The organism is Thermoactinomyces vulgaris, from assembly GCF_005886755.1.
In the GTDB taxonomy this organism is placed as follows: Bacteria; Bacillota; Bacilli; order Thermoactinomycetales; family Thermoactinomycetaceae; genus Thermoactinomyces; species Thermoactinomyces vulgaris.
Map to the genome: position 1 here is coordinate 1717259 of NZ_CP039710.1, position 57671 is coordinate 1774929.

General features: G+C 47.8%; 60 protein-coding genes (2 of these 60 running past the window's edge). 17 read left to right on the forward strand and 43 right to left on the reverse strand.

Annotation, left to right across the window (positions count from 1 at the left end):
• Together FA954_RS08780 and FA954_RS08785 are read right to left on the reverse strand one after the other, a co-directional pair.
• Positions 1-491, reverse strand: partial view of a manganese catalase family protein gene (locus tag FA954_RS08780; RefSeq protein ID WP_138615017.1) — the 5' portion only. Its footprint begins 400 nt before the window's first position; the window shows 491 of its 891 coding nt (coding positions 1-491); it begins with the start codon at positions 489-491; its stop codon lies off the left edge, out of view.
• Positions 492-547: 56 nt separating this feature from the next.
• Positions 548-802, reverse strand: coding sequence for a DUF2642 domain-containing protein (locus tag FA954_RS08785; protein WP_232357307.1), 255 nt, complete (start codon positions 800-802; stop codon positions 548-550).
• Between the two features lie 316 nt (positions 803-1118).
• Here FA954_RS08785 and FA954_RS08790 point away from each other — a divergent pair, with 316 nt between their 5' ends.
• From FA954_RS08790 to FA954_RS08800, 3 genes are read left to right on the forward strand one after another with little or no spacing between them, the layout of a single operon-like run.
• Complete coding sequence (locus tag FA954_RS08790; protein WP_138615018.1) at positions 1119-1274, forward strand: Z-ring formation inhibitor MciZ; 156 nt, start codon at positions 1119-1121, stop codon at positions 1272-1274.
• Between the two features lie 45 nt (positions 1275-1319).
• Positions 1320-2189, forward strand: coding sequence for a fructosamine kinase family protein (locus tag FA954_RS08795; RefSeq protein ID WP_138615019.1), 870 nt, complete (start codon positions 1320-1322; stop codon positions 2187-2189).
• 32 nt (positions 2190-2221) lie between these two features.
• Positions 2222-3067, forward strand: a complete 846-nt coding sequence (locus FA954_RS08800; protein ID WP_138615020.1) for an EcsC family protein — start codon at positions 2222-2224, stop codon at positions 3065-3067.
• A gap of 102 nt (positions 3068-3169) precedes the next feature.
• Here the strand turns inward: FA954_RS08800 and FA954_RS08805 are convergent, their stop codons facing one another.
• The 5 genes from FA954_RS08805 to FA954_RS08825 form a co-directional block, all read right to left on the reverse strand.
• On the reverse strand, positions 3170-4315 hold the full coding sequence (locus FA954_RS08805; protein ID WP_037997469.1) for a M20/M25/M40 family metallo-hydrolase: 1146 nt from the start codon (positions 4313-4315) through the stop codon (positions 3170-3172).
• Positions 4316-4564: 249 nt separating this feature from the next.
• On the reverse strand, positions 4565-6106 hold the full coding sequence (locus tag FA954_RS08810) for an acyl-CoA carboxylase subunit beta (RefSeq protein WP_037997563.1): 1542 nt from the start codon (positions 6104-6106) through the stop codon (positions 4565-4567).
• 12 nt (positions 6107-6118) lie between these two features.
• Complete coding sequence (gene mce / locus FA954_RS08815; RefSeq protein ID WP_049719960.1) at positions 6119-6544, reverse strand: methylmalonyl-CoA epimerase; 426 nt, start codon at positions 6542-6544, stop codon at positions 6119-6121.
• Positions 6537-6953 carry a cobalamin B12-binding domain-containing protein gene (locus FA954_RS08820; RefSeq protein WP_197052016.1) on the reverse strand — a complete coding sequence of 139 codons (417 nt, stop codon included), beginning with the start codon at positions 6951-6953 and terminating at the stop codon, positions 6537-6539. Before FA954_RS08820 ends, mce begins: the two co-directional genes overlap by 8 nt.
• A gap of 16 nt (positions 6954-6969) precedes the next feature.
• Positions 6970-8610, reverse strand: coding sequence for an acyl-CoA mutase large subunit family protein (locus FA954_RS08825; RefSeq protein WP_037997464.1), 1641 nt, complete (start codon positions 8608-8610; stop codon positions 6970-6972).
• A 316-nt stretch (positions 8611-8926) separates the two neighbouring features.
• On the opposite strand from FA954_RS08825, the gene FA954_RS13690 reads away from it, so the two are divergent.
• The gene (locus FA954_RS13690; protein ID WP_156097763.1) at positions 8927-9103 is read left to right on the forward strand and encodes a hypothetical protein; all 177 of its coding nucleotides are present in this window, start codon (positions 8927-8929) and stop codon (positions 9101-9103) included.
• 97 nt (positions 9104-9200) lie between these two features.
• On the opposite strand, the gene FA954_RS08830 is transcribed toward FA954_RS13690, so the two are convergent.
• The 8 genes from FA954_RS08830 to FA954_RS08865 form a co-directional block, all read right to left on the reverse strand.
• Positions 9201-10499: a dihydrolipoamide acetyltransferase family protein gene (locus tag FA954_RS08830; protein ID WP_049719959.1), complete on the reverse strand. Its 1299-nt coding sequence runs from the start codon at positions 10497-10499 to the stop codon at positions 9201-9203.
• 24 nt (positions 10500-10523) lie between these two features.
• A complete protein-coding gene (locus FA954_RS08835) occupies positions 10524-11510 on the reverse strand; it encodes an alpha-ketoacid dehydrogenase subunit beta (RefSeq protein WP_037997460.1) in 987 nt (328 codons plus the stop codon).
• A gap of 20 nt (positions 11511-11530) precedes the next feature.
• Positions 11531-12520, reverse strand: a complete 990-nt coding sequence (locus FA954_RS08840) for a thiamine pyrophosphate-dependent dehydrogenase E1 component subunit alpha (protein WP_037997459.1) — start codon at positions 12518-12520, stop codon at positions 11531-11533.
• Positions 12521-12538: 18 nt separating this feature from the next.
• Positions 12539-13966 (reverse strand): dihydrolipoyl dehydrogenase, encoded by a 1428-nt coding sequence (lpdA, locus tag FA954_RS08845; protein WP_138615021.1) that lies wholly within the window; start codon positions 13964-13966, stop codon positions 12539-12541.
• Positions 13959-15071 (reverse strand): butyrate kinase, encoded by a 1113-nt coding sequence (gene buk / locus FA954_RS08850; protein WP_037997558.1) that lies wholly within the window; start codon positions 15069-15071, stop codon positions 13959-13961. Before buk ends, lpdA begins: the two co-directional genes overlap by 8 nt.
• Before the next feature lie 35 nt (positions 15072-15106).
• Positions 15107-16207 carry a Leu/Phe/Val dehydrogenase gene (locus FA954_RS08855; protein ID WP_037997456.1) on the reverse strand — a complete coding sequence of 367 codons (1101 nt, stop codon included), beginning with the start codon at positions 16205-16207 and terminating at the stop codon, positions 15107-15109.
• A gap of 22 nt (positions 16208-16229) precedes the next feature.
• Positions 16230-17135: a phosphate butyryltransferase gene (gene ptb / locus FA954_RS08860; protein ID WP_049720040.1), complete on the reverse strand. Its 906-nt coding sequence runs from the start codon at positions 17133-17135 to the stop codon at positions 16230-16232.
• A 228-nt stretch (positions 17136-17363) separates the two neighbouring features.
• On the reverse strand, positions 17364-19424 hold the full coding sequence (locus FA954_RS08865) for a sigma-54 interaction domain-containing protein (RefSeq protein ID WP_037997454.1): 2061 nt from the start codon (positions 19422-19424) through the stop codon (positions 17364-17366).
• 124 nt (positions 19425-19548) lie between these two features.
• On the opposite strand from FA954_RS08865, the gene FA954_RS08870 reads away from it, so the two are divergent.
• Positions 19549-19809: a DUF2627 domain-containing protein gene (locus tag FA954_RS08870; RefSeq protein ID WP_037997453.1), complete on the forward strand. Its 261-nt coding sequence runs from the start codon at positions 19549-19551 to the stop codon at positions 19807-19809.
• 75 nt (positions 19810-19884) lie between these two features.
• Here FA954_RS08870 and FA954_RS08875 read toward each other — a convergent pair whose 3' ends face one another.
• Together FA954_RS08875 and FA954_RS08880 are read right to left on the reverse strand one after the other, a co-directional pair.
• Positions 19885-22023: an MMPL family transporter gene (locus FA954_RS08875; RefSeq protein ID WP_062842955.1), complete on the reverse strand. Its 2139-nt coding sequence runs from the start codon at positions 22021-22023 to the stop codon at positions 19885-19887.
• Positions 22024-22154: 131 nt separating this feature from the next.
• Positions 22155-22721, reverse strand: coding sequence for a TetR/AcrR family transcriptional regulator (locus FA954_RS08880; RefSeq protein WP_037993818.1), 567 nt, complete (start codon positions 22719-22721; stop codon positions 22155-22157).
• A 175-nt stretch (positions 22722-22896) separates the two neighbouring features.
• On the opposite strand from FA954_RS08880, the gene FA954_RS08885 reads away from it, so the two are divergent.
• Both FA954_RS08885 and FA954_RS08890 read left to right on the forward strand, forming a co-directional pair.
• Entirely contained in the window at positions 22897-23838 is a 942-nt protein-coding gene (locus FA954_RS08885) for a superoxide dismutase (protein WP_231564569.1), read from the forward strand.
• A 17-nt stretch (positions 23839-23855) separates the two neighbouring features.
• Positions 23856-24095, forward strand: a complete 240-nt coding sequence (locus FA954_RS08890; protein WP_037993821.1) for a hypothetical protein — start codon at positions 23856-23858, stop codon at positions 24093-24095.
• Between the two features lie 30 nt (positions 24096-24125).
• On the opposite strand, the gene spo0A is transcribed toward FA954_RS08890, so the two are convergent.
• A complete protein-coding gene (gene spo0A / locus FA954_RS08895) occupies positions 24126-24926 on the reverse strand; it encodes a sporulation transcription factor Spo0A (RefSeq protein ID WP_037993823.1) in 801 nt (266 codons plus the stop codon).
• A 190-nt stretch (positions 24927-25116) separates the two neighbouring features.
• On the opposite strand from spo0A, the gene FA954_RS13695 reads away from it, so the two are divergent.
• The 6 genes from FA954_RS13695 to FA954_RS08920 all read left to right on the forward strand — a co-directional run bounded on the left by FA954_RS13695 (position 25117) and on the right by FA954_RS08920 (position 30560).
• Positions 25117-25254, forward strand: a complete 138-nt coding sequence (locus FA954_RS13695) for a hypothetical protein (RefSeq protein WP_156097708.1) — start codon at positions 25117-25119, stop codon at positions 25252-25254.
• Between the two features lie 225 nt (positions 25255-25479).
• Positions 25480-26751 (forward strand): glutamate/aspartate:proton symporter GltP, encoded by a 1272-nt coding sequence (gene gltP / locus FA954_RS08900; protein WP_138615022.1) that lies wholly within the window; start codon positions 25480-25482, stop codon positions 26749-26751.
• Positions 26752-27249: 498 nt separating this feature from the next.
• Positions 27250-28326, forward strand: coding sequence for a hypothetical protein (locus tag FA954_RS08905; protein WP_037993825.1), 1077 nt, complete (start codon positions 27250-27252; stop codon positions 28324-28326).
• A 19-nt stretch (positions 28327-28345) separates the two neighbouring features.
• Positions 28346-29173, forward strand: coding sequence for a hypothetical protein (locus FA954_RS08910; protein WP_037993828.1), 828 nt, complete (start codon positions 28346-28348; stop codon positions 29171-29173).
• An 18-nt stretch (positions 29174-29191) separates the two neighbouring features.
• The gene (locus FA954_RS08915) at positions 29192-29872 is read left to right on the forward strand and encodes a DUF7847 domain-containing protein (protein WP_037993829.1); all 681 of its coding nucleotides are present in this window, start codon (positions 29192-29194) and stop codon (positions 29870-29872) included.
• A 175-nt stretch (positions 29873-30047) separates the two neighbouring features.
• On the forward strand, positions 30048-30560 hold the full coding sequence (locus FA954_RS08920) for a M57 family metalloprotease (RefSeq protein ID WP_049719950.1): 513 nt from the start codon (positions 30048-30050) through the stop codon (positions 30558-30560).
• Between the two features lie 371 nt (positions 30561-30931).
• On the opposite strand, the gene spoIVB is transcribed toward FA954_RS08920, so the two are convergent.
• From spoIVB to FA954_RS09040, 24 genes are all read right to left on the reverse strand, one after another.
• Entirely contained in the window at positions 30932-32473 is a 1542-nt protein-coding gene (gene spoIVB / locus FA954_RS08925; RefSeq protein WP_342353640.1) for a SpoIVB peptidase, read from the reverse strand.
• A 181-nt stretch (positions 32474-32654) separates the two neighbouring features.
• Positions 32655-34361, reverse strand: coding sequence for a DNA repair protein RecN (gene recN, locus FA954_RS08930; protein ID WP_037993833.1), 1707 nt, complete (start codon positions 34359-34361; stop codon positions 32655-32657).
• A gap of 13 nt (positions 34362-34374) precedes the next feature.
• The gene (gene ahrC / locus FA954_RS08935; protein WP_138615024.1) at positions 34375-34824 is read right to left on the reverse strand and encodes a transcriptional regulator AhrC/ArgR; all 450 of its coding nucleotides are present in this window, start codon (positions 34822-34824) and stop codon (positions 34375-34377) included.
• On the reverse strand, positions 34802-35704 hold the full coding sequence (locus FA954_RS08940; protein WP_049719947.1) for an NAD(+)/NADH kinase: 903 nt from the start codon (positions 35702-35704) through the stop codon (positions 34802-34804). Before FA954_RS08940 ends, ahrC begins: the two co-directional genes overlap by 23 nt.
• A 29-nt stretch (positions 35705-35733) precedes the next feature.
• On the reverse strand, positions 35734-36249 hold the full coding sequence (locus FA954_RS08945) for a hypothetical protein (protein ID WP_052186639.1): 516 nt from the start codon (positions 36247-36249) through the stop codon (positions 35734-35736).
• A gap of 58 nt (positions 36250-36307) precedes the next feature.
• Positions 36308-37120: a TlyA family RNA methyltransferase gene (locus FA954_RS08950; protein WP_037993838.1), complete on the reverse strand. Its 813-nt coding sequence runs from the start codon at positions 37118-37120 to the stop codon at positions 36308-36310.
• A 9-nt stretch (positions 37121-37129) separates the two neighbouring features.
• Complete coding sequence (dxs, locus tag FA954_RS08955; protein WP_037993843.1) at positions 37130-39019, reverse strand: 1-deoxy-D-xylulose-5-phosphate synthase; 1890 nt, start codon at positions 39017-39019, stop codon at positions 37130-37132.
• A 560-nt stretch (positions 39020-39579) separates the two neighbouring features.
• Positions 39580-40476: a polyprenyl synthetase family protein gene (locus FA954_RS08960; protein ID WP_049719945.1), complete on the reverse strand. Its 897-nt coding sequence runs from the start codon at positions 40474-40476 to the stop codon at positions 39580-39582.
• Positions 40477-40737 (reverse strand): exodeoxyribonuclease VII small subunit, encoded by a 261-nt coding sequence (xseB, locus tag FA954_RS08965; protein WP_037993848.1) that lies wholly within the window; start codon positions 40735-40737, stop codon positions 40477-40479.
• Positions 40730-42094 (reverse strand): exodeoxyribonuclease VII large subunit, encoded by a 1365-nt coding sequence (gene xseA / locus FA954_RS08970; protein ID WP_037993851.1) that lies wholly within the window; start codon positions 42092-42094, stop codon positions 40730-40732. The genes xseB and xseA overlap by 8 nt, the downstream gene beginning before the upstream one ends.
• A gap of 95 nt (positions 42095-42189) precedes the next feature.
• A complete protein-coding gene (gene folD / locus FA954_RS08975) occupies positions 42190-43050 on the reverse strand; it encodes a bifunctional methylenetetrahydrofolate dehydrogenase/methenyltetrahydrofolate cyclohydrolase FolD (protein WP_037993853.1) in 861 nt (286 codons plus the stop codon).
• Positions 43051-43209: 159 nt separating this feature from the next.
• Positions 43210-43626: a transcription antitermination factor NusB gene (gene nusB / locus FA954_RS08980; RefSeq protein WP_037993855.1), complete on the reverse strand. Its 417-nt coding sequence runs from the start codon at positions 43624-43626 to the stop codon at positions 43210-43212.
• Positions 43627-43715: 89 nt separating this feature from the next.
• Complete coding sequence (locus tag FA954_RS08985) at positions 43716-44123, reverse strand: Asp23/Gls24 family envelope stress response protein (protein WP_037993857.1); 408 nt, start codon at positions 44121-44123, stop codon at positions 43716-43718.
• Positions 44120-45481: an acetyl-CoA carboxylase biotin carboxylase subunit gene (gene accC, locus FA954_RS08990; protein ID WP_037993858.1), complete on the reverse strand. Its 1362-nt coding sequence runs from the start codon at positions 45479-45481 to the stop codon at positions 44120-44122. The genes FA954_RS08985 and accC overlap by 4 nt, the downstream gene beginning before the upstream one ends.
• Positions 45482-45506: 25 nt before the next feature.
• Positions 45507-46031: an acetyl-CoA carboxylase biotin carboxyl carrier protein gene (gene accB / locus FA954_RS08995; protein WP_037993860.1), complete on the reverse strand. Its 525-nt coding sequence runs from the start codon at positions 46029-46031 to the stop codon at positions 45507-45509.
• A gap of 187 nt (positions 46032-46218) precedes the next feature.
• Positions 46219-46779 carry a SpoIIIAH-like family protein gene (locus FA954_RS09000; RefSeq protein ID WP_037993862.1) on the reverse strand — a complete coding sequence of 187 codons (561 nt, stop codon included), beginning with the start codon at positions 46777-46779 and terminating at the stop codon, positions 46219-46221.
• 16 nt (positions 46780-46795) lie between these two features.
• Positions 46796-47416, reverse strand: coding sequence for a stage III sporulation protein AG (gene spoIIIAG / locus FA954_RS09005; RefSeq protein WP_037993863.1), 621 nt, complete (start codon positions 47414-47416; stop codon positions 46796-46798).
• A 68-nt stretch (positions 47417-47484) separates the two neighbouring features.
• On the reverse strand, positions 47485-48105 hold the full coding sequence (spoIIIAF, locus tag FA954_RS09010) for a stage III sporulation protein AF (RefSeq protein ID WP_037993864.1): 621 nt from the start codon (positions 48103-48105) through the stop codon (positions 47485-47487).
• Between the two features lie 21 nt (positions 48106-48126).
• Positions 48127-49311: a stage III sporulation protein AE gene (gene spoIIIAE / locus FA954_RS09015; RefSeq protein ID WP_037993865.1), complete on the reverse strand. Its 1185-nt coding sequence runs from the start codon at positions 49309-49311 to the stop codon at positions 48127-48129.
• A 12-nt stretch (positions 49312-49323) separates the two neighbouring features.
• Positions 49324-49713 (reverse strand): stage III sporulation protein AD, encoded by a 390-nt coding sequence (spoIIIAD, locus tag FA954_RS09020; protein ID WP_037993867.1) that lies wholly within the window; start codon positions 49711-49713, stop codon positions 49324-49326.
• 15 nt (positions 49714-49728) lie between these two features.
• Entirely contained in the window at positions 49729-49935 is a 207-nt protein-coding gene (gene spoIIIAC, locus FA954_RS09025; RefSeq protein ID WP_037993870.1) for a stage III sporulation protein AC, read from the reverse strand.
• Positions 49936-49963: 28 nt separating this feature from the next.
• Entirely contained in the window at positions 49964-50482 is a 519-nt protein-coding gene (spoIIIAB, locus tag FA954_RS09030; RefSeq protein WP_037993873.1) for a stage III sporulation protein SpoIIIAB, read from the reverse strand.
• Positions 50476-51456: a stage III sporulation protein AA gene (gene spoIIIAA / locus FA954_RS09035; RefSeq protein ID WP_037993875.1), complete on the reverse strand. Its 981-nt coding sequence runs from the start codon at positions 51454-51456 to the stop codon at positions 50476-50478. Before spoIIIAA ends, spoIIIAB begins: the two co-directional genes overlap by 7 nt.
• Positions 51457-51583: 127 nt before the next feature.
• On the reverse strand, positions 51584-52003 hold the full coding sequence (locus tag FA954_RS09040) for a CD1247 N-terminal domain-containing protein (RefSeq protein WP_049719936.1): 420 nt from the start codon (positions 52001-52003) through the stop codon (positions 51584-51586).
• A 139-nt stretch (positions 52004-52142) separates the two neighbouring features.
• On the opposite strand from FA954_RS09040, the gene FA954_RS09045 reads away from it, so the two are divergent.
• The 4 genes from FA954_RS09045 to FA954_RS09060 all read left to right on the forward strand — a co-directional run bounded on the left by FA954_RS09045 (position 52143) and on the right by FA954_RS09060 (position 56404).
• Entirely contained in the window at positions 52143-53423 is a 1281-nt protein-coding gene (locus FA954_RS09045) for an MFS transporter (RefSeq protein ID WP_049719935.1), read from the forward strand.
• Positions 53424-53487: 64 nt separating this feature from the next.
• Positions 53488-54279: a phosphosulfolactate synthase gene (comA, locus tag FA954_RS09050; RefSeq protein WP_037993877.1), complete on the forward strand. Its 792-nt coding sequence runs from the start codon at positions 53488-53490 to the stop codon at positions 54277-54279.
• A gap of 66 nt (positions 54280-54345) precedes the next feature.
• Positions 54346-54798: a DUF441 domain-containing protein gene (locus tag FA954_RS09055; RefSeq protein ID WP_037993879.1), complete on the forward strand. Its 453-nt coding sequence runs from the start codon at positions 54346-54348 to the stop codon at positions 54796-54798.
• 301 nt (positions 54799-55099) lie between these two features.
• Positions 55100-56404, forward strand: coding sequence for an MDR family MFS transporter (locus FA954_RS09060; protein ID WP_138615026.1), 1305 nt, complete (start codon positions 55100-55102; stop codon positions 56402-56404).
• Between the two features lie 128 nt (positions 56405-56532).
• Here the strand turns inward: FA954_RS09060 and FA954_RS09065 are convergent, their stop codons facing one another.
• A protein-coding gene (locus FA954_RS09065) for a conserved virulence factor C family protein (protein ID WP_049719932.1) crosses the window boundary here: on the reverse strand, positions 56533-57671 show its 3' portion. Its footprint extends 4 nt past the window's final position; the window shows 1139 of its 1143 coding nt (coding positions 5-1143); its start codon lies beyond the right edge, outside the window; its stop codon occupies positions 56533-56535.

Genomic DNA, 57671 nt, shown 5'->3' on the forward strand with positions numbered 1-57671 from the left:
GTCATTTCGTAAACCCTCATTTTGTGGGTGCGGGCACCGATCTCCAGGAAAAAGTTGTGCAGAAAATCTTCAATCAAATTGCCGCTGTTAAACACATAAGTTCCGTTCCATGGATTGCCCATCGAATCGGCAGGAAGCGCGGTCTGGGCCGTTGCGATAAAGTAATAGGAATTTCGGGCATCCAACCCGTTTCTTAATGGGGTGGTGTCCGGATCCCCCGGACGGGTAAGGCCGGTGGACAATAAATTGATGGCTGCACTGACAAGTTCCACATGACCGAATTCCTCGGCCGTGATGCTGGCAACCAGATCGTAAAAGGGTTTCAGTTTCTTTTTGGAACGAAAATTGAAGGATTGGAACATATAGTTGTTCAGGGTAGACATTTCACCGAAACGTCCGCCGAGCAATTCCTGAACAGCTGCCGCCGCATTGGCATCCCCGTGTTCGGGGACGGGCAATTCGATCAACATCCGGTTCAACCGCTTAAACATCTTTTCCCCTCCCTTGGTTCATGCATCAGAAACCGGATCAAATTCAGGTCATGCCATCAATAAGGCAGCGGAGGAGACATCGGTTGTCTTTTGCTTTTGGTTACCGGCACGACCCAAAGGATTTGTTGCATGCGAATAAAAAAAGGAGCCCCGCCGGATTGAACCACGACATGATCACTTTGAATGTGTGTGAGCCTTCCCGTTACACTGCCGCGGATTGTTTGCACGGAAACCTTCCGTCCCATGAGCGGATACAGGCTGGATTGGAAGGTGGCATCATACATGCTCCCGCAGGGTGACCAAGGGTGCATTGAAATCCCTCCTTATGATCTGAGGAAACTTCCTCTTGATAACAGCAACCCGAAGAAGCAACCGTCCCTTTGAAACCCATTCAGAAACCAGGTTATATGGAGAATCGTACCTCCCGTAAATATATATATGCATCCGGATTCCCAATATAAATTGTCCAATCAAATTCCATATTTTTCCCCAATGTTTGCACCCTCCATGTCTTATCCATGTCTTTTTTCTCATCCCGCACCGGTCTCCGAGACGTCAGCGGATGTATAAGTTCACTTGCGCTGACGTAAAAAAGAATTAAACACTTTGTTACCGGAGGCGTGCAAGATGGAATTCAAAGCCGGTCCGCACGGCATTCTCCTGACGGGAACCGCCGGGCAAATCCGTTCCTGTTTAAAGAAAATGGCCGTCCATCCATTAACGGTCAAGCAATATCTTGAAAAATGCCATCCCCAACATCCCTATTTAGTCAAAATGAAATAATTGTTAAAATAAATCCGGATACTTTTTGCACAGGAGGATCCGGACATGAAAACCATCCTTCAAAAAGCGCTCCGCCAACTTATGGATGAAAAGGATCCCCCCGATATTCACCCGGTTTCCGGCGGAAGCATCAATCAAACCTTCCGGATTGACACGGCCAAGCGGTCTTATTTCGCCAAAATCAACCGCCCGGTTCCGGAAACCTTTTTCCAAAAAGAAATCAACGGATTAACCGCGATTAAACAGACAAACACCTTATCCGTTCCCGACGTTTACGGAACCTTCTATGAAAAAGAAAGCCAAACCGCCCTGCTTCTGTTGGAATGGATTGAAGGAACGGAAACCCCTGCAACCATCCCACAACTGGGCAGAGGACTGGCCCGCCTTCATCAGGTTCGCGGACAAGCCTTCGGATTTCATGAGGACAATTTGATTGGAACCCTTCCGCAACGAAATGCCTGGATGGCCGACTGGCGCTCCTTTTATCGCGATCAACGCTTAAAAGTTCAATATGAATTGGGAATTGAACGGCAAACGATCACCGGAACACGAAGAAAAAAACTGGAATCGCTGATGAATCAACTGGAACGTTGGATTCCCGGGCAGGTACAACCTTCACTGATCCATGGCGATTTATGGGGTGGCAATTGGATCACCGGCCCGGACGGCTCTCCCTTTTTGATTGATCCGGCCGTCTTCTTTGCCCATCATGAGCTGGAAATCGCGTTTACAGAATTGTTCGGGGGATTTCCTGCATCTTTTTATGATTCCTATCAAGAAGTTTACCCGCTTTCTCCATCCTATCCGGAGCGGAAACCGCTCTATCAATTGTATTATTTATTGGTTCACTTGAATGTTTTCGGTGAATCTTACGGCCATTCGGTGGACCGCATTTTAAACCGGTACGTCGGGTGACTTTCCGTTATGAAAAGAGGGGATCTGTCTAAATGAAACGTTTTTCACAGGACAGCAAGGAATTCTTGTTAAGCGAATTGGAAAGGGTCCGCCAATGGGAAAAAGATCAAAAAGATTTGTGGTTTTGGGAAAAAATCGGACGGCTCCCTTTTTCGCTGTTGGATAAAATCACGCCTCAAGCCATCCATAATGTGCTGGGGAAATTTTTTGATGAATTGGGAAGCTATGTTCAAACCGGCGGCGAATATTTGATTCAGGAACGCCAAACCGTGTCAGACATCGCCGCGAAAGCAGGGATGCCCGGTTCATCCCTTTCGCCGGAAGAAATCGGGCAACTTCCGTTATCCCTGTTAAACGAGGTTGCCGAAAACACCATGCAAAAACACAAGCAACTCGCCACCATGCAGGGGGCCACCACCGGATTCGGCGGAATCTTCACTTTGGCCATCGACATTCCCGCCTTGCTCGGCATTTCACTTCACGCCTTGCAAGAAATGGCCATGATCTACGGTTATCAGCCCAAAGAAAAATCAGAGCGAATCTTCATTGTCAAATGTTTGCAATTTGCTTCCGCCGACTATGTCGGCAAACAATCCATTCTCAAGCAGCTGGCAGAAACCGGTTCCGAAAAAAGCCAGCGGGAAGCCATCTCCGAATTTCAGGGATGGCGGGAAGTGATTGCAACGTACCGTGACCATTTCGGTTGGAAAAAACTTTTTCAAATCGTGCCGGTCATCGGCATTCTCTTCGGCGCCTTCATCAACCGGTCCACGGTCGAAGAAGTGGCGGAAGCCGGCATGATGTTATACCGCAAGCGGCGGATCATGGATAAATTAAAAACACTGGATTCAAACTTCCGCACCGACACGCCATCCTGATTTTCACGGCCGGGGCACCGGGAATGCCATGCATAGTTTCCGGAGAAAAACCGCAAACTGATGTATGTGTCCAAAAAAAGAAAGAACCCCCGGCCGGGGTTCTTATGATTGAATACTTTGCGGCACCGGAACTTTGGCGCACTCCTGAACCAATGCCACAACCAGTTCGGCTGCTTTGATCAGTTCCTGAACCGGCATCCGTTCACTGGTTGTATGGATGTTTTCATAACCGATTCCCAGATTCACCGTCGGGATGTTGTATCCGGCGATGACATTGGCATCACTTCCTCCGCCGCTCACATTTAATTTCGGTTTGCGGCCGACCCGTTCCACCGCCGCCATGGCTTTTTGCACGACCAAATCTTCCTCGGTGAATTTAAATGAGGGATAAAGCACGTTCGTTTCGACTTCGGCACGGGCTCCGAGCTCGTCTGCCGCTTCTTTAAATGCTTGGACCATATGCTTGACTTGTGCTTTTAATTTGATTTCATTGCGGCTGCGGGCTTCGGCAATGATCTCCACTTTTTCCGGAACCACATTGCTGGCCGTCCCGCCGTGAAATGAACCGATATTGGCGGTGGTTTCACTGTCGATCCGGCCCAGGCGCATTTTGGAAATGGCCCGGCTGGCCACCTGGATGGCGCTGATCCCGTCTTCCGGATTCACCCCGGCGTGAGCCGCTTTTCCGTAAATCGTCGCAATAATTTTCACTTGGGACGGAGCGGAAGTGATGATTTCGCCCACTGGTCCGTTGGAATCCAAGGCAAAACCGAAATCAGCATCCACCAGACTCAAGTCTAAATGGCGAGAACCGATTAATCCCGATTCTTCACCGGCGGTGATGATAAATTGAATTTTTCCGTGCGGGATTTTTTGTTCCTTCATCAGGCGGATTCCTTCCATCAACGCTGCCAATCCCGCTTTGTCATCGCTTCCCAAAATCGTCGTTCCATCCGATTGGATATATCCATCTTTCATGACGGGCCGGATCCCTTTTCCGGGGGCGACGGTATCCATGTGGCAGGTAAAATAGATTTTCGGTGCATCTTCCAACGTTCCGCCTAACGTTGCCACGATATTTCCGGCACCGTGTCCGGTTTTTTCATAGGAATGATCCTCTTTCACATCAAAACCGAGGTTTGCCAACTTCTCCTTCAATAAATCACAAATGACCCGTTCATCCCCTGTTTCGCTATCCGTTGTGACAAGTTCGATGAATTCATCAATCAGCCGTTGTTGGTTAACCAATGGTAATCCTTCCTCCATTCGATGCAAAAAATTTTTTCTTATTGTAACACCATGATTTAGAATCGGATAACAAAAATTGGTACAAACTTCATTTTTTATACCATATTTTATCATACCACTTTCTTATTTTTTTCACCTCCTTATTCCCCTATCATCCCCTTTTCCCATTTTTTTCATCCGGATCAAAAATATTGCCTCAAGGAAAAAGTGGAAACCCTTTTGGATTCCCACTTTTCGCATCCTTTTCCCTTACAGCGGAATATTCCCGTGCTTTTTGGCCGGGCGGCTTTCTTTTTTGTTTTCCAGCATCTTTAAAGCTTGTTTTAATTTCTGTCTGGTTTCCCGCGGATCGATGACATCATCCACCATGCCGTGGCTGGCCGCGATATAAGGATTGGAAAACTTTTCTTTGTATTCCCGGATTTTTTCCTGCCGGGTTTGTTCCGGATTTTCGCTCTCTTGGATCGTGCGGGAAAAAATAATGTTGGCCGCTCCTTCCGCACCCATGACGGCAATTTCCGCACTCGGCCAAGCAAATACCAGATCCGCGCCGATCGCCTTGCTGTTTAAGGCAACATAAGCCCCTCCGAAAGCTTTGCGCAAAATGACCGTGATTTTGGGGACGGTCGCTTCGGAATAAGCGTATAAAATTTTGGCTCCATGCCGGATAATCCCGCGATGCTCCTGGTTGACCCCCGGGAAAAAGCCGGTCACATCCTCAAAGGTGATGATGGGGATGTTGAAGCTGTCGCAAAAACGGATAAACCGGCTTAACTTATCCGATGAATCGATATCCAGACTGCCTGCCATCACTTTGGGCTGATTTGCGGCAATTCCCACCGTCCGGCCGGCAATCCGGCCGAAACCGACCACCAGGTTGCGCGCGAACGATTCATGGACTTCCATAAAATCCCCGTCATCGACGATGTATTCAATCACTTTCCGGACATCATACACTTTGGTCTCTTCCACCGGGACGATTTCCGCCAGTTCTTCGATCCAGTCATCCTCATCCCGGTACGGAACCACGGGCGGTTTTTCCCGGTAGCTTTGCGGGAGAAACTGCATGAGGCGCCGGACCTGCTCCAAAACCTCCGGCTCGCTCGGCGCGGTAAAATGGGCATTTCCGCTCACACCGGCATGCACTTTTGCCCCGCCCAGTGCTTCCGAACTGATTTTTTCTCTGGTGACGGCTTCAATCACTTTTGGTCCGGTGATAAACATTTGGCTGGTTTTTTCCACCATAAAGACAAAATCAGTGATGGCCGGCGAGTACACGGCCCCTCCGGCGCAAGGACCCATAATGACCGAAATCTGGGGAATCACTCCGGAGTAAATGGAATTGCGATAAAAAATATGGCCGTATCCATCCAGCGAAACCACGCCTTCTTGAATCCGTGCCCCTCCCGAGTCATTCAAGCCGATGACCGGAGCCCCGTTTTTGGCGGCCAAATCCATCAAGCGGGCAATTTTAAGTGCATGCATTTCGCCCAATGCCCCGCCAAACACGGTGAAATCCTGGGCAAAGACATAAACGTCCCGGCCGTGGATTTTTCCGTAACCAGTCACCACCCCCTCCCCCGGAGCTTCTTTTTGATCCATGCCGAAATGCACCGCCCGATGTTCCACAAACGTGTTCAACTCGACAAAACTGTCATCATCCAGCAGCAAATCAATCCGTTCGCGAGCCGTTAATTTCCCCTTGTCATGTTGGGCCCGGATCCTTTTTTCCCCGCCGCCCATTTCAGCTTTGCGGCGCTTTTCATAAAGCTGGTCAATCTTTTGGTACATATTCATGGTGATTTACTCCTCTCTTTCACGAGGTTCACAAAGCTCGTATAATACACCGCCGGTTACTTTCGGATGCAAAAAAGAGATATTCATTTGATGGGCTCCGGGTTTCGGCTGTTCATAAATCAACCGGATCCCTTTCTCTTTTAATTCCGACAGCCGCTGCTTTAAATCACTGACCTCCAGGGCGATGTGATGAATCCCTTCCCCTTTCTTTTGCAAATATTTGCAAATCGCACTGTTCTCAGACAATGGTTCCAATAATTCAATCCTACTTTCTCCGATCTTAAAAAAAGCCACGCGAACCTGCTCGCTGTCCACCACTTCTTCCCCTTCGTATTCCAACCCGAAAACATCCCGGTACAAAGGAACGGCTTCCTTAAGACTGCGAACGGCAATTCCGATGTGGCTGATTTTTTTGGGTTTTCCCTCATTCATGCTGCTGACGCTCCTTTCCGGCAACCAAATTCCGTATATAATCAGCCGTCTGTTTCGTCGGGGTTCCCGGCGTAAACACTTCGGCAATGCCTTGCTGTTTCAAAAACTCCACATCTTTTTGCGGGATCACCCCGCCTGCAATCACCGGAATATCTTCAGCGCCTTGTTCTTTTAACAGGCGCACCACTTCGGGAAACAATTCATTATGAGCCCCCGACAAACAAGACAAGCCGACCACATCCACATCTTCTTGAATCGCTTGGGCAACAATCTGCTCCGGCGTTTGGCGCAAACCGGTATAAATCACTTCCATCCCTTCGTCTCTCAACGCTTGTGCAATAATAAGCGCCCCCCGGTCATGGCCGTCTAACCCGGGTTTTGCGATCAACACACGGATCGTCCGTTTCATTTCGATTTCCCCCTTTTTATCCCGCTCGATATTCACCAAAAACTTCCCGTAACACTTGACAAATCTCGCCGATCGTACAATAAGCTTTGACGGCATTCAGAATATGAGGCATCAGGTTTTCCGTCCCTTGCGCCGCTTTTTTCAAGCGCTTTAACTTTTCCTCCACTTCCGTTGCGTTCCGGTTGGCTTTCAATTCCCTTAATTGTTCCACTTGTTGTTTGGCAATGGCCGGATCCACCCGCAACAATTGCGGTTCGGTCTCTTGTTCCAAACGGTAACGGTTCACACCAACCACCACTTGTTTGCCGGATTCGATTTCTCTTTGGATGGCCAGCGCAGCCCGATGGATTTCTTGCTGCATGTACCCTTCCTCCACGGCGCGGACCGCCCCGCCCATTTCGTCAATTTTTTCAATATAGCGCCAGGCTTCTTTTTCGATTTGGTCAGTTAACGCTTCGATATAATACGATCCTCCGAGCGGATCAACCGTATCGGCAACACCGCTTTCATGCGCAATGATCTGCTGCGTCCGCAAGGCAATTCTTGCCGACTCTTCCGTGGGCAGGGCCAATGCTTCATCCCGGGAGTTGGTGTGTAAACTTTGAGTTCCGCCCAAAACCGCCGCCAAAGCTTGCAAGGTCACCCGCACGATGTTGTTATCCGGTTGTTGGGCCGTCAGCGTGGATCCCCCTGTTTGCGTATGGAAACGCAATTGTAACGAGCGCTCGTTCGACGCGTTGAAACGCTCTTTCATGATTTTGGCCCAAATGCGCCGGGCTGCACGGAATTTGGCGATTTCCTCAAAAAAGTGGTTATGCGCATTGAAAAAAAAGGACAAACGGGGTGCAAACCGATCCACTTCCAAACCCGCTTCCAGTGCGGCTTCCACATAAGCGATGCCGTCGGACAAAGTGAATGCGATCTCCTGAACCGCGGTGGAACCGGCCTCCCGTATGTGGTATCCGCTGATGCTGATGGTGTTCCATTTGGGAACATGTTCCGCACAATACCGGAACACATCCGTAATCAAGCGCATGGACGGCTTCGGTGGGAAGATATAAGTTCCACGGGCAATATATTCTTTCAAAATATCATTTTGAATGGTTCCTCTCAGTTTTTCGGAAGGCACTCCTTGTTTTTCCGCAACGGCAATATACATCGCCAGCAACACACTGGCCGGTGCATTGATGGTCATGGAAGTGCTGACCTGATCCAACGGGATGCCTGCAAACAACCTTTCCATGTCTTTCAGGGAGTCAATGGCCACCCCGACTTTCCCCACTTCCCCCTGCGACATGGCATCATCCGAATCATAGCCAATCTGGGTGGGAAGGTCGAAAGCGACACTGAGTCCGGTTTGTCCCTGTTCCAACAGATAACGAAACCGTTTGTTGGTTTCCCCGGCTGATCCGAAACCGGCATATTGCCGCATAGTCCAAAGCCGGCTGCGATACATGGAGGGATAAATCCCGCGTGTATAAGGATACTCTCCCGGCAATCCCGGGTTTTCCGGTACATCCGCTTCTGTATAGAGGCGTTTCACTTCAATCTCCGAAGATGTATGAAACGTCTCTTTTCTTTCCGGCGTTTTTTGGAGGAGCCGATTGGTTTTTTCTTCCCAAATTTTCAATTTTTCTTGCTCGGATGATTTATTCATTATTGACAGTCTCCTCTCAAGATATGATAAAACGCTTTCACTTCTTAATATAACAAATATTTATCATCTTTGAATGATTTTTTACGATCGGAAAGAACATGGACATTGGTGACAATGTTGGTTACAATGTAACCTGAGGTAAATTATTTTACAATCGGCCTGGGTTCAAGCCATGGTTTACTTCATTGTTACGCTGGTTGCAACTTCCACTTGCACCGGTATGTTTTATTCTGATTTCCATATAATAACGGTTAATGAATCATTCACAGGTTTATACTGAAAACGACTGGAGTTTGAGAAAGTAGGTGGAATGACGATGGATTACTTTATGGTACCGCTTTTGGTCATCATCAGTATTCTTGCCGTACGCGGAGCATGGTACAACAAAAAAACCGGGAACAAACCCGGTTTTGTGATCGGTGGCATCTTTACATTGGGAGTCGTCGGAGTGACATTGCTTGCTTTGTATGATTTCTTTATCGGACTCCAATAAAAGCGGTAACAAGGTTTTCATCGGCCCTGGTGAGAACCTTGTTTTTTTGTTCCATCAAAAAAAGGCACCCGAAAATGGGTGCCTTTTTTGGTCAACGTCAAATTTGCGTGTCGGGGCCATAGGATTCCAAGCGTTCTTTGACGCGATTCAAGAAACGTCCTGCCACCAGGCCGTCGAGAATCCGATGGTCGAGGGACAAGCAAATGTTCATCATGTCCCGGACGGCAATCATGTTGTTATAGATCACCGGTCGCTTCACGATTGCTTCAAAGGACAGGATGGCTGCCTGCGGCGCATTGATGATGGGTTGCGATTGGATCGAACCGAAAGAACCGGTATTGTTCACCGTAAACGTTCCGCCCTGCATGTCGGCCAGTTCCAATTTTCCATTCCGTGTTTTTTCGGCCAAGTTCTGCACGGCTTTAGCCAGTCCCAAAATGCTTTTTTCATCCGCATCATGGATCACCGGTACATACAAGGCATCATCGGTGGCCGTGGCCATCGAAATATTGATGCGTTTCTTCAAGATGATTTTGTCGTCCGCCCAAACCGAATTGAGGATCGGATACTCTTTGAGCGCATCCACAACCGCCTTGATGAAGAAAGGCATAAAGGTCAACTTGACCCCTTCGCGTTTTTGGAAGTCATGTTTGATACGGTTGCGCAATTCCACAAGTCCCGTTACATCCACTTCCATCATGGTCCAGGCATGGGGAGCTTCATGCTTGCTTTGCACCATGCGGTTGGCAATGGTACGGCGCACGCTGGACACAGGAATCTCGGTGTCGCCATTTTCCAGTACAATGCCGGAACCGGATCCCGGTTTGGCAGCGGGTTTGTCTGCCGCGGCTTTGGGTTCGGCCGCTTTTTCCGCAGCCGCCGTGTGAGACGGTTGAGCCGGAGCAGCGGCCCGACCGGTACCTTCTTCAATCGCTTTGAGTACATCTTTCCGGGTGATCCGTCCCCCTTTTCCGGTTCCGGTCAATTGCGTCAAATCGATGTTATTTTCCTGAGCCAGGCGCATGACGGCCGGAGAATAACGGTGTTTGTTGGAATCATCTTTTTGTGCGGCCGGTTTTTGTTCCGGTGCTTTTGCTTCTTCCCGGGCGGGAGCGGAAGCTTCTTCTTTTGCCGGTTCTTCTGTTCCGCCTTCTTCTCCTGCCACTTCGATGCGGCAAATGAGTTGCCCGACTTCAACGGTTTCGCCTTCTTCAGCAATGATTTCCGCCATTTTTCCTTCATAAGTTGACGGAACTTCGGCATTCACTTTGTCTGTGGACACTTCACAAATCGGTTCATATTTGGCTACAGGATCTCCTGGTTTTTTCAGCCATTTTGCAATGGTGCCTTCGGTTACACTTTCCCCGAGCTGAGGCATTAAAATATCGGTCGCCATTTTGGGAAGAACCTCCTCATCTGGTTAGAATTCTGCTAATTCGCGAATGGCATTTGCGATTTTTTCCGGATTCAACATAAACTCTTTTTCAAGCGGCGGGCTGTACGGCATGGCAGGTACATCCGGACCGCAAAGACGTTTGATGGGGGCATCCAATTCAAACAAGGCTTCTTCGGCAATGACCGCAGAAACTTCCCCGGCAAATCCTCCTGTTTTATTATCCTCATGAATCACGATCACTTTTCCCGTCTTTTTCACTGCATCGAGAACCGCTTCTTTATCCAGCGGTACCAATGTGCGCAAATCCAGCACATGGGTGCTGATTCCTTCTTCTTTTTCCAATTTTTCAGCAGCCTGCAAAGCGTAGTGAACCATCAGACCGTAGGTAATCACGGTGACGTCGGATCCTTCCCGCTTCACTTCCGCCTTTCCGATCGGAACGGTATAATCCTCTTCCGGAACTTCTCCTTTAATCAACCGATAACAACGTTTGTGCTCAAAGAACAACACCGGGTCGTCATCGCGGATCGCCGATTTTAATAATCCTTTGACATCATAAGGAGTGGATGGCATCACAATTTTCAATCCGGGAACACCGGTGAACAGCTTTTCCACGCTTTGTGAATGGTACAACGCTCCGTGAACGCCTCCGCCGTACGGTGCACGAATCACCATGGGCACATGCCAGGTGCCGTTGGAGCGATAACGAATCCGTGCCGCTTCACTGACAATTTGGTTATACGCCGGCATGATGAAATCAGCAAATTGGATTTCAGCCACCGGACGCATCCCGTAAGCCGCTGCACCAATACCGACTCCGACAATCGCAGATTCCGTCAGGGGTGTATCCAGCACCCGGTCCGGCCCAAACTGTTCATACAGGCCGTCGGTTGCCCGGAAAACACCGCCGCGCACCCCCACATCTTCTCCAAGCACGAAAACACGTGAATCACGTTCCATTTCTTCCTTCAGTGCTTGTGTCACCGCATCAATATATGAAATGACCGGCATATTCATTCCCTCCTGCTCGATTAGGCATATACATGATCATGAATGGTTTCAGGTTCCGGATAAGGTGCTTTTTCCGCATAATCCGTGGCATCATTGACTTCTTTGGCGATTTGATCCTGAATTTCTTTTTCTTTCTCCTCGGTCAACACACCTTGATCCATCAAGTAATTTTTAAAGACGACCAATGAGTCTTTTTTCTTTGCTTCTTCCACTTCTTCCCGTGCCCGGTAAGTACGGTCATCATCATCACTGGAGTGCGGAACCAAACGGTAGGAAACGGCTTCGATCAAGGTCGGACCTTCTCCCTTCCGGCCACGTTCGGCTGCTTCTTTGACCGCTTTGTAAACTTCAAGTGGATTGTTTCCGTCGACTTTGATGCCGGGGAATCCGTATCCCTCTGCCCGTTTCCATACTTCGCCCCCGGCCACTTGCTTGGAGAGCGGCACGGAAATGGCATATTTATTGTTTTCCACCATAAAGATCACAGGCAGTTTATGAACCCCCGCAAAGTTGCATGCCTCATGCCAATCCCCCTGGTTGCTGGAACCTTCCCCGCAAGTGGTGAGTACCACATGATCTTTGTTTTCCAGTTTACCGGCATAAGCGATTCCCACCGCATGAAGCACCTGGGTCGTCACAGGGCTGGAACCGGTTAAAATGCGGAAACGGTGATCTCCATAGTGTCCGGGCATCTGGCGTCCGCCGCTGTTTGGATCTTCTGCTTTGGCAAAGGCAGACAGCATTTGGTCTCTGGCGGTTTGCCCAAATACCAGCATCATGCCCAAATCACGGTAATAAGGGCAGAGCCAGTCTTTTTCGCGATCCAATGCAAACGTAGCCCCCACCTGGATGGCTTCCTGACCTTGACAAGAGATCACGAAGGGAATTTTACCGGCCCGATTCAAAAGCCACATGCGCTCATCCACTTTGCGCGCCAAAAGCATGTAACGGTACATATCCAACACTTGGTCATCGCTTAATCCCAATTCCCGATGGTTCAATTCGCTCATCAAAAAACGCCCCTTTCGTTAACCATGGATCGGTTTTCCGTCGACAGCCATCGCTGCTTCGGCATAAACCTCGGATAATGTCGGATGCGGGTGAATGGTATGGGCAATTTCCCAAGCCGTTGCATCCAATACTTTCGCCAACCCGGCTTCCGAAATCATATCGGTTGCATGGGGACCGATGATATGCACACCCAGCAAGTCATCGGTTTTCTTGTCAGAAATGATTTTTATGAATCCGTCCATTTCTCCGAATACCAATGATTTTCCGACGGCCCGGAACGGAAACTTGCCGACTTTGACTTCATAGCCTTTCTCTTTGGCCTGCGCCTCTGTCAAACCGATGCTTCCCACTTCCGGACGGCTGTATGTGCATCGCGGAATGGTGAGCGGATCAATCGGATAAACTTCTTTGCCGGCCATGTGTTCCACTGCCAAAATTCCTTCATGCGAAGCCACATGAGCCAATTGATATCCGCCGATGACATCACCGATGGCGTAAATGTGGCTTTCTTCCGTCTGCATGAATTCATTGACTTGAATCACACCTTTTTCCACTTTGATCGAGGTGTTTTGCAAGCCAATGTCATCGATGTTGGCTTCACGCCCGACGGATACAAGGGTGCGGTCGGCCTCCAGTGTTGTCACTTCCCCGCCTTTTTCCACCTGCATGGTCACTTTTCCACCCTGAGCAGTGACAGTTTCCGGCAGCACTTTGGCACCGGTCAGGATTTTTACTTTTCTCTTCTTCAAAAGACGGGCCATCTCCTTACTGACATCCTCATCTTCCAAAGGCAAAATCCGGTCCATATACTCCACAATGGTGACATCCACACCAAAGTCGCTGAGCATGGAAGCCCACTCAACACCGATAACGCCGCCTCCGATGATAATCATGGATTTCGGAAGCTCTTCCATTTGCAAGGCATGATCCGAGTTCATGACAAATTGACCGTCGACTTCAAGCCCCGGCAATGTTCTGGGCCTGGAACCCGTTGCAATCAACACGTTTTTGGGAACCAGCATCGTCGGTTCTTCACTGCTGTCCGCGTGCTCAACGGAAATGGTTCCGGGCATCGGCGAGAAAATGGACGGGCCCAAAATGCGGCCGGTTCCGTAATAAACATCCACTTTATTTTTCTTGAGAAGTCCCTCGACTCCTTTATGCAAGGTATCGACCACTTTTTGTTTTCTTTTTTGCACCCGGTCAAATTCCAGATTGACATCCCCGACGGCGATTCCAAATTCTTCGCTGTTTTTCATATTTTGGTAAAGCTCAGCGCTTCTCAACAAAGTTTTGGTCGGGATGCATCCTTTATTTAAGCAGACGCCTCCCAAGCGTTCCTTTTCGACAACAGCCACTTTCATTCCCAGTTGGGCGGCACGGGCGGCGGCGACATAACCGCCGGGCCCGGCCCCCAATACGACGAGATCATAGTTCTCAGCCATGGACTACCTCGACTCCTTTTTCTATCGGTGGATAATGCTTGGCCTCTTCTTCGCCGCGAACCACACGCAACGTTCCTTCGACCAATGCTTGCAATTCATTTTCTCCAGGGACCACATGCACAGGGGCAATCCACTCCACACGATCTTGGATCATTTTGGTGAAAGATTTCCCGTAGGCCAGACCGCCCGTCAAAATGATGGCATCCACTTGTCCGTTTAACACCGTGGAATAAGCTCCGATTTCTTTGGACACTTGATAAGCCATCGCTTCATAAATCAAAGCTGCCTTTTCATCCCCGTTTTCAATCATCTTTTCTACTTCGCGGGCATCCGTCGTTCCCAGATAACCCATGAGTCCGCCTTTCCCGACAACCATGCGCATAATTTCACTGGCAAAGTATTTGCCGGAAAAACAGAGTGAAATCAAATCGCCAACCGGCACCGTCCCCGCACGTTCGGGCGAAAACGGTCCTTCTCCGTTCAATCCGTTGTTGACATCAATCACCCGGCCTTCCAGATGCGCGCCCACGGTGATGCCGCCTCCCATATGCACAACTATGAAACGGCTTTTTTCATAGGTCATCCCCAATTTTTGGGCAACGCGCCGGGCCACTGCTTTTTGGTTCAAAGCATGGAAAATGCTTCTCCGCTTAATTTCAGGAATCCCGGAAATCCGTGCAACCGGTTGCAATTCATCCACCACCACCGGGTCCACGATGAATGCCGGAATATTCAATTGATCCGCAATTTCTTGGGCAATGATGGCACCCAGGTTGGAAGCATGCGTGCCATATTCCGCTGAACGCAGATCAGCAATCATTTCTTCATTCACTTTGTAAGTTCCGCCCGGAATCGGTCTCAACAACCCTCCGCGTGCGACCACGGCGTCCAGTTTGTTCAAGTTGATCCCTTCGCGATCCAAGGTGTCCAGAATCACCTGTTTGCGAAACGGATATTGGTCAAACATGTCTTTAAACTTTGCTATTTCATTTGGATCATGGCGCAATGTTTCTTCCAAAATCGGTTTTTCGTCCGCAAACACACCGATTTTGGTCGAAGTTGATCCAGGGTTAATTGCCAGAACCCGAATCGGCTCCACCTTCAACACTCCATTCTAATCTGCCTGCAATTTTCCATCCCTTATTTGTTGTTAAAATTGATCAGGTTGCGTTGATCTTGCAAAAATGTGCTTCTTGTTTTGCGCATCATTTCAATCCGTTCTTCCGCCATGCGGTCTGCTGCGAGATAACTCGGAATGCCATCCCGTTTTGCAATCTCAAACACTTTCAGGATATTGTCGTAAATGCCTTCCACTTTTTTCATCGCACGCTCACGGTTGTAACCCAACAATTCGTCGGCGACATTGATCACGCCTCCGGCATTGATGACATAATCCGGCGCATAGACGATTCCTTTTTCTTCAAGCATTTTTCCATGGCGCTCTTCTTTCAGCTGATTGTTTGCCGAACCGGCCACCACTTTGCATTTCAAGCGTTCAATGGTTTCGTCATTAATGATCGCCCCGAGCGCACAAGGAGCAAAAATGTCGCATTCCACATCATAGATTTTGTCCGGATGAACAAATTCGGCACCAAATTCTTGCACGGCACGGTCTGCATTTTCTTTGTTGATGTCGGTCACAATCAATTTGGCCCCTTCATTATGCAAGTGCTTACATAATTCGTAAGCAACATGTCCCACTCCTTGAACAGCCACCACTTTGCCTTCGAGTGAGTCATCGCCGAAAGCTTCTTTTGCAGCCGCTTTCATTCCACGGTATACGCCGTAAGCGGTCACCGGTGAGGGGTTGCCGCTGGAACCGAAAGCGGGCGACACGCCTGTCACGTAACGGGTTTCCTCATGAATGATATCCATGTCTTCCACGGTGGTTCCCACATCTTCCGCCGTGATGTACCGTCCGTTCAAACCTTGAATAAAGCGTCCCAAGGCACGGAACATGGCTTCGTTTTTGTCTTTTCTCGGATCGCCGATGATCACCGTTTTTCCGCCGCCGAGATTTAAGCCGGCAGCCGCATTTTTGTAAGTCATCCCTCTTCCCAAGCGCAGCGCATCCTCAATGGCTTCCTCTTCCGAAGCATAAGTCCACATGCGCATACCACCCAGAGCCGGCCCCAGGGTGGTATCATGGATACAAATGATGGCTTTGAGACCGGACTCTTTATCTTGGCACATGACGAGTTGTTCATAATCATATTTTTCCATGTAATCGAAGATTTTCATCTTTCATTCCTCCTCAATCAGATCATTGGGCAGCTGCCTGCAACACGGCAAGCGCAATCGAATACAATTTGGATTCCGGCGAGTCCGCACGGGAAGTCAATACCACCGGGGCGGCAGCTCCCAAAACAACGGCACCGATTTTACTGTTGGCAAAATACACCATGGACTTGTAAAGCATGTTTCCTGCCTCAATGTCCGGCACCAACAAAACATCCGCACGTCCTGCAACCGGACTGTCAATTCCTTTATGTTCCGCTGCTCTCACGGACACTGCATTGTCCAAAGCAAACGGCCCGTCAACCAAAGCACCTTTAATTTGGCCCCGGCGGTTCATTTGTGCGAGCGCGGCAGCATGAAGCGTCGCATCCATATTGGGATTCACCACTTCCACTGCACCCAGGACCGCAACTTTCGGTTCGGTATTTCCGAGTGTGTGACAGTACCGGATCACATTTTGGGCAATTTGGGTTTTTTCTTTCAGATCCGGAGCCACATTCAATGCCGGGTCGGTGACATGAATCAAGTGATCATATCCCGGAACTTCAAACGTGGCCACATGGCTCAATACGGCGCCGGTCCTCAAGCCTTTTTCTTTATTTAAGACGGCCCGCAAAAAGTCAGCCGTTTGAACCATCCCTTTCATCACCACATCGGCTTGTTGGTCACGAACGGCGGATACTGCCATTTTTGAAGCTTGTGCGGGGGAATCCGCATGAATGATTTGCCCGTCTTTGATATCAAGACCGATTTCTCGGCTGATCTCCCGGATCTTGGCTTCGTCCCCAAACAACAGGAAATCGGCAATTCCATGTTGCATGGCATCACGAACAGCCTCCAACACATCCTGATCATCGGCTGCTGCGACAGCAACCTTGACCGAAGGCAAAGATTCTGCTTTTTTTAGTATTTCTTCAAAGGATCTTAACATACTTAACACCTCTTCATTCCGGCTGATTGTTTGAGTCGTTCCTTTCATTTCATCAACGATAGTTTTTACGATTTCGCCGGCCGACATACTGATATGCAAATGGCATGCCAACCGGATCAAAAAATGAAAATCCCGCGATTTTATTAGCAGCTTTTGTTATTTTAGATTTTTTTCGTTTGCAAAACTGTGCAGAGAAAGGAAATTTTTTTCATGCAATTTTTTGCAAAATCAAATCAGATCGTATTTTTCCAGCTTGTAATAAAGGCTTCGAACGGAGATCCCCAGCGCTTTGGCTGTCTCCGTTTTGTTCTTGTTGGTTTTTTCATACACTTTTTTTAAATAATTTTTTTCAAATTGTTGTATAACATCTTTCAAAGGTTGAATATCTGTACCACTTTCCAACCGGCCTTCCAAATCTTGTCCCTCTTTTGCCCGGGATAAATCCAAGGGCGGCAAATGTTTTTTCCTCATGACCCTTTCGTTAAACTCCATATTGATCATGGCCCGCCCCAAAACGTTTTCCAATTCTCGTACGTTTCCCGGCCAGGAATATTGATGCAAGGTTTGGATCGCTTCCAAGTCAATCTCTTCCACATTCCGGCCATATTCCTGGTTAAACTTTTTAATCAAATGCCGGGCCAAATCCACCAGGTCTTCTTTCCGCATGCGAAGCGGGGGAATGTGAATCGGCAATACGTTCAGGCGGTAATACAAGTCTTCCCGGAAGCGTTTCTCCTGAATGGCTTTTTCCAAATACACATTAGTTGCCGCAATCACCCGGACATCGATCGGAATCGATTTGGTGCCTCCCACCCGCAAAACCTCTTTTTCCTGCAGCACTCTGAGCAGTTTTGCCTGGGTGCTCGGCTTCAGCTCGCCGATCTCATCCAGAAAAATGGTTCCGCCGTTGGCTTCTTCAAAAAGGCCTTTTTTTCCGCCGCGCCTTGCCCCGGTGAACGCTCCTTCTTCGTAGCCGAACAACTCGCTTTCCAACAAGGATTCGGACAAAGCGGCACAATTCACCCGGACAAACTGGTTGTATTTGCGGTCACTGGCATTGTGAATGGCATGAGCAAACAATTCCTTCCCGGTTCCCGATTCCCCTCTCAACAAGACGGTCGCCCGGGTTTCCGCCGCTTGCTTTGCCTGTTCAATGCTGTATCTCATCGTTTCGGAACTTCCGATAATGTCATCAAATGTATATTTGGCCTCCAGGTTTCGGATAATCCGGCGCGCCCGTTCGAGATCCCGGTTCAGCCGCTTGATCTCGGAAACATCGTGTATAATTCCCACACTGCCTTTCAATTCCCCTTCCATCATGATCGGCGCAACATTGACCAACACCTCTTTCCGATGGGGACCCACTTTTAATTGGACGCCGCGAACCGGTTTTTTGGTCCGGAGCACCTTCATATGCATGCTTTCCCCTTCGGAGATATCCGTATCCGCCGGCTTCCCGATAATGTCCTCCGGTTTCAGTCCCGTTAAACGGGTGTAGGCCGGATTGATCAGGATCCCCATTCCGTTGGTGTCCACGACGGAAATGGCATCTTCCGATGAATCGATGATGGCCTGCAGCAAGCTTTTCATGCTTTCCAAATCGATGATTTGTTGGGACATGTTCTTCAGCTCGCTGATGTCCCGGAATACTGAAACTGCTCCGATCACCTTTCCGTCTTGCCCCTTCACCGGAACACGGTTGGTCAATATCTCCATTCCGCTTGGAAGTTTAAACTTTTGATTCAGTTCCGCTTTTCCGTTGTGCAAGACCCACTCCAGACGGGATTTTGGGATCACATCCTCAATTTTTTTCCCCAGCACTTTCCCGGCCGAGGTTCCGATCATCCTCTCTGCCGCCCGGTTAAACAACGTGATCCGGGCTTCTTTATTCACCGCGATCATTCCGTCATGGGTGGAATCCAAAATTGTTTCCAACTCTTGTTGCCGGCGCTTGTAAGCCATGAACCACTTCTTTTTTTCTTCCACCAGCCGGATCAACAGATCAACCACCGCGCCTGAGATCAACAGGGTATCTTCATGTTTCATTTCCCCCAGCCGGTCATAAACTTTCGGATCTCCCGTCACTTCCAATACCACATCAGGCGCCGGATCCAGGAAAGGTTCGAATTGCCTTCCTGTGGGAATCCCATGTTTCTCAGCTTCTGAAATCGCAGGAGCGTCAGGATTTAAATCAACCACTCCGATCACTTTGACAAAATCAATGGACAACAAGGTTTGCAAGATGGCAATCCCGCCCTGACCGCCTCCCACAATAAGAAACGTTTTCATCGGAATTCCTCCTTCCTCCTTCGCCATTCATCTTATCATATTGTTTCTGTGAAAAGCGGGTGGTAATATCCGCTAACCTGCGCTACTATGTTTAAAGAAGATACAGAAAGGACGGACCGGATCGATGAAACCATCAAAACCTGTGTATCAACGTATCTTGGCCATCATTATCATGTGCATTCCGGGAGCATCGGCCGCATACAGTTGGAAATGGATGCGCGACATGTTCCACGACTTTCTGTCCGGCCAATCCTTTGCCTGGTTGCCGTTTACCGGTTCCCTCATCTTATTTCTGGCCAGCATCGCCTTTCTGGGTGGTTTCATTTTTCACCATGACAAAAAAAGAAACCGGCTCAAAAGTCAAAAAAGCAAAATTTCCTCTTAACTTTTTGAGCGAACAAAAAAGAGGATGAAGGGTTTCTTCCCCCATCCTCTTTTTTTATTTCTCCCCGCCGCGTCTTCAGGCTTTATCCAAAAGCCCGGCGGCGGAAGCAGGATCCTTCTCTTTCTCCGCTTTGTCTTTTTCAAACAATGCCACCATGCCCGGCAACAACATGCCCCGGATTAAAAAAGTGTCCAACAAAATGCCCACAGCCACAATGAAACCAAAGACAAACAAAAGCTGTATCGGCTGGGTCATCAATACCGCAAAGGTGGCGGCCAAAATGACTCCGGCGGAGGATATAACCCCTCCCGTGCTGGCCACGGCATTTTCGATCGCTTGTTTGACGGTGTGATTTTTCCGCTCTTCCTGGAACCTGGACATCAGCATGATGTTATAGTCGATGCCCAGTGCCACCAGAAACACAAACGAATACAGCGGAACCCGGTTGCTGATGGAATCAATGCCGAAGAACCACTTGGTCAACAGCATTCCCAGCCCCAACGCGGCCAAAAACGATATCAAAATGGTTCCCATCATGTATACCGGCATCTTAAAGGATCGGGTCAAAACAATCAGGAGCAAGAAAATCAAAATGGTTTCCAACAGGACAATGAGCCAAGTGTCCTGGTTATTGATGATGCGGTCATCCACTTTGTGGGCGGTTTCCCCTGCAAAGTACAAGTTGCCTTTCAATCCGCTCTCATTTAAAATCTGCCCCGAATGGTTGACCATTTGTTCCATGGCATCAATGGTTTTCACCGCATAGGGATTTTCGTCAAAAGTCAGCTGAAAACGGACCACTTTTCCGGATTCGTCCGTTCCGTTGGGACGCACTTGGCTGACGAGCGGCTGTTTTTCCAACGTCTGTTGCAAGGAATCCATCTGCGTTTTGGTAACCTTCTCCTCGGCTTCCAACAGAACGGTGGTCGGTGCCAAATCCCCTTTGGCAAACTTTTGCTCCAGCACTTCATACCCTTGGCGCGAAGGCATATCTTCCGGGAACGATTTCATCGTGTCAAACTCATAGTTCAAGTTCGCCAAATAGCTTGCCGACAAAAGGAGAAAAATCCCGATGGCCGCCACAAAAACCCCCGGTTTCTTGACGACCGTATGTCCAATCCGGCTCCAAATGGCGTTGTTTTTGATATTCGCTTCCCCGACCCGAGGCACTTTGGGCCAAAATGCCTTTCTTCCGAAAGCCGCAAACAAAGCAGGAATCAAGGTCACGGATGCCAGCATGACCACCGCCATCGCCGTGGAAAAAGTCGGGGCAAAGTTCCGGTAATCCCCAAACTGGGCAAAGAACAAAACAAGCATGGCGGCCAAAACCGTTCCACCCGAGAAGAAGACCGGCATTCCCGTGCCTCTCATGGCCGCTTTCATGGCGGCAAATTTGTCCTCATGCACCTTCAGTTCTTCCCGGAAACGGGAAAAGACGAACAAAGAATAATCCGTGATGGTTGCAAACAAGAGAATCGACATAATCGAAACCGTCTGATTACTGTATACCAGCCCGGCTTTCCCCATCAATCCCAGAATCTGCATCACAGCCTCATAAACAAATGCCGCGGCAATCAGCGGAATCAGGGCCAACAATGGAGAACGATAAATCACAATTAAAAGTACAAGGATTAACCCGATTGTCGAGAAAAGAAGCACCAGATCTGCTCTGGAGAAAAGATCCAGTGTGTCCGCGGCGATTCCGGCCGGTCCGGTCACATAAAGCTGAATATCCGGATGATTCCCGGCTACCTCTAAAATTTGATCCCTTACCTCTTTGATCTCTTTTGTTTCCAGCGATTCATCAAACATGTAAGGAAGGACTGCGGTTGTCTTGTCATCCGAGAAAAATCCCATCATTGCCTGGGGAGGCAGGTTTTGCAGGGGAACGGCGGCTTCCAGTCCCTTCGGATCCGCTCCCTCAATTTTCTTCAACAACTCCAAAAGCGCTTCGGCTTTCAATTCCCCTTGTTTTGACTGAAAAACAAAAATGGCGGGTGTTCCGTCCTGACGAAAGTACTGATCCAGTTTCTTTTGGGCAATGACCGATTGGGCTTCCCCCGGGAGAGAGTCCACTTGGCTCACCTCATAATCTTTTGCCCCCGGAGCAAAAAGGGCGAGCAGAACCACGGCAATCAGCCATACGGCCAACGTGATCCAAACTCCCTTCTTTGTTGTCACACGATCCGTCACTGCTTGCAGAACCTTGTGCATCGCTTATCCGTTTTCCCCTTTCCATGAAAGTAACAATACTGTCACTTTGAATGCAAATTGACACAAGTGTCACTTAAGATCATAAACAATGGTGACACTTGTGTCAATCAAAAAACATATACGAATTCTTCTCAACGTTTAACCATTCCATAAAAGATGATTTCCTCGATGCTCTTGACCCATTGATCCCATGGGACTTCACCGCGTGGAATGGCCACAGAGTTAAAAATAAATCCCAAGATCAGTTCATCCGGAATTTCCTCTTTCAACACCTGTTCTTTGCGCCCCAATTGGATTAATTGTTGCAAGCGGCCATAAATCATTAAATGGAGTTGGCTTAATTCTTCTTTTTTCTCTTTGACTTTGTTCGTACTTGCTGAAATTTGCTGTCCGATCTCCATAAGTTGATCAATATTTTCGTTTTCAAATAAAAGGTGCAACAGAAATTCAAACTGGGCGAAAAAACCTTGCCTGGTTTCCATTTCATTCAGTTTCACAAGAAACCGATTCATTTCATCAATCATATAAGCCATAATTAATTCATCTTTATTCTCATAATATTTGTAAATGGTCCCGCGTGATACATTCAAACATTCTGCCAACCGGCTGAGGGTAAAGGCGTCATAACCTTTACATTGAAGAATTTGTTTGGTTTCACGAAACAATTCATCGGTTGAAAACTTGCGTTCCCGAGCCACCTTGTCGCCTCCATTCACTTCAAACTCTCACCACATTCCAACACTCAACACTGTAACCATTTATTTTAACATGTTTCGACACTAAAATTCTCTTTTTTATCCCAAATTTCATTCACGGTTTTGGGCGACTACACATATTGTGGAAAAAACAACTTTGCGGAGGAGAATGGAGCGAATGATACATCCAAACCTGAATGGGTTCAACCATCTGCAGAAGCAGTCTTTTGCCTTTATGATTCAATATTACCGCACCTGGCTGGAACAACAACTGCAATCCATTACCGATCCTCACCAGAAAAAAGCCGGACAAAAATTGTGGAAACAGATCTGCCATTTGGAAAGACAAATGCCTTTTAAAGATCCTTACACCCTTTACCAAACTTTTCAGCAACTCATCGCACGATTCCAAAACCTTGCCTCGCCCATCGCAACTTCTTTTGCAGAAAAAACTCCGAAATCGCCGGAATCCCCCAAACCATTGCAAGAGCCCCGCGTTCCCGTTGGAAAACATCAACTGCCTCCGCTCCCCTATCCCTATGATGCGCTTGAACCATATATTGATGCGGAAACCATGCAACTGCATCACGACAAACATCATCAAAGCTATGTGGACGGACTGAACCGGGCTGAAAAAATGATTCAAACCGCCCGTCAGGAAGGGGATTTTACTTTGTTGAAGCATTGGGAACGGGAAGCGGCCTTCCACGGAGCCGGTCACTATTTGCACACCATCTTTTGGGAAATTATGAATCCGGAAGGCGGTGGGGAACCGTCCGGCTCTCTCAGAAACCAAATCGATATGGATTTTGGCAGTTTCGTACGGTTTCAGGAACACTTCTCCCGCGCCGCAGAACAGGTGGAAGGAAGCGGTTGGGCCATTTTGGTCTGGAGCCCCAGGGCACATCGACTGGAGATTTTGCAAGCGGAAAAACACCAAAACCTTTCCCAACAAGATGTGATTCCTTTACTGCCCCTAGATGTTTGGGAACACGCCTATTATCTGAAATACAAAAACAATCGCAAAGCATACATCGACAACTGGTGGAATGTGGTTTACTGGCCTGAAGTGAAAAAACGTTTTTCAACCGCCAGGAAAGTGACCTGGTCCCCTGCTTAAAAAGGAGGCAATGACCGATGGGCAAAAAAAGAAGACTTTCGACAAACCGGCAGGAACAACGTCCTGCAAAACCCAAGTACACTACCCGGGCAAACATGTTTCATCAACAAGTGGTGGCACCGCTGGAAAAAAGATTTCGCCAAGCTTTAAAAGCCCGCAGATATGCCGAAGCCGAATCCCTTTATCGAAAAATCACCGAAGCGAGAAAAGAACACCGGTTATGGATTGACCGTTCCGAAAAAGTACGAATCCGCTGATGAAAAAAGCCGCCACGATCAAGTGGCGGCTTACCCGACTTTATGTTCAATGCGTAATTTATCGGCAACCATCGCGATAAATTCACTGTTTGTCGGTTTTGCTTTGGTTACGTTAATTGTATAACCGAACAGCTCCCGGATGGAATCCATATTCCCACGGCTCCAAGCCACTTCGATCGCATGGCGGATCGCCCGTTCCACACGGCTCGGAGTCGTGTTGTATTTTTTGGCAATCCGGGGATACAGCGACTTGGTGATCGCTCCGAGTAACTCCACCTCATTGTAAACCATGGAAATGGCTTCACGCAGATACAGATACCCCTTGATATGGGCCGGGACACCGATCTCATGAATCACGTTGGTGATATTGGCATCCAAATTATTGGCTTTTTGTCCGGAGGCCGCTTTTCCCGACGGGACGGAAGAGCCGGATTTCACCAATGCCGGCTTGGAAGCAATGCCTTTCATCTGCCGGATCCGGTGGGTCAACACATCCAGATCAAACGGCTTTAATATGTAATAGGAAGCTCCCAGTTCCACGGCCCGGTGCGTGATGTTTTCCTGGCCGAATGCCGTGAGCATGATCACTTTCGGATCAAACTCCAGATCCATTTGCTGGAGCTGTTCCAATACGCCAAGCCCGTCCAGATGAGGCATGATAATATCCAGGATCAAAACATCGGGAATTTCCTGTTTTAACATTTCAATGACCTCGCCCCCGTGGTGGGCCACACCGATCACTTCAATATCTCCCTGCCCGTTCAAATGTTCTTTAAGCAAATCGGCAAATTCCCGATTATCATCCGCTAGGATCACTCGGATTTTATTCAATGGAAGACCCTCCCAATCGTCCAAAACAGTTTATTTTTTCCATTCGACAAAGAATCAAAACTTCCTGCATTCCGCCTTTTGATGAGGGCATAATTTTTAAGAAAATAAAAAAATATACAATTTCATAAAACGAATTCGGTGTAAAACCACGAAAAAGTTGCATATTAAAATTAGAAAGGAGTGAACCGCTTTGAAAAAACCGTCCAATTCCAGCTTGGAACAAAAGAAAAAAAACGAGAAAACCAAACAGCAAAACAAATCCGAAACCGAATTTGCCGCCGGCTTTGGAAACAAGAAGCTGGAAGGGCCGGACCGCCCGTCAACTTAACTTCATTATTCAACGTTAAAAAACTGGGATATATCTTCCCGGTTTTTTTTATCTCCAAACTTATAGATTGAAAAACAATTATATTCAAATAAATACAATTATTGTTATAAAGATTGATTCATCTTTAAATTTCTTTTAACATATTATTTGTCGTTTATTTACTAGATCAATTAATAAATAGTCATAAACATTTATAATCATGTCATTTTTTTGCGAGGTGATTGAATGAAAAAGGTTAAAATCAGTCTGGCATGGCAAATATTTATCGGGCTCATTTTGGGTATCATTGTCGGGGCCGTTTTCTTCGGCAATCCGAATATCGAAAAATATCTGCAACCCATTGGCGACATTTTCTTGCGCCTCATTAAAATGATTGTCATCCCCATTGTCATTTCCAGCATTATCGTCGGCGTAGCCGGTGTCGGAGACATTAAAAAACTGGGGAAACTCGGCGGAAAAACCATTCTTTATTTCGAAATCATCACCACCATCGCACTGCTTGTCGGGTTGCTCGCCGCCAACGTGTTTCAACCGGGTAAGGGCGTTGACATGCAATCCATCGAGCAAACCGATATCAGCCAATATCAAGAAACCACGAAAGAAACGGAAGAACACGGGCTCATTGACACCGTCGTCCAAATCGTCCCCGAAAACTTGTTTGCGGACATTGTGGAAGGCGACATGCTGGCCATCATCTTTTTCTCCGTCATGTTTGGCCTTGGGATCGCCGCGATCGGTGAAAAAGGAAAACCCGTGCTCAGGTTTTTCCAAGGAACCGCCGATGCCATGTTTTATGTCACCAATACCGTCATGAAATTTGCTCCCTTTGGCGTCTTTGCCCTGATCGGAGTCACGGTTTCCAAGTTTGGGATCGAATCCTTGATTCCATTGAGCAAACTTGTGATCTTGGTTTATGCGACCATGATCTTTTTTATTGTCGTGGTCTTGGGGCTTACCGCGAAAATCGTCGGAGTCAACATTTTTCATTTGGTCAGGATCTTAAAAGACGAATTGATTTTGGCTTACTCCACTTCCAGCTCGGAAGCCGTTTTGCCAAAATTGATGGAGAAAATGGAGCGGTTTGGCTGCCCGAAAGCGATCACTTCGTTTGTCATTCCAACCGGTTATTCGTTTAACTTGGACGGTTCCACGCTTTATCAAGCCATTGCCGCCATTTTCATCGCCCAGATGTATGGCATTGATTTGACTGTCACCCAACAGGTCACCCTTTTGCTCACACTTATGATAACCTCCAAAGGAATTGCCGGAGTTCCGGGAGTTTCCTTCGTGGTCCTGTTAGCCACCTTGCATGTTGTCGGCATCCCGGCAGAAGGATTGGCATTCATCGCCGGCGTCGACCGCATTATGGACATGATGCGTACGGTTGTCAACGTCCTGGGCAATTCTTTGGCATCGGTTGTCATGTCCAAATGGGAAAAACAATTTAACGAGAAAAAAGCCAAAGACTACTATGAAGAAATCAAAAATGCCGCCTAAGACTGCTGCGTTCAAACAGCAGTCTTTTTCATTGATTGAAACGACTCATAACATAACACCTTCCCCTTCCCCTTGCAATCTCCAACCGACAGCATCTGACCGTAAAAGATGCAATTTAAACTCCATGGAATGAAATTATGAATGACTTTATCTGATTTACTCCTTTTTAATAAATTTCCTTCCTGATTTCTCCCCTCATCCCTACCCTTCCAAGTCAAAATATGCTAATATAAAAAAATATGTTGAAAGAAATTTGTATTTTTCCCTTAAATCATCCATTTCAATCGTCTTTAAAGAAGAATTAACAATATAGACAAGAGTGTTTTAAATCGAATATTACAAAAACAAGTATAATTGGCTATGATTTATGAATTATTTACATAGGTTGTAAACCGTAAACCGGTTTGCAAATAAATCGAAATATTGCTTAAACAGAGTGAACCTCCGGGTTCATTCTGTCTGTTATGACAGCCATGAAAACACATCCATGAAAGGAAGGTGAATCTGTTACGGAAAACAAATTACATACATACTTGCGCCAGCGAAGGAAACGGTTTAAAATCCATCCTTCTGCTTTTGTTTTCCGTAACCATGTGTATGCGTCACATGCGAAAAAACATCCCCCGCCGCCTGCTGATGGCAATCATCTGCATGATGATCGGAATTGTCATTCCATTGTCACCGGCGATTTCCCACGCCGAAGGAGGCGGCATCAACGTTCCTTCGGTCGATGACCATTTTTACAAGCCGAAGGAAGGGCCGAAACCGGAAGAGCAAAAAAAGATCAACGATGAAAACACCAAAGTGGAAACACCGGAGCAAAAACAACAACCGCAATCCAAAAACGAAAAGAAAAACGACGGTCCGGATCCCTGGACAGTCATGAAATTTGTGATCAATGACTTTTTCAAAGAACAAGCCGCTTCCATTGAACCTTATCTTTACAATCCGATTGATGAAATCTCCCCCAAAGGAGCCGTTTACGGCAACATAGTGAAAATCCCGCGGTCAGCCATGGGAAACTTGGTTTTTAAAGATGGGTCCGCCGGGAAAATCTTTATTGATACTTGGGATGGGGCAGAAAAGGGCAAAGAAGTTTGGGATAAATATAAAGTTCTAAAAGAAATCCGCAACCTGGAAAACCTCCAAGAAATGGGTTCATTACTTCAAAGAGCCGAGATTCAAAGTCAAATCGGAAAACTCAGTTCCGTTTCCAAATTGTCCAAAGGTCTCGGCTGGGTTGGCATTAGTGTTGCCGCTATCGATACAGGAAATAATCTGATTGACACCTACAAAAATTGGAAAGCCGGCAAAGGTGCAGAAGCCCGGGATGCAGCCATCAAAGCTGTGGGAAGTTTCGGTGAAGGTCTGATTTCGGCAGGAGCCTTGATGGGACCCACTCCTTGGGGAATCGGTTTAGCCGCTGCCGGTACGGTATTATGGGCTGGAAGTGCCATTTGGACCCATCGGGAAGGCATCAAAAAGATGGCACAAGGAGCCGTTGATTTGGCGAAAAAAGGGGTTAACGCCGTGAAAAATGGTGTAAAATCGGCTTGGAACAAACTTTTCGGTTAAACAAAGGAGGGCTAAAACAATGAATTTGGATGAACTTAGAGGTAACCCCCTTCCAGAACCGCCAGAACATATCAAAAATATGGCAGAGAATTATTTGCGAGACGGAGAAGTATATAACATTTATCCCCAACGAGCCGTTGTAAACGGCAGTACATTTTACAATATTACTTATGGCTACTCTGAAAAAAAAGTGAACGGTATTTTGATTGTCAAGGAAGACGGCACTTTGCCTCTTCATAAAGATTGTGTTGAAGTTTATCATTATATAACTGATGTCGAATCAGGATTGAAACATGTTTTTACTTATGGATCAAAATGGTCGGAAAGACCCATGGGTATATGGAAAAAGTTGCAATCCCTGCTGGATTCTTTTGCAGATACTGTCAACGCATCTAATGATCCATCCTTCAAAAAAGGTTATGAAATCTTTTGTTCTATTCCACAAACGATGTTTGAAACACAAGAGGAACTTAAACAAGTGGTGGAAAACGCAAAAAAACAATTTACCGAACTCACAACAGATTATCTGGTTACTAAAGATATCTATGAAAAGGTCAGAAAAAATTTCGAGCGAATGATGGACATTCAAAAAATACAATTTGAAGTACAGATCGAAACGGAAGAAGAACGGACAAAATTCATGAAGCAACTAAAAGCATCCATTTCTTTTTTGGATCTCTCAAAACAGGTTTCCTATATGCGGCTGAATAAACTGCATAAATGGCTGAATGCCGACAAGGCAACCATGGCTGAATACGAAGATTTCAAAAACGATGTGTATAGAGATAAGGCGAATAAAGAAAAACAAAAAAAACAAATAGAAAGTATTCGCAACCCCAGAGACTAAATGTTGAAGGAGGACAAAATGCTCATTCGGGATTCGTTTCAACTGTATCGCGAAGAATTTGGCAAGATTTTAATGCTGGGTTTGATCGTGATCGTTCCAATCCAGTTTCTGTGTATACTCATCAACAACTATTTATATTTCTATTATTGGTTACCTCAGATTCATATCGCTGATTTGTTCTACGGCATCAATATGTTGATTGCCGGATCACTGGTCCAAATTCCCTTTATCAAGATCTTGGACAGTTACCGGAAACGGGAATACATTGAGTTTTCGAGTGCATACGGGAGCTTTTGGCAATATGGTTTTGTCGTTTTTGTGATGTCCGTTCTCTATACTTTGGGAGTGGTCACCGGAACTTTCCTTCTGCTTATCCCGGGATTTGTTTTGATGGTTCTGTTTAATGCCTTCCCGTTTGCCGTGGTACTGGACGAAAAAAAATGGTGGGAAGGCTTCAAGCAAGCCTTTCAATTTGGCAAAAGCAATTTCTGGAAACTGTGTGGTATTATTTTTGGCTTCTTGATCGTGGAGCTGGCTGTCGAGTGGATCGTCCAATCGATCACATTCTTATTCACCGACCGCTACCTCGTGGTGGCATCCGTGGTCATGCTGGTCAATATGTTGTTTGTTCCGCTTGTCACTTTTGCCACCGGCTTGTTATACCAAGATTGGAAAGAACAACCCGACTCAGCAATTTGAAGCCAAATTCAAAGGCAAGATTCCGAAAATGGATTCTTGCCTTTTTTTTCTTGTTGGTTTGCTCTTTGTTTGTATAAAAGTATTTTGAATTAGAATTTTTTTATATAAAAAAGCAGGTTTTCCCTCCTTTGTAGCCAATTATATAGTCAGAATATTTTTATAAGGAGGGTTTTTCTTGGCCAAAAAATTGGTAGTCCTCAGTTTGTTTGTGGTCACCCTGCTGGCATGGACTCCGGCCTTTGCTTACAATTTGTGGGGTTACAGATGGTCAAGCAGCAATATTACGTATGAATGCGATATGGGAGGCGACTATACGACACAGTGCGAAAACGGCGCTGCGGAATGGAGCAGCCGGACGGATGTAAATCTCAGTTACGGAGGGTCCAGTGCCGGGATTCGCACGGAGGCCGGCAATTATGGAAATGTTTCCTGGAGCGGCCTTTGCACCGTTACTTCCGCTTCAGGCAGCACGGTTTACCAAATGGATATTTCCATCAACCGTTATTATACCGACAGTTATTCCTCTCAGGTTCGAAAAGGAGTCATCACGCACGAACTGGGGCATGCGATCGGTCTTGCCCATGAAGACCGGCTGGGACCCGGTGGAGCAGTCATGTACAGCAATGACGGGAGAACGGTTTATTCCCCGACCCAGGATGACATCAGCGGAGTGAATGCCATTTATTAATTTTTAAGGAGGTTTATTTATGCTGAGGAAGTCCAAACACCTTCTTTATTCCATCGGGATCACAAGTCTTGCTTTGTTGACGGCGGCCGGGATCTATGTTTCTTTCTTCCAACCGAAAGAGGTGGAAGTGGGTGTGTCCTTGAACAAAATGTATTCCAGTGTGAAAGAAATGCAGCTAGAAGCTGATTTAATCGTGGAGGGCAAGGCTCTTTCCGGGCAAAAAAGTTTTTTCTATGACCGGGTTCCGTTTACCCTGACTTCGTTTCAAATTGATCAGGTCTATGAAGGGAACGCTCCGCAAAAAGTCATATCCATTTTGGAAACCGGTGGTGTACAGAAAAATATGAATTTTACCGTGGAAGGAAATGAAGTCATGGATGCGGATGACTCGTATGTTTTGTTATTGAAAAAATACGAAGGTCCGGTGACAAATGATCCCAGTTACGTGATCGTGGGCGCTTATCAAGGGAAATTTGCTTTGGATGGAAACCGGGTTTCTGCTGCTGAGCAAGTGGATGCGGCCCTTCAACAAATTCAGACGAAAGATCAACTTTTAAAACAACTGGATCGATCCTGAAGAGAAAAAAGCGGCTACGATGTGTAGCCGCTGTTGATTGAATCACCCCTGCATCTTGCAACATCCATTCGATAAAAGTTCCATATCCCGAAGTTGGATCATTGACAAACACGTGAGTTACTGCCCCAATTAATTTTCCGTTTTGAATGATCGGGCTTCCACTCATTCCCTGGACAATGCCGCCGGTTTTTTTCAATAACCGGGGATCCGTCACTTTGATGATCAATCCTTTGGTCGCCGGAAATTTTTGTTTGATGGCATGCACGATTTCAATGTTGTATTCCTCCACTTTTTGCCCCTCAACCACCGTCAGGATTTTGGCAGGGCCCTCTTTCACTTCATCAGCGAGAGCAACCGGAATCGGTTTTTGGTATTTTCCGTTAGCCGGGGCCTCATTCATCTGCCCGAAAATCCCGAACGGTGTATTCTGGCGGATGTTCCCCAACACTTGATTTTCCCTGAAGAAAATGGCTCTTTTTTCACCCGGTTCACCAGATTCCCCTTTTTGAATCGAGGTCACATTGGATTGGACAATCTTTCCTTCCCCCACACGAATCGGCAGTCCGGTATCCACGTCTGTCACGACATGTCCCAATGCCCCGTACACATGTTTTTCAGGATCATAAAAGGTCAGCGTTCCCACCCCGGCCGCGGAGTCGCGGATATAAATCCCCAAGCGGTAACGGTTTTCCCTGGCATCTTTTTGTGCCTGAATGGTGGTGTTTTTTTGTTTTCCTTCCCGTATCAGTGTGACCCGGATCGGTTTATCCTCCGATTTTTCGACTTCTTTGGCCACATCCTTCACCCGGTTGACCGGCTTTCCGTTCATGGCCACAATATAATCGCCGATCCGGATGTCAGCTTTTTCAGCCGGTGAATCCACCTTTTCATCGCTGGTCTGGATACGATGGTGGCCGACAACAATCACTCCTTTGGAATAAACCTTCACTCCAATGGATTGTCCGCCGGGGATCACCTTTAACCGGGGATAAACATTCACTTGGACTTTTTTAATCGGGAATGCACCAAATAAGTTCAGGGTCAGCCAAGTCTTTCCGGCTGTGTTGGTAAATAAAGTGACAGGCTTTTTGAGATCCACCGGAACCTCAGCTTGACGGAATCCGTTCACATGGAGAATACGGGGATCGGATACACTGGCAGTAGCGGTGGCAGGCATGGATAAAGGAAGCTGTTTTGATTCACCCTGAAAAAGGCGGATCTCATGTGGAAATTGGATCCATTGCTGAAAGACACTTGTAGTACTTCCCAACATCAGGAGAAGCACCAGGAGAAATCCCAACCATTTTCGTTTCCCTTTGCTTTGCAATCTTACCACTCTCCTGAGCTTCCCGCCTTCCCTTTCGCCAATTTTGAAAGGTGCAGCTTACTAATCTTAAGGTAACCGCTTCACCGGCCTTTTATGTCCTTCAAAACATTCCTGCTCATGAACATGTTCCCTGAAAAACCAAATGCCAATTAAAAAACAAAAAAGCCTTTAACACCTGGGTTAAAGGCACTCACCTCACATATTGTTTCTTTTGTTCTTCAGCCAGCCGGATCATTTCCCGGGCGTGATTCCGGGTCGTACTGGTCACTTCCACGCCGCCTAGCATGCGCGCCAATTCAACCGTGCGACCTTCCATGTCCAGCTTCTCCACTTTTGTCCTTGTCTTGGATTGCAATACTTCTTTTGCAATGTACATATGGCAGTCCGCCATACAAGCCACTTGGGGCAAATGAGTCACGCACAGGACTTGATGCCTGTTCGACAAAAACGCAATTTTTTCCGCAATGGCTTGCGCTGCGCGGCCGCTCACTCCCGTGTCAATCTCGTCAAAGACCAATGTATCATTCCGGTTCACTTCGGTAAAAATACATTTGAGCGCCAGCATCAACCGGGACAATTCTCCCCCGGATGCAATTTTGGCAAGCGGCTTTAACGGTTCGCCAGGGTTGGGGGCAATTTGAAACTCAATTTGATCCTGCCCGTGAGCATAAAAAACGTCATGGCGGTAAGGCTCCGGAAAAAAGGCGACGTGAAAAACGGTCGACCCCATATTTAAATCCTTCAATTCCTGCTCCACTCTGGTTTCCAATGCAGATGCGGCTTTTTTCCGTTTCGATGTGAGCTTTTGCGCCAATTCTTTCAATTGCTCCGCATATTGGCGGCATTTTGCGCTGAGTTCCGCTTCAATTTCCTCATGATTTTCGAGCTCATGCAGTTCTTGGTCCACTTGTTCTTTATAAGCCAAAATCTCTTCAATGCTGTCCCCGTATTTGCGTTTTAATTGGTGAATCAAATGGATTCTTTCTTCCACCTCGTAAAGGCGTTTGGGATCGAACTCAAAACTGTCCTGATAGCGGGCAATTTCAATTGCCGCTTCTTCCAGTTGGTAACAGGCCGACCGGGCCAGTTCCGCCACATTTTCCAAAAACTCGTCCACTTCGGAAATCTGGCTTAAATGGGATATCGCCTCCTGCACGAGGCTGATGCCTCCCTGTTCACCGTTTAAGTATTCATATGCCTTCGCACTGTGGACCATCAGTTTCTCGGCGGAAGCCAAACGTTTGTGTTCCGATTCCAAAGCTTCTTCTTCCCCGGGGGTCAACTGAGCTGCTTCAATTTCATCGGCCTGAAAACGGAGCAAATCCAAACGCCGGTCCAAATCCCTCTGATTTTTTCGCAATTGTTCCAATTGGCGCTTTACTTTGTCGTAAGAAACATATATCTCTTCATATTGCCGGCGCAATGAAAGAATTTCCTCGCCGCCGAAATGGTCCAGCCACTCCAAATGTTCCTCCGTTTTCAGCAATGATTGGTGCTCGTGCTGTCCGGAGATATCAATCAAACGGGGTCCGACTTGTTTGAGCAAGGACAGCGTGACCACTCTTCCATTGATCCGGCAGGTGCTTTTCCCTTGCGCAGTGATCTCTCTGCGGATGATGATTTGATCCAACTCTTCCTCATCAAATCCCCACTCCACCAGCGGAGCCCGTGCAGCATGCTCTTGATCCAGTTCAAACACCGCTTCGATTTCGGCTTTTCCTTCTCCATGGCGGACAAAATCCGCAGATGCCCTGCCGCCGGCAACCAAGCCCAGAGCATCAATCAAGATGGATTTCCCGGCGCCCGTTTCGCCTGTTAACACATGAAACCCATGGTCAAATGCGATATGCACCTCTTCAATGATGGCAAAGTGGCGAATAACGAGTTCCTTCAGCATCCCGACCGCCTCCTTACAGCAAATCCAAGAAGCGCTGCATTAATTGAGGTGCCTGCTCTTTGGTCCGGGAAATGATCAATATGGTGTCATCCCCTGCAATCGTTCCCATCATCTCTTCCCAATCCAAATGATCCAACAAAGCGGCCACAGCCTGGGCATTACCGGGCAAGGTTTTGAGCAAAACCAGGTTTTCGCTGTAATCGATGCTCACGAAAGATTCCTGAAGTGTCCGCTTTAATTTTCTTAACGGATCAAAACGTTTTTCCCCGGTGGGAAGTGAATATTTATATGCCCCGCTGGCTGTCGGAACTTTCACCAGATGCAATTCTTTAATGTCCCTGGAGACGGTTGCCTGTGTCACATTGAAACCCGCTTTTTTCAATTCCGCGACCAAATCGTCTTGTGTTTCAATCTCTTTGCTTGAAATGATTTCACGGATTTTAATATGGCGCTGTACCTTCATGTTCTCCACCTACCCTGCTAACATCCACACTCTCGCCTTGCAGTTTTTGGCGTACCACCTCAAAAAATGAACGATCCTGCCATTTGATCAGTAAAGCGGAGTGCTTATAACGCTTTACCCGGACAATATCTCCTTCCTTCAAACAATAGCCGATCTGACCATCGATGGTGATGCCCATCTCCCGGTGAACGGCCGAAACATGGATATCGATGACCGATTCAGACGGAAGAACCATGGGTCTGGAAGTCAATGTATGTGAACAAATCGGCGTCAAAAGCAATGCCCGGATTCCCGGATAGACAATCGGCCCTCCGCAGGACAAGGAATAGGCAGTCGAACCGGTCGGCGTGGAGATAATGACCCCATCACCTGTATAGGTTCCGAGAAAATTCCCGTCCATATACGCTGTGCAAGTGATCATCCGGCCGAAAGAGCCTTTGGCGATCCCCACATCATTGAGCGCAACCCCGGTTTCAATCACACGGCCGTTGCGGATGACTTCCGCTTCAAGCATCAGGCGGCATTCGATCACATAATCCCCGGAAAGCACCCGTTCAATCGCTTCGGACAGACCGCCGGTTTCCGCTTCGGACAAAAAGCCCAGATTTCCCAAATTAAAACCGAGAATCGGGATTTGATACCGCGCTAACTGTCTGGCCACCCCCAACAAGGTTCCGTCGCCGCCCAGGACAAAGACCAGTTCGACACGGTTGGCGAATTCCTCCAAAGGAAGCCCCAAGTCGGGATATCCCAAGTCAGCTGCAATATCTGGTTCAAAACAGACATCAACCCCTCTTTTTTCCAATTCCCGTTTCATTTTCTCTGCAACCGCAAAAGCTTTCGGTTTGGATCGATTTACTTTAATCCCGATTGTTTTCAACCATTTCCACCCCAATAACCACGTTGCAATCATAATAATATAAACAGAGCGGCGAACAAGATCAATATCACCGGTGCCAAATAAAACAAAACATGTTTTTGCTTTTGAAAGGAGACATCCGGTATGTCAAATTCGATCTTCTTGATCGTTCCCTGCTCGCGGTCCACATACAAAATGGCATCCGGACGGTACAACAAATAATACGGCAGGAAAAAGTCCCTCAATCCGGCTCCGGATTCCCGGATGGGTTTGCGTGGTCTTGCGACAATCACAACATACCACGCATCATCGCGGCGGGCGACATAATCGATGAACAACCGGCTGGCATACTGGCGTCCACCGTAATCGATGTCAAACGGAATCCTCTCTTTTTCCCCCACCACTTCATATCCTTGTTGCCGCAACAAGTCCGGAACTTCACCCTCAATCTCTTCATCCGGTTCTTCCTTTTTCGGGTATAAGTCCAATAACTTTTTCCAAATTAAATAAAAGATGACTCCGATTAGCAGAAAAAGTACAAGGGTATCGCCCGGTCGGGTCACCATTCCCCCCTCCTTTACCTACTAATTCGAAGTCATGCGGGTGAACCCTTTTTTCAATTCATCAAAACCGCTCGTGCGCTTCATCCACCACTTCTTTTATCTTGGTTTCCCAATCGATGTTGCTTTCCCGGGTTTTCGGGAAAGTGAGATATCCCAGAAATTCAATATTTCCTTCTCCTCCCTGAATCGGGGATGGCGTGATTCCTTCCACCCGGTAATTCAGGGATTCGGCCAGCTTCACGGTATTCATCAAAACTTTCCGGTGCACTTTGGGATCTTTGACAATCCCTTTTTTGCCGACTTCTTCTTTGCCAGCTTCAAATTGGGGTTTGATCAATGCCACCACTTCCCCGCCGCGGCTGAGCAGGTCTTTTAAATTGGGAAAGATATGCTTTAAGGAAATAAATGAAACATCAATCACGGCAAAGTCAGGGATATCCCCTGTCAAATGTTCCGGTTTGACATACCGGAAGTTCGTCCGCTCCATCACGATCACCCGCGGGTCTTGCCGCAATTTCCAAGCAAGTTGTCCATAGCCGACATCAATGGCATACACCTGTTTTGCACCGTTTTGCAGCGCACAATCGGTAAATCCCCCGGTGGAAGCCCCGATATCCAAAAGGACGCGGTTTTTCAAATCAATGCCAAATGTTTTCACCGCTTCTTCCAGCTTTAATCCGCCGCGGCTGACATAAGGGTGAAGTTGCCCTTTCACCTCGATGGACACATCCACCGGGACTTTGGTTCCTGCTTTCTCGATCCGTTCCTGATTTACATAAACCAGTCCGGCCATGATGGATCGTTTGGCCTGTTCACGGCTTGCAAACAGGCCTTTTTGAACCAGTAAAGTATCAATGCGTTCCTTTTTTTCCACGTTCAACCCTCAAGCTTTTTGGATTTTTTGTGATAAAAATCTGTTAACAGTATCGGCAATGCCTTCCGGAGTTAATCCGACTTCTCTCCGTTGGTCATCGATGCTTCCGTGTTCCACGTAGATATCCGGAACCCCCAAAATTTTCACCTTGGGCATTTCGATTTCTTTTTGCTGGTAATATTCCAGCACGGCACTGCCGAAACCGCCAATCACCGCGGCTTCTTCCACCGTGATCAACGGGATGTTTTCGTCAGCCAGCTGATCCAAAAGCCCGGTATCCAGCGGCTTGGCAAACCGGGCGTTGATCACACGCGCATCAATGCCCTTTTCTTTCAACTGTTCAGCCGCTTCCAAAGAGGTTTGAACCATCGGACCCAGTGCCAAAATGGCAACATCCTTTCCGGGTCTCACCTCTTCCGCTTTCCCGATGGGCAACAACTTCAATTCATCATCCATGGGAACCCCGACCCCGGCGCTTTTGGAGTACCGGACGGCGACAGGCCCGTCGTTGTATTGGACGGCCGTATGGATCATGTGCTGCAATTCATTTTCATCTTTTGGCATCATGATCACGATGTTCGGCTGACTGCGCATATATCCGATGTCATAAATCCCCTGATGGGTTTCCCCATCTTCACCGACAAATCCGGCCCGATCCACTGCAAAAACCACATTCAGGTTCTGCCGGCAAACGTCGTGAACCAGTTGATCATAACCTCTTTGCAAAAAGGTGGAATAAATGGCGAGCACCGGTTTCATCCCTTGGGTTGCAAGGCCTGCGGCAAAAGTGACGGCATGTTGTTCCGCGATTCCCACATCAAAACAACGCTGCGGAAACTTTTTCTGAAAAGCTTCCAATTTGGAACCGGTCAGCATCGCCGGGGTGATCGCGACAATGCGCTCGTCTTTTTCAGCCAGCTTCACCAGGGTTTTTCCAAAAACCGAGGGGTAATTCGGAGGACCTCCTGCTTTCTTTTGAAAAGCACCGGATTCAATTTTGTACGTTCCGACTCCGTGGTACACAACGGAATCATCTTCAGCGGGCTTATACCCGTATCCTTTTCTCGTGATGACATGGACCAACACCGGCCCTTTGGTCTTGCCGGCCAAACGCAGGCTTTCCATCAATTCATCCAATTGATGGCCGTCTACCGGCCCGATATAAGTAAAGCCCAGATGTTCAAAAAAGACTCCGGATACCACCAAATATTTCAAACTGTCTTTTATTCTTTCCAATGTTTTGGCGAAAGGCACGCCGACGGTCGGAATCTTCTTCAAAAGATGCTGGATTTCGTCTTTCATCTTGTTATAGCTTTTGTTTGTGCGAAGACGGGCCAAATGATTGTGAATGGCACCGACATTCGGGCTGATGGACATTTCATTGTCATTTAAAATGACGATCATATCGCTTTGGGATTCCCCGATATGGTTGAGTGCTTCCAAAGCCATGCCGCCAGTCAGGGCTCCATCCCCGATCACCGGGATGACTTTGTAGTCTTCCCCTTTCAAATCCCGGGCCGCAACCATCCCCATCGCCCCAGACAAGGATGTGCTGCTGTGTCCGGTTTCCCAACAGTCATGCTCCGATTCTCTCATCTTCGGAAAACCGCACAACCCTTTGTACTGTCGCAAAGTGGAAAACATTTCCCGGCGGCCCGTCAAAATTTTATGCACATAAGCCTGATGGCCGACATCCCACAAAATTTTGTCTCTGGGACTGTCAAACAAATAATGAAGGGCAATCGTCAGTTCCACCACACCCAAATTGGAGGCCAAATGTCCTCCGGTCTTCGACAAACTTTCAATGAGAAACCGGCGGATTTCCTCCGCCAATTTCGGAAGTTCTTCCACAGGTAATTTTTTTAATTCATCTGGCGAATTAATCTGCTCGAGGTGCACGAAAAACGCCTCGCTTTCGCTTTCTTTTCATTTTGGTTTACATGACTTACTTGAAAAATAATAAGATGAGCAAAGGAAATTGACAAGCGGCTTTGGTCCGAAAAATCACTGCGAAAAAAGAGAGAGGTTGGAAGCGATTACGACACCACAAGGTCAAGTCCGCTTTTCACAGCAGCCTATCCCCGCTTTCACGGGATTTCCTCCGCCATCGTTGCCATCATGAATATGATCCGATACAGATGAGTCCTGATCCCTTTAAAAATGCAGTGACATCCTGAACATCCGTCATCTTTCCTTTGCCCGAATCCATTCAGAAAAATGCCGGCCGCAAGGACCGGTGCCGTTCATCGTTTCTCCAACGATGGATATGTATTTTTCCCGGTTCTCGCAAGTGGTACCCCTGGGGACGAGTACCGCATCAAGCAGGCTTTTCCGGCAAAATACAGCCTGCTTGTCATCTGACGGTTCCCGATGTGCATCCCTTTCCCTTTTCAAGAGACCCACTTGCTGAAAACATATTTTATTATAGCACAAGGCTCTCTCTTTATCATACATTGGCGTTAATGATCACGGGACAATAAATAATCGGCGATTTCCAACAACCGGGACGGTTCAATCCCCGGATGGGCCATCAACGTGTTTTTGGCATCCTCCGTGAGCAATTTCAGTCTTCTTTTGGATTCTTCAAGACCGAGCAATGACGGATAAGTTGCTTTATTGGATTTGATGTCGCTTCCGGCCGGTTTTCCAATCACTTCGGTGGTGCCGGTCACATCCAAAATATCGTCCTGGATTTGATACGCAAGACCGATTTGATAAGCAAAACGCGTCAAAGCATCAAGCACGGAGGATTCAGCCTGGCAAAAATGCGCTCCCATGCGCACCGAAAAGGCGATCAAATCCCCGGTTTTTCTTTTGTGGATGCTTTCCAGTTCTTCCAAGCTGATCTTCCGGTTTTCGCTCAACAGGTCATCCGACTGGCCTCCGACCATTCCGCGCGCCCCTGCACTGCGGGCCCCTTCTTCAATCATCGTCAGGGCCACTTCCGCAGGCAATCCTTCCTTTTTGGCCGCGGCGGCCATTAAACCGAATGCTTCCGTCAACAGGGCATCCCCGGCCAAAATGGCCTGAGCCTCCCCAAACACTTTGTGGTTGGTCAGTTTACCCCGTCTGTAATCGTCGTCATCCATGCTCGGCAAGTCATCATGAATCAGGGAATACGTATGAATCATTTCAATGGCACATGCAAATGGCATGGCTTTTTCGGGATCTTTTCCAAGCGACTCCACGGTGGCCAGCGTCAACACCGGACGCAACCGTTTCCCCCCGGCCAAAAGCGAATACCGCATGGATTGCCGCAACACATCGGGCAGGCTGTCCATCTGGTCCAAATATTGGTCCAAAGCCCGGTGGACCCGATCCGCTTGTTCCTTGATATATGATGTAATGGATTGCACTTACTCCAAATCCTCCTCTATTTCAAACGGTTTTTTCAGCCACTCTCCATTCTCCTTAACCAGCATCTCGACCTGATGTTCAGCCCATTCCAGCTTTTTTCCGCAGACATGGGCCAACTTCATCCCTTCATCAAACAACTGAATCGCCTGCTCCAGAGGAGTGTCGCCTTTTTCCAGCTGTTGCACCACTTGTTCCAGCCGTTTCAATGCATCTTCAAACGGCAGGGACTCGAATGCGGACAGATCTTTTGATTCAGTCATTGTTCTCCTCCTCCGCTCTGTACACTTGACATCTCAACCGCCCGTCAGCGAGACGGACTTGAATCAAATCCCCGGGCTCCGCTTGCCGGACGGATTTAATCAGTTCATTCTTATGAAGTCGGTAAACGAGAGAATATCCGCGTTGCATCACCTTTAACGGACTCAGTGCATCCAATTGGGCCAGTTGATGATGGTAGCGTTGTTTTTCGGTTTTCAACCGCTGACGCATCAGGGCCCGGCTGTCTTTGATCAATAACGCCAACTGCTCACTCAGTTTAGACAATTTTTGCGACGGATGGCAAGCCTTTAATTGAAACTTCGCTTCTGAAAAATCCCGTTTTTTGTTTTCAAGCGATGTTTGCATGGCATTTTCCAGCCGCGTCTGTAAATGATCAAGCCGTTGGGTGTATTGATAGAGGCGTGCTTTCGGATCCAGAAAGACAGCCCGGTTGACTTGGTTTTTGACCCGTTCTTTCATCCGATCCAAGACCGACTGCTCAGACTGAATCAAACGCCGGGTTAACTGAGTGGTTTGATTTTTCAGCTCCAACAGCTCGGGGACCACAAACTCCGCAGCTGCCGTCGGAGTGGGAGCCCGTAAATCGGCCACCAAATCGCTGATGGTCACATCGGTTTCGTGCCCGACCGCCGATACCACCGGCAATTTGGAACGATAAATGCTCCGGGCAACCACTTCTTCATTGAATGCCCACAATTCCTCCAACGAGCCGCCTCCTCTTCCGACAATCAATACATCCACTTCATCCATTTCGTTCATGTGATCAATGGCTTTGGCGATTTCCCGTGCCGCTTCATCCCCTTGAACCGAAACCGGATATAAAAGAATGGATGCAATCGGATAGCGCCGGCGAATCGTTACAATAATATCACGAACAGCGGCTCCGCTGGCAGAGGTAATTACCCCCACTTTTCCCGGAAACTTGGGCAGGGGCTTTTTTTCTTTGTCAAACAGTCCTTCCGCCGAAAGTTTTTCTTTCAGACGCTCAAAAGCGATGTACAAATCCCCTGTTCCGCTGAGCCGCATATCCTGCACATAAATCTGCAGATGACCGTTTTTCATGTATAAAGAAACATACCCGCGGATCAACACCCGGTCCCCGTTTTTGGGCACAAAGCGCAAACGGCGGTTGTTTCCCGCAAACATGACCGCATCGATGGCGGCTTGATCATCCTTGATGGTGAAATACATATGGCGGCTTTTCCGGTTTTGGGAGAAATTTGTAATTTCTCCTTCCAGCCAGATCTTTTTCAAATTTTCATCCAGATTCAGCGACGTATAAAGGTATTCCACCAGGTCAGTGACTGACCAGACATCGCGTTCCGGTTCACGGAACATAACTTCCCCTCACTTTGCCTTTTTAAATCACTTATCTTTTCCATTATAAAAGAAAGAGGCTCTCCTCCAACAGAGGAAGCCTCTTTCTTTTTCATTTAATTTGCACGTTGCCACAGCTTTTTCGCCGCCATGACGGTGTTTTTCATCAGCATTGCCACCGTCATCGGGCCGACGCCGCCCGGCACCGGAGTAATCGCCGAACAAACCGGCGCCACTTCTTCAAAGTTCACGTCTCCCACCAATTTGCCGGCTTCATTCCGGTTCATCCCCACATCAATCACCACGGCTCCGGGTTTGACAAACTCTTTGGTAATCATTTCGCCTCTTCCCACAGCGGCGACAAGAACGTCCGCCTGGCGGGTGTGATGAGCCAGATCCACCGTTTTCGAATGGCACAATGTCACAGTGGCATTGGCCTGTTGCAACAACATGGCCATCGGCTTGCCGACAATATTGCTTCTTCCAACCACAACCGCATGTTTCCCTTCGAGAGAAATTCCCGTCCGTTTAAACAATTGCATGATTCCGTAAGGGGTGCACGGCAACAAACCGTTTTGTCCGATCATCATCTTTCCCATATTGACGGGGGAAAAGCCGTCCACATCTTTGGACGGGGAAATGGTTGCAATCACTTTATCCGGGTCGATGTGAGCAGGTAGGGGAAGTTGCACCAAAATTCCATGAATGGCCGGATCCTCATTCAATTCTTTCACTTGATTCAACAACTCTTCTTCTTGAACGGTTTCCTCCATCCGGATCAACCGGGAGTGGAGGCCGATTTCTTCCGATGCCCGGATTTTACTCCGCACATAAGTTTCGGATGCCGGGTTGTTTCCCACCAGAATGACGGCCAATCCCGGTTTCAACCCCTCTTCGGTTAATTGGCCGACTTCCTTTTTCAACTCCGCACGAATTTCTTTGGCGATTTGTTTTCCATCAATCAATTGATAAGACAACGCGCTCACTTCCTTAACATTAAAGGTTAATAATTAATTAATGTTCAGTTTATATGCTAAATACTTTGATGTAAAGACCTTCCGCAAACACTTAAAATACAAGCGTTTTCATATATAAAAAAGAGGGAAGGACCCATCCCCTCTCCTCTTTATTCAAATTTATTGTTCGGTTATTTGCCCGGCTTCTTCTTTTGCCACTCTTCCCAAAACCCCGTTGATAAACCGGCCGGATTCTTCGCCGGAAAAAGATTTGGCCAGTTCGACCGCTTCATTGATCACCACGGCCTTGGGCACATCTTTTTCATATGACAATTCAAATATGGCCAAGCGCAAGATCATTTTATCCACGGTGGGAATCCGTTCCAATGACCAGCCTTTTTTCAACAAGGGGCGAAACACTTCATCCAGACTGGAAGCATTTTGCAAAACCCCTTCCGTTAAATGCAAAAAATGCGAGCGCTCTTCCCCCGCGAGTTCGGTACTGCGCACAGACACGATTTCCTCCCGCTCATCCGGGCGAAATTCACACTCATACAATGTTTGAATCACTTTTTCCCTGATCTCTCTTCTGCTCATCAACAATCCCCCAAAAAGAAGCCCGAGCCATTCAGCCCGGTCTTCGATCTTCCCACTTTATTTTAACCAAAAAACTGCACAAGCCATTCTTATTTCACACGTGGCGGGTTTGGCTCATTATTTTCATCCCCGGAATCGTTTGCCGGCATCTTGATGCCGCTGATTTTCACGGAAACTTGATCCACTTGAAGCCCGGTCATGTTTTCGATGGCTTGTTTTACTTCCTCCTGCACTTTACGGCCCAGTTCAGGAATACTGAAACCATATTGTACCACAATGGACAAGTCAACTGCCAATTGTTCTCCCAAATCCACATGAATTCCTTTTTTCAAATTTTTGCGGCCCAACAACTGATTGATATTCGCGGCGGTTCCCCCGCTCAATCCGATGACGCCCTCGACGGAAGCCGCTGCAATCCCCGAAATAATTTGGATCACTTCCGGCGCAATCTCAATCTTGCCAATCGCATTTTGATCATACTCGTAGATTTCGTTCATTGATCCATACTCTCCTTATTTAATGGATTCTTCTCCAAGAAAAGAATGTCAAAATCCCCTTCGGCAAATTTCGGATGTTGCATCAGTTTCAGGTGGAACGGAATGGTTGTATGGATTCCGTCGATCGCAAATTCATTTAATGCCCGTTTCATCCGCTCAATCGCTTCATTGCGATCTTTTCCCCATACAATCAACTTTGCCACCATGGAATCATAGAACGGCTGAATCTTAAAGCCTTGATAACAAGCGCTGTCCACCCGCACTCCGTTTCCTCCCGGCTGCAGGTAGAATTGGATGGTTCCCGGTGAAGGCATGAAATCTTTTTCCGGACGCTCGGCATTGATCCGGCATTCAATCGACCAACCGTTGATCCGGACATCTTCCTGACGAAGCGAAAGTTTCTCGCCGGCGGCAATCCGGATTTGCTCTTTCACCAAATCCACACCTGTAATCAGCTCGGTAACCGGATGCTCCACCTGGATACGTGTATTCATTTCCATGAAATAGAAGTTTCCTTCTTTATCCAGGAGAAACTCCACTGTGCCGGCTCCCGAATATTGGACGGACCGGGCTGCTTTCACTGCCGCTTCCCCCATCTTTTCCCGCAATTCCGGAGACAATGCGGGAGAAGGTGCTTCTTCCACCAGTTTTTGATACCGCCGCTGGATCGAACAATCCCGTTCTCCGAGGTGAATCACATTTCCGTGCTGGTCCGCCAATACCTGGATCTCAATGTGACGGGGTTCCACCAGGTATTTTTCCAAATAAACACCCGGATTGCCGAAATTGGCTTCGGCTTCCTTCTGCGCAAGTGCAATCGCCCGTTTCAGCTCTTCTTCGTGATGGACCACACGCATTCCTTTTCCGCCCCCGCCGGCGGTTGCTTTCACAATCACCGGGAAACCGATTTCTTTGGCGGTCTGCACGGCCTCATCCACATCCTCAATCACTCCCTCGGTCCCCGGCACGACCGGCACTCCGGCCTCTTTCATGGTGTCACGGGCCGTCGTCTTATCCCCCATTTTTTGAATCGCTTCCGGCGAAGGGCCCACAAAAGTAATGTTGCAAGCAGCGCATAACTCGGCAAAATCAGCATTCTCAGATAAAAAACCGTATCCCGGGTGAATCGCATCCACTCCGACCAGCGTTGCCGTGCTCATCAGGTTGGTCATATTCAAATAGCTGTCTTTGCTTGGAGCCGGACCGATACAATAGGCCTCATCCGCCAGCGTTACATGCAATGCTTCCCGGTCTGCATCGGAATAAACAGCCACCGTGGAAATCCCGAGTTCCTTGCAGGCACGAATAATCCGCACAGCAATTTCACCGCGGTTAGCGATTAACAGCTTTTTAAACATTGTCATCCTCCTTCCGCGGCCGTTGTTATGTGGTTTTCACCAAGAACAAAGGTTGGCCGTATTCCACCAGTTGTCCATTTTCCACCAGCACTTTCACAATGGTACCGTTTACTTCCGCTTCAATTTCATTCATCAATTTCATCGCTTCCACGATGCACACCACTGTATCTTTTTGAATGGTGTCTCCTTCTTTTACATAAGGATCGGCATCCGGAGCCGGAGCGCGGTAAAAGGTGCCAACCATGGGCGAAACAATTTTATGTAAGGTCGGATCATCTTCCTCCGCCGCTTGCGGGGCCGGTTCCTGAACCCCCTGTTCCTTTGGCGCCGCGACGGTTTCCGGAACCACTGCTTTGGGGGTCGGGACAGCTTGTACAGGTGCCGCTTGAGCAGCCGGTTCGGATGTCGTGACCGTTGCAGAAACTCCGCTGTTTGTGCCGGACTTTTTCATGTAAATTTTGTTTCCTTCAAACTCGAGTTCAAACTCATCGATTTGAGATTCATCAATTAATCGGATCAGTTCGCGAATCTCATACGGTTTAAAATTCATCTTTGATTTCCTCCCTTAAATTCTGCCCAAAGCAAATTCCATGATAACGCTAATAGCATAACGCATTTTCAGTGGTTTGACCACCTCTATACATAGTAAAACAACCGACCCGGTTTTACCAAATGCCCCGTATGAAAAAATAAACCAGTTTCCTTTCTGAAACCGGTTTTTTGATCATTTCTTTTTTTCAACGGTATGCGACGGTCACATGATGCGGATCGACTTGCAAATGCTGGCGGACCAGACTGATTAATTTCACCACTTGTTTTTTGTCCAGCTTTTCGCTTTGGACAATCACATCGACGTGTGGAAGATTGGTAATGACCACGGCATCCTGATAGCCTTCTTTCCGGATCAGTTCTTCCAACACAGTCTCCTGATTGTCAATTTTCATCAATTGCTGGATTTTCTGATTGGCCTCTTCCACTTCCTTCTCGGGTGCTTCCGGATTGGTCAGCACTTGCATGTATTCTTCAACCATTTTTTGGCGCAAAGTGCTCCGTTGCAACTGATAACCGACAAAAAAGTCATTGGACTGATTTTCCAGAACTTCTGCCGATTTTTCCCCGGAAGAAGACGGTTCATCGACCGGCTTGATATCCACTTTGATATCCCCTTGTTTTTCCTTGGCGGTTTGCGCCACCTGCTCAGCCGGTTCAACCGGACCCGTCACGATATAATAGGCAGACAAAACGACCATGACGGACAACATCGTCACCAGCCATACCGTTTGCTTGTTCACCGACATTCAGACTTCCTCCTTTTTATCCTTTCGGTAATACAGAAATTCGATGCACCGGGACATCCAACGTTCTTTGGACTGCTTCAATCACAATTGCTTTCACCTTCAGGTTTTCCACTCCGCGCGCAACGACCAACACCCCCCGCACTTGCGGTTTTAACTTCTTGATCACCACGGGCTTCTCCCCGTTTTCACCGCGGTAGTAGGCGGTTTTTTGATCTTCGGTGTCCTGGGTGACCGAACGTTTCCCGCCGTTTTTATCCGTTTCTGTCGTCACTTGGCGCGATTCTCTTTTATCCACTTGCAGAACCTCTTCCACGGTCGAATTCAAGTTGACGATGACGGAAACATCTTCCACCCCCACGATCTTGCTCAACACTTCCTCCAGTTCTTTTTCGTACCTCTGCTCGTATTCCACCATGCTGAGGGCATCGTTTGCGGAAGTGGTCACAGCCGCCGGTTTGGCATCGGCTTCCGCTTGGGGAGAATCATTTTTATCCGGCGGCAACGAAGCTTCTCTCACTTGGATGAAGGATGAAAGAATCATAATCGCCACACCCGAAGCCCCCAAGATCAGGATCCATCCCAACCGCTTCGACTTCTCCCCGTCCCCTGTCGTGTTTTGGAAAAGCTTTTTGAACATGTTTGCTTTTCACCTCCGTCTTTGATGGTTATGTAAACCCGGTGACCATGACTGTAACCGGCAAACATCTACTCCCCCCGCACTTCCACATGAATTTTTTCCTTGGGTACATTCCAATGGTTTTCAAGATAATGCATCACATCCCCTTGCAGTTTTTTCCGGTTCGCTTCCTGATCTTTTTCTTTGGCAATGTCGCCGGATTTTCCCACATTGATTTCAACGGGTTCAATGGACCGGTCCGTTTGCGACGCCGGGGAAGATCGGGGCCGCATGACCACCAGGATGCCTTCGATTGCCTGCTCGTTTCCGTCCATTTTTAATTTCACATCCGCTTTTTCCACTTCGGCTTGGAAGCGCTGTTGCAATTCGTCTTTCAACTGCTCCCCGATCCTTGCTTCAGCTTCTTGCCGGATCCATTGTTGTTGTTCCTGCTTGAGGGCTTCCCCTTTTTGTTTTATTTCTTCCATCGAAACTTCCCTGGACAGCGCCGGGTTTGAACTGAGAAAGGCAAAGGATCTTAAATCATGGTCTTCCGAGAGCAATTGGAAAACGGGTGACAACATCGCCAAAATGATGAGCAGCCCCATCACCAATTTCACATATCTGTCCAGACGATTATTCGGCAATAATAAATCAATAAAGGTGGCGATCAAAACCAAGAGGACAATTTGCTTCAACCAATCACTCATCCAGGAGACCATCTGTTTCACCTACCTGATCATGGCGGAGATGTTACCGGCCGCTACCAATATGGTTACGGAGAGAAAAAACATGAGCCCGACGGTTGCCAAAGACGCAAAGATATAGATCAGCGTCTTGCCGATCGTGTTTAAACTTTCGATGATGGGGCTGCTTCCCAAAGGTTGCATGACGGCAGCCGAAAAATTATAGATAAAAGCAAGCGATAGTATCTTCAACGCCGGGAAAGCGCAAATAAACAGGAGGATCAGCACCCCGGAAAGCCCCACGGTGTTTTTCACCAGCAAGGAAGCGCTCATGACGGTGTCTGCCGCTTCAGATATGGTTCTTCCCACCACCGGCACAAAATTCCCCGTAATATATTTGGCGGTTCGAAGCGTAATCCCGTCGGTCACCGCACTGGTGGCTCCCTGAATGGAAATCACCCCTAAAAAGACGGCCAACAGCCCTCCCAATAAAGTGATTCCGATTTTGCGCAACAATCCCGCCAAGTGATTGACTTTGTACTTATCCGTAATGCTGCTCACGATGCTAAGCACTGCCGAAAAAAACAACAGCGGAAAAACAACGGTATAAATCAACGTTCCAATAATGTGGATCATAAAAACAATCAAGGGATGAAAAAGGGACACGGACACCACATTGCCCATCGTCACCATCAGCGTCATCATCAACGGAACCAAAGACAGCATGAAATCGGTCATGCGCCCGATCGCCAGCTTGGCCGAATCGACGGCGACATAAAAACTGTTCACCGCTAAAATGATCACCACCATAAACACGATGGCATAGGCCACTTTACTGACCTGATTTTGTTCAAACGCTGTCTGGAGTGTTTGCAAAATCATGCTGAAAACCGTAAGGATGATGATGCTGCCCAACAATTTCCCGTTGTACAGGACTTCATCGAAAAAATACCGGATCAAACCGCTTAACACGTTCTTGAGGCTGAGATTGTTTTCCCCCGAAAGAATCCAATCAAAAATATCCTTTGAACTCTGCCCGCCCAAATACTTTTCATAATCTTGCGCAATTTGTTTCCAAAAATCCTCGACTTGTTCGGTTTGCAACTGATCCAGGCGGGAACGGATCATTTCATTGACCACCCGGGAATCCTCCTCGTTTTCAGCAGTGGACAAGAGAGGAAAGCCTGTGATCAAAATCAATATCCATCCAAGCAAAATCTTTTTCTTCATTCCCTTTCATCCTTACGCGGGCAGAATTTGGATAATAGTCTCAATCATCACGGTAATGATCGGAATTGCCATCACCATGATCAAAATTTTTCCTGCCAGTTCAATCTTGGACGCAATGGAATCTTGTCCGGCATCCCTTGTCACTTGTGCCCCAAACTCGGCAATGTAAGCAATTCCGATGATTTTCAAGATGGTTTCCAAGAACAGATCATTCACCTTGGCCAGATGCGCCAGATCCTTCAAGATGCCGATCACTTCCCCGATTTTGGTTGCCAGGAAGATAAAAATAACCACGCCGACAAACAGCGCCAATGAGAATGCAAAAACGGGGCTTTGTTCTTTTACGGCCAGGACAAGGAATGTGGTGATGAGGCCAAGGCCCGCCACCTGGATGATTTCCAAGCGGATCGCCTCCCATCAAGTACGAAACAAAAAGACATTTTTAATGGTTTGAAACAAATCCTGAAGCAACATTGCAACCATAAACAAAACGACGACAAAACCAAACAAGGTCACCCAATGAGCGAAATCTTCCTTGCCCATTTGTTTTAACACCGTGTGAATCATGGCCACGATGATTCCGATCCCCGCAATCTGGAATACCGAATCCAAATGGTAAGGCATAAAGCCAGCACCACCCCTTCATCCAAGTTTAAAACATCAAAATCACCAGAAGGGCTCCAGACAATACTCCGAGTGTTTTCACCATTTTTTCATAGGTTTCTTGTTCTTCCCGGGCTTTGTTTTCTTCCATTTGCAAGTTTTCTTGCGCCAAATCCAAGTGATGCAATTGATCCGACCGGTTGGAACTGCCCAACACTTGACACAGTTTAAGGACGATGCCTTTCTCCTCTTCCCCCATCACGGTTTTTTTCCACTTATCCTCAATGGCCTTTTTCAAGCATTCATAGGTGGATTTGCCATCCGAAGATTTTAAATTCCGGCCCGCTTCAAGGAAGACCGGCTTTAATTCGCCGCTTGCCGCTTCGGCAATGCGTTCGAATGCCTCGGCGAGCGGCCTTGTCCCATAATTGATCTCGGTTTTTAAAATTGCCAAACCGGAGCGGAGTTCTTGTATTTGCCGCGGACGCTTCCGGAGTTGCCGGGCCGAGTCAAACCCAAGCTTTGACGTCGCCATGAGGATCAAAACCGCCCCCAAAACTTTCAACATAACGTTCCCGGCCTTCCTGCCCTTTGCCTTGTATCCAGCCGCTCAAAAAATTGATTAAAAACGCCTTCCACCGTTCCGGGGCCTTTTCTCCTGCTTAACAAGACAATCCGGGTGAAAACCTTTTCCTGCAAAAGTTCCTTCAACACCGGACGCGCGGCGATCTCCTTGATGGATTGCCCGTGAACCGTGGCAAAGATGTGAACCCCCGCATAAATCGCTTCATGGATGGCATCGCTGTCCGCCTTTCGCCCGATCTCATCCACCACCAGGATATCCGGTGACATCGAGCGGATCATCATCATCATTCCTTCCGCTTTCGGGCACCCGTCCAACACATCCGTCCGGGGACCGACATCATGCTGGGGGATCCCTGCCACACAACCGGCTATTTCCGACCGTTCATCCACAATGCCGACTTTGAATGCCGGAAACAACGTGCTCCCTTCACTGGCCCGGCGGGCAAGGTCACGGATCAGTGTGGTCTTCCCGCATTGGGGAGGAGACACAATCAAAACGTTTTCCGCTTTTTTGTGATGAAACATATAAGGGAGCAACGGATCTGCCACGCCGGGAACCTGCCGGGCGATCCGGACATTAAAACCGGTGATGTCGCGGAGATATTTGACTTTCCCTCCCTCCACAATCACCTTTCCGACCAGTCCGATCCGATGCCCGCCTTCCACTGTCACATATCCCTGCCTTAACTCTTCATCCATGGTGTACAAAGAATGGTTGCTGATCAGATTTAAGAGATTCAGACAATCTTCCTTGTTCGGAATCATGGCATCGTGCGGCTGTTTGGAAAGGCGCGAAGACCTGCTGACAAACCACGACTCTTCATTGGTGACGATTTCCAGCGGCCTCTCCTGGCGGACTCTGACTTCTTCCAAACACTCCAATACCGGAGAAGGAAGCGCCCGGATCACCTCACGGAGGGAAAGCGGAAGAACTTGAAGAACCGGCTGAAAAGACATGGAGCACCTCCTGTCCCAAACCTTTTTTCTTATTCCCATTCATATGTGGACTTGTTTTGAATATGACAAGCAATGCGGACAAAATCACCGCGACCGTAAAAGCAAAAAAAGAGCGGGGCGCCCTTTTTCAGTCCGTCCCGCCATCCATGATTTCTTTGGCTTCTTCATCGTGTATGTCTTGTAATTCCAGCACCGTATTACACTTGGGACAAAGAAGTTCAATGGAGTCGTCTTCCAAATCTTCCGCTTCCACCACGACTTCTTCCCCGCATTCGGGGCAAACCACATACACCGGTTCATCAAACTCTTCGTCATCTTCATCGTCATAAACCAATAATTCCAGATCATTCAAATCTTCATCCACGGCTTCCACATATTCTTCCAATTCCGACTGTCGCCGGTCCAATTGCTCAACGGACTCGACCAACTGATCCACAATGTCCAACAGACGGTGCAACGCTTTGGATTCCACGTGATCCCGGTGATTTTCATCACCTTCCAAAAGTCCCTCAATATAAGACAAATCCCGTTTTAAGTTGACATACATACAATCACCTCATCGTCCCTGATGATTTTTCCTTAGTGTGTCTTTTTCACCGGAGACACAAACAAATCAATAAATGGAAACAAGTTTTTTCGGAAAACGGGACATTCTAAACCAATAAAAAACAAAAGAGGTGAACCGAATGCCTCATCATCAAATGGCGTCAAAAGAAAAAAATGCCGCGGCTGATTCTGCGGTTTTACTCACATTAAGCACCATTCCGTTTATTATGGTGATCGGAAACTCGATGCTGATTCCGGTATTGCCGACAGCCGAAAAAGCACTGAATGTAAATTCATTCCAAGTCAGCCTGCTCATTACTTTGTTTTCCATCCCTGCAGCCATCGTCATTCCCGTTGCCGGGATTCTGGCGGACCGGATCGGCCGCAAACAAATTGTTTTTTACAGTTTGCTTTTATATGGCTTTGGGGGGTTGTTGGCCGGCTTTTCGTCCATCGTTCAAGGCGGATCTTACACCATGGTTTTGATTTCAAGGATCATCCAGGGAATTGGTGCCGCCGGAACCGCTCCGATTGCCATGGTCTTGTTGGGGGATTTGTACCAAGGGCAAGCCCGGAGTAAATCGCTTGGCATTTTGGAAGCCTCCAACGCATTCGGGAAAGTGATCAGTCCCATTCTCGGTTCACTCATTGCACTGATTACCTGGTATGCCATGTTTTTTATTTTTCCTCTCTTGTGTGTGCCGGTGGCCATCGCCTTGTGGAAAGTGATCGAAGAACCGTCCAAAAAAGAAAAGCCCCAACCTTTGCGGGAATACAAACAACATATCCGCCAAGTCTTTCAACGCAGGGGCTCCTGGCTTGTCATTACCTTTTTGTCCGGGTCTTTGATCATGTTCACCATGTTCGGGGTTTTGTTTTACCTCTCTGATTTCCTTGAGGAATCCTTCCGCATCGGTGGCGTGGTCAAAGGGTTTATTTTGGCCATCCCGTTGCTCGCCTTGTGTTTAACCGCATACTTCACGGGAACTCATGTCAAAGAAAAAACGCACCAGATGAATCATTTGATTGTGATCGGTTTGATCATCACCACCATCGCCACTGCGGCCATTCCCTGGTGGCCCAATGTCTATTGGCTGATCCTCTGCTCTTTTGCCATCGGCATCGGAAGCGGATTGATCCTCCCCTGTTTAAATACGTTGATCACCTCCGCCGTCGGCATGCAGGAGCGCGGTATCATCACTTCGTTATACAACAGCGTCCGCTTTTTCGGAGTGGCCCTCGGCCCGCCGGTTTTCGGCGCTTTGTCATCCCATCCGTATCTTTTGTTTCTCGGGCTGGCAGCCATATTGTTTGTCATGATTTTCCTGACCCGGAAATTTATCGACCGTCCTCAGCGGTTGCGGGGAAAAGACGGAAGAACCCGGTTGTTGCTGCGGAAAAAGAAGCTTTCGCCTGTCTGAAGTGTTACATGCGGATTCGCCGCGCATAAAAATAAGATGTAATTCATTTCAGGAGGCGAAATCCATGAATCAGTCATTATGGCCGGATGCACTCGTTTCATCCCGAAAGCGCCCGCCAAAACCCCGTCAGAACGGTTTGACCATGGTGATTGACAAGGGGTTGGGGTTGAGCGCTTTTTGCGATTTGCTCCAGCTCGCCGGCGAATATATTGATTTTCTCAAGTTGGGCTTTGGCACCGCCGGAATCACTCCGCCCGGTATCTTACGCAAAAAAATAGAACTCGCCCGGCAATCCAATGTATCCATTTACCCGGGCGGCACATTTTTGGAAATTGCCCATGCCCAAAATAAGCTCCAACCGTACTTGGAGACCCTCGCCGGATTAGGGTTTGAATGGATTGAAGTTTCCGACGGATTGATGGAATTTTCCCCGGCCGAGCGCTCCCGCCTGATCCAACTGGGGCAAGAAATGGGTTTTCGCGTCATCACTGAAATCGGAAAAAAAGCATCAGGCGTCCCCCTTGATTTGAAATCGTTTTCAAACATCTATGAACGGGACCGGGAGGCGGGAGCCGCCTTTGTGATCGTGGAAGGAAGAGAATCAGGAAAAAATGTCGGGATCTATGATGAAAACGGGCAAATCCGCCGGTCCATGCTGGAATACATCCGGAACCAAACCGATCCCGACACCATTTTATGGGAAGCCCCCCAAACCCATCAGCAAATCCAACTTCTTCATCTCCTCGGCCCGAATGCCAATCTGGGAAACATTTCACCCCATGACATCCTGTCACTGGAATGCTTGCGCAGAGGCCTTCGGGCCGATACCTTCCGGCCGGGCGACCCCCGCACTTAAACATTCATAAATCAACCCTGTCCCACATATTTTTAGTACAAACTTGACAGGACAGGGGTTAACCGAATGAATCCCGATCTTCTTTTAGTGACCCTTATCATCATTGGCGTCATCGGACGATCGCCGTTGATCGCAACGGCATCCAGTTTGTTGCTCATTCTTAAATTGATTCATTTGGAGCGGTACTTCCCTGCTTTGGAACGAAGAGGGCTGGAATTCGGATTGTTATTTTTAACCATTTCCGTTTTGGTCCCTTTTGCTTCCGGACGAATCCAAAGCAAAGATGTTCTATCCGTTTTTATCACGCTTCCCGGGATTTTGGCACTCATTGGCGGGGCCTTGGCTACATATATGAACGGAAAGGGATTGGACCTTTTAAAAGTGGATCCGCAACTCATCGTGGGGCTTGTGATCGGCTCCATCTTCGGCATTTTGTTTATGCGCGGCATTCCGGTCGGCCCTTTGATGGCCGCAGGAATCACGGCTTTTTTGCTCCGGCTTTTGAAATGGCTTTTTTGAATCCGGTAAAAAAAGATTGCAACCGGTTTGATCTTTCACTAAAATAAAAGTACATCATTTTCAAAAAAATCAAGGAGGCGGAAAGGATTATGAAAAATCTGCAAATTGCGGACGTGTTTCCCCTGAAAAAACCGGTGATCAAACAGATCCATCAAGGCAAGGCCCCTGTAGGCAAATTAAATCCTTTCCGCCCCGATGACGGATAAATTCTTCTTTTGCTGGGACTTTTATCTCCAAAAGAAGCCATGGGTAAGGATTTTCTTGCCTGTGGCTTCTTTTTCTTTTTATAAGGGGGAGTGCTGTGCGAATTCGAGATTGGGACCAAAATTTAAAAGTCCGGCTCTTCGGAGAAGGGCTGATTCACATCCTTTTTTGGATGTATATCCCGTTTATGTCCATATTCTTCGCCGACGCTTACGGGAAAAAAACCGCCGGGATCTCGTTGATTCTGTCGCAATTGGTAAGTGTCCTGGCCAATCTGGCCGGAGGTTATTGTGCCGATCGCTACGGACGGAAAAAAATGATGGTTATCGCCTCCGTCGGGGAAGCCGTCACCTTTTTCTCCTTTGCATTGGCCAATTCGCCTTGGTTTTCCTCACCGGGTTGGTCATTTGTCTGCTTTACCGTTTTAGGGGCGTTTCAATCCATTTATTGGCCGGCAAGTCACGCCATGATCGCGGATGTGGTGGCCGAAGAGAACCGGAACCAGGTTTTTGCCACCTTTTACACCGCGTCCAATCTGGCCGTGGTCGTCGGACCGGTCTTGGGCGGATTTTTCTTTTTTCAACACCGGTTTGAATTGTTGCTGGCATCGGGCCTGGCCACTCTGTTTTTATCTGTTTTGATCCAAAAATATGTCCGGGAAACGGCCCGGCTCCGGGAAGGAAACGCCCCTGCGTCCGGAAACGGGAGATGGATTGCATTTGCCAAACAAAATTTGCGGGACTACCGGATTATTTTTTCCGACTTTAACTTCATGCTTTTTATCCTGGCAGGCATCCTGGTTTCCCAAACCTTCATGCAACTGGATTTGATCATTGCCGTTTATGTCACAGAATCCATTCCGGTTCAAACCCTGCTTCAATGGGGTTCTTTCAAAGTCGAAACGGGAGGCGCTGGATTTTTCAGTTGGCTGATTACGGAAAACGGTTTGATGGTGGTTCTTTTTACGGTTTGGATCACCAAAATGATCCGCTCTTTTCACGAAAAGAACGTTTTTGTCACCTCGTCTCTGCTGTACGGCCTTTCCATGATTTTACTTGGCATGACACATCTGTGGTGGCTCGCCTTTTTGGCCATTTTTATTTTTACCATCGCTGAAATCCTGGTGGTCGGATTGCAGGACAGCTTTATTTCGAAACTGGCTCCGGAGTCCATGCGCGGACAATATTTTGCCGCGGCCAGTCTCCGGTTTTCCATCGGAAAAACCATTGCTCCCGCCGCCATTCCCTTGTCGGCATGGGTGGGATATCCGTGGACCTTTGCCATTTTGGGTTTGATTGCTTTTACCGGGGCATTTATGTATCATCTCATGTTCCGGAACTTACGGCATCGTCCGCTTCCGTCCGGCCATCTAAAAAAACGGGGATCCCAAAAAGCGGTGTAGTCCGGAAAGAACCGGTGTCCGGGCGGAGATTAGAAACGCCATGAAGATAAAAAAAGCGGATGAGATGTTCATACTCTGAGCATCCATCCGCTTTCTGCCTTCTTCAGGAAAAAAATCCGCGCCGTGTTTTATTTTTTTTCTTCTTCCATCCGCTTCATCATTTGCTGCCAAACCGTTCCGCTGGCTTCTTCTCCCCGCTTAATGCGTTCCAAAGCCATTTGGGCTTGTAACCGCACTTCGAATTCGGCGTCATTCACAGCTTCTTCCAAAGCAGGAATCGCGCTTTCATCGCCGACCTCAAACAAAAACCGGGCGGCACGCCAGCGCACCAGTTTGTTCGGATCTTTCAACGCTTCACACATCGCCGGAATGGCTTTGGGATTCCCCAGATCCGACATCGTATCGCCGGCTGTGCGGCGGACAATGGCCGATCGGTCCTTCAGGGCTTCTTCCAGATACGGAAGCACCCGCTCATCTTCCAAAAACCCGAGATACACCACGGCCAGGCGGCGAATTGCCGGCTTTTCGTCTTTCAGCGCTTTTTCCAGCAAATCAAGATCCCCGAGTTCCGGTTCAAATTGTTCCAAAGCAGCATACCGTTTTTCCCACTTTGGAGAAGTGAATGCTTTTTCCACTTCTTCCCGGCTGATTCCTTTATCTTTTGTCTCCGTCTCCCCGGAAAACGCCCGTTTCACCAGATTTTCCAGCCGCTCTTTGTCATAGGCGGCAGAAATTTCTTCCACGATTTGGTTTCCGACTTCTTCAATCTCCCCGTATCGCGGCTTTTGTTCAACCCATTGCCGTTCAAAAATCAAATTGGAGGTCGTTCCCTGGACTTTCATCACTGCTTCTTTAAAGCGATCCGGCAATCCAAAACGATACTCTTCCCCGTCTTTCAACAGTTTCACTTGCATGGGGATCTCTTTCAACTTTTGAATTAAAACCGTGATTTCCCCGAAAGAAGACGATTCTTCCTCCACCGTTTGTTCACTCTGTCCTTCACTTTTGCCTTCGGCCTCCCCGAGGATTTTGCGCGCTTCGGCCAAAACCGCCGGCCAATCCGCTTTGGGATGCCGTTCCAAAGACAAAAAGTCCGATACCTGAAAAACGCTTGTCACTCCGTCAATCGCCAGCAGCTCCCGGATGTGGTCCGGCGCTTCATCCGCTTTCTTCTTGGAAAAATTGTAACTGACTCCGTCCGGAAGCGCCTCATCCATATTTAACTTCATCACGTTGGGACTGGGGGTCGGTTCAATGGATACGATCC

Bases quoted from the DNA above. Each gene is read 5' to 3' on its own strand.
- FA954_RS08785 (WP_232357307.1), bottom strand. From the start codon at position 802: ATGCACCCTTGGTCACCCTGCGGGAGCATGTATGATGCCACCTTCCAA.
- FA954_RS08790 (WP_138615018.1), top strand. From the start codon at position 1,119: ATGGAATTCAAAGCCGGTCCGCACGGCATTCTCCTGACGGGAACCGCC.
- FA954_RS08795 (WP_138615019.1), top strand. From the start codon at position 1,320: ATGAAAACCATCCTTCAAAAAGCGCTCCGCCAACTTATGGATGAAAAG.
- FA954_RS08800 (WP_138615020.1), top strand. From the start codon at position 2,222: ATGAAACGTTTTTCACAGGACAGCAAGGAATTCTTGTTAAGCGAATTG.
- FA954_RS08810 (WP_037997563.1), bottom strand. From the start codon at position 6,106: ATGTACCAAAAGATTGACCAGCTTTATGAAAAGCGCCGCAAAGCTGAA.
- mce (WP_049719960.1), bottom strand. From the start codon at position 6,544: ATGAATGAGGGAAAACCCAAAAAAATCAGCCACATCGGAATTGCCGTT.
- FA954_RS08820 (WP_197052016.1), bottom strand. From the start codon at position 6,953: ATGAAACGGACGATCCGTGTGTTGATCGCAAAACCCGGGTTAGACGGC.
- FA954_RS08825 (WP_037997464.1), bottom strand. From the start codon at position 8,610: ATGAATAAATCATCCGAGCAAGAAAAATTGAAAATTTGGGAAGAAAAA.
- FA954_RS13690 (WP_156097763.1), top strand. From the start codon at position 8,927: ATGGATTACTTTATGGTACCGCTTTTGGTCATCATCAGTATTCTTGCC.
- FA954_RS08830 (WP_049719959.1), bottom strand. From the start codon at position 10,499: ATGGCGACCGATATTTTAATGCCTCAGCTCGGGGAAAGTGTAACCGAA.
- FA954_RS08835 (WP_037997460.1), bottom strand. From the start codon at position 11,510: ATGCCGGTCATTTCATATATTGATGCGGTGACACAAGCACTGAAGGAA.
- FA954_RS08840 (WP_037997459.1), bottom strand. From the start codon at position 12,520: ATGAGCGAATTGAACCATCGGGAATTGGGATTAAGCGATGACCAAGTG.
- lpdA (WP_138615021.1), bottom strand. From the start codon at position 13,966: ATGGCTGAGAACTATGATCTCGTCGTATTGGGGGCCGGGCCCGGCGGT.
- FA954_RS08855 (WP_037997456.1), bottom strand. From the start codon at position 16,207: ATGAAAATCTTCGATTACATGGAAAAATATGATTATGAACAACTCGTC.
- ptb (WP_049720040.1), bottom strand. From the start codon at position 17,135: ATGTTAAGATCCTTTGAAGAAATACTAAAAAAAGCAGAATCTTTGCCT.
- FA954_RS08865 (WP_037997454.1), bottom strand. From the start codon at position 19,424: ATGAAAACGTTTCTTATTGTGGGAGGCGGTCAGGGCGGGATTGCCATC.
- FA954_RS08870 (WP_037997453.1), top strand. From the start codon at position 19,549: ATGAAACCATCAAAACCTGTGTATCAACGTATCTTGGCCATCATTATC.
- FA954_RS08875 (WP_062842955.1), bottom strand. From the start codon at position 22,023: ATGCACAAGGTTCTGCAAGCAGTGACGGATCGTGTGACAACAAAGAAG.
- FA954_RS08885 (WP_231564569.1), top strand. From the start codon at position 22,897: ATGATACATCCAAACCTGAATGGGTTCAACCATCTGCAGAAGCAGTCT.
- FA954_RS08890 (WP_037993821.1), top strand. From the start codon at position 23,856: ATGGGCAAAAAAAGAAGACTTTCGACAAACCGGCAGGAACAACGTCCT.
- gltP (WP_138615022.1), top strand. From the start codon at position 25,480: ATGAAAAAGGTTAAAATCAGTCTGGCATGGCAAATATTTATCGGGCTC.
- FA954_RS08910 (WP_037993828.1), top strand. From the start codon at position 28,346: ATGAATTTGGATGAACTTAGAGGTAACCCCCTTCCAGAACCGCCAGAA.
- FA954_RS08915 (WP_037993829.1), top strand. From the start codon at position 29,192: ATGCTCATTCGGGATTCGTTTCAACTGTATCGCGAAGAATTTGGCAAG.
- recN (WP_037993833.1), bottom strand. From the start codon at position 34,361: ATGCTGAAGGAACTCGTTATTCGCCACTTTGCCATCATTGAAGAGGTG.
- ahrC (WP_138615024.1), bottom strand. From the start codon at position 34,824: ATGAAGGTACAGCGCCATATTAAAATCCGTGAAATCATTTCAAGCAAA.
- FA954_RS08945 (WP_052186639.1), bottom strand. From the start codon at position 36,249: ATGGTGACCCGACCGGGCGATACCCTTGTACTTTTTCTGCTAATCGGA.
- xseB (WP_037993848.1), bottom strand. From the start codon at position 40,737: ATGACTGAATCAAAAGATCTGTCCGCATTCGAGTCCCTGCCGTTTGAA.
- xseA (WP_037993851.1), bottom strand. From the start codon at position 42,094: ATGTTCCGTGAACCGGAACGCGATGTCTGGTCAGTCACTGACCTGGTG.
- nusB (WP_037993855.1), bottom strand. From the start codon at position 43,626: ATGAGCAGAAGAGAGATCAGGGAAAAAGTGATTCAAACATTGTATGAG.
- FA954_RS08985 (WP_037993857.1), bottom strand. From the start codon at position 44,123: ATGAACGAAATCTACGAGTATGATCAAAATGCGATTGGCAAGATTGAG.
- accC (WP_037993858.1), bottom strand. From the start codon at position 45,481: ATGTTTAAAAAGCTGTTAATCGCTAACCGCGGTGAAATTGCTGTGCGG.
- accB (WP_037993860.1), bottom strand. From the start codon at position 46,031: ATGAATTTTAAACCGTATGAGATTCGCGAACTGATCCGATTAATTGAT.
- FA954_RS09000 (WP_037993862.1), bottom strand. From the start codon at position 46,779: ATGTCGGTGAACAAGCAAACGGTATGGCTGGTGACGATGTTGTCCGTC.
- spoIIIAG (WP_037993863.1), bottom strand. From the start codon at position 47,416: ATGTTCAAAAAGCTTTTCCAAAACACGACAGGGGACGGGGAGAAGTCG.
- spoIIIAF (WP_037993864.1), bottom strand. From the start codon at position 48,105: ATGAGTGATTGGTTGAAGCAAATTGTCCTCTTGGTTTTGATCGCCACC.
- spoIIIAE (WP_037993865.1), bottom strand. From the start codon at position 49,311: ATGAAGAAAAAGATTTTGCTTGGATGGATATTGATTTTGATCACAGGC.
- spoIIIAC (WP_037993870.1), bottom strand. From the start codon at position 49,935: ATGCCTTACCATTTGGATTCGGTATTCCAGATTGCGGGGATCGGAATC.
- spoIIIAB (WP_037993873.1), bottom strand. From the start codon at position 50,482: ATGTTGAAAGTTTTGGGGGCGGTTTTGATCCTCATGGCGACGTCAAAG.
- spoIIIAA (WP_037993875.1), bottom strand. From the start codon at position 51,456: ATGTCTTTTCAGCCGGTTCTTCAAGTTCTTCCGCTTTCCCTCCGTGAG.
- FA954_RS09040 (WP_049719936.1), bottom strand. From the start codon at position 52,003: ATGTATGTCAACTTAAAACGGGATTTGTCTTATATTGAGGGACTTTTG.
- FA954_RS09045 (WP_049719935.1), top strand. From the start codon at position 52,143: ATGCCTCATCATCAAATGGCGTCAAAAGAAAAAAATGCCGCGGCTGAT.
- comA (WP_037993877.1), top strand. From the start codon at position 53,488: ATGAATCAGTCATTATGGCCGGATGCACTCGTTTCATCCCGAAAGCGC.
- FA954_RS09055 (WP_037993879.1), top strand. From the start codon at position 54,346: ATGAATCCCGATCTTCTTTTAGTGACCCTTATCATCATTGGCGTCATC.